The sequence below is a fragment of the Oceanobacillus sp. MO10714A genome (assembly GCF_037072045.1).
In the GTDB taxonomy this organism is placed as follows: domain Bacteria; phylum Bacillota; class Bacilli; order Bacillales; family Amphibacillaceae; genus Oceanobacillus; species Oceanobacillus indicireducens.
The window spans coordinates 173014-230530 of sequence record NZ_JAXHDC010000001.1 but is presented as its reverse complement, the minus strand read 5'-3'; the positions used below and the strand labels follow the sequence as shown (position 1 = coordinate 230530).

Genomic DNA, 57517 nt, shown 5'->3' with positions numbered 1-57517 from the left:
TGAAGCTACTTTTGTCAGTTCTTTAAGCGGTTCCCCTGGATTTGTTGAAATCATAAAACGAATCGTATCATATCCGTCTTTATGGAGTTTTGGATGGTCCGTTTCATTGTCAAAGCTAATTTGAAACTTTGCTTTCTCCAAATATAAGCTTTTTAATTCTGAATGGATTTCTTTTACAAGTGCATTTGCAGCTTTTTTTCTTAAATGGTGTAGCTCTTTTGCTTCCAACCTCGCGTCTTTCTCTATTTCTTCAATTTCTTCCACAAGAGCGGTCAGGTGAAAGTCTTTATTCGTTATTTCTTCCAATTCTTCTTCTATTTTGGCCATATATGTCTGCATTTCATTTACCGTCGCGCCATATTTCTTCTTCAATCGATTCAGTTCATTAAGTCTTGCTTCAATTTCATTCAGTCGTTCCGGATTATATTGCAATTGGTCGATATAATTTCGTAAATCAAAAGCCATTGTCTCAAGAGAATAATAATAGTTCGTAATTTCTTCGGCTTTTTCATCAATAAACGGATCAATTTTTTCATGCTCACTCAAAGAGAGCATCGCATGATTTATCCATTCTAGTCCTCTTCCATCCCCATACAATGCATTATAAGCATTTTGAAGCGCTGTATGGACGTTCTCAAAGTTGGCTAAGGAATTTCTTTCTTTTTCCAGAATTTCATCTTCATCTGGGACAAGATTGGCCTGTTCCAATTCTTGTAATTGGAAAGATAATAAATCTTGACGGTGAGCGATTTCTTGCTCATTTTCATTTAATTGTTTGTAGCGTTGTTGTAACTTTCGCAGTCTGTCGTAAAGATTCGTGTATTCTTCTTTTGCCTGCTTGATTTGCTCATAGTCATACAAGTCAAGTAGATGAATATGGTTGTCCGCATCCATCAGGGACTGGGTTTCGTGCTGGCTATGTATATCGATGAGCGTTTTACCGAATTCACGAAGAATTGCGAGTGTCACCAATTTACCATTCACACGGCAAATACTTTTCCCACTTTTTGTAATTGTTCGTTCTAAGACAACCTGTTCATCGGTTATTTCAATACCGTATTGTCTGCCAACTGCATAAATAGGATGTTCCATTGATTCAATGGAGAATAATCCTTCGATATCTGCCTTATTTGTTTTATGACGGACATATTCAACAGAACCGCGACCACCTGCAAGTAATTGGATGGCATCAATAATAATTGATTTCCCTGCTCCTGTCTCACCAGAAAGCACCGTTAATCCTTCATTAAATGTAATGGAGATTTGATCAATAATTGCAAAGTTTCGAATAGATAATTCTGTCAGCATGAATCATTCACCTCTTCCTTCATCCAAGTTAAAGCATGCGTATGAAGCGGTTTTTTATTTTCTCGGCATCATTTTCTTTTCGACAGATGATTAAACATGTATCATCTCCACAAATTGTTCCCATTATCTCTTCCCATTCGAGGTTATCAATTAACACTCCGATGGCGTTAGCGTTTCCCGGTAATGTTTTTAAAACAACGAAATGATTCGCATGGTCAATATTAACGAAAGCATCGACAATTAGCCTTTTTAATTTTTCTTCCGGATTAAATCGTAAATCTGCCGGTAAGCTATATTTATATTTTCCAGATAATGTAGGCACTTTCACTAGGTGCAGTTCCTTAATATCACGTGAGACAGTTGCTTGAGTCACATTATAGCCGAGTGCTTTCAACTCATCAACGAGTTCATCTTGAGTCTCGATTTCATGCTCATTAATTAATTCGCGAATTTTAATATGACGTTGGATTTTACTCATCTTCCGGCCTCCATTCTTACTAAATGTTGATGTGCTTGCTCGACAACTTTTTCAAAAGGGGGTATATCAGGTTTTTCTTTTTGTTCCGAGAGATATTTAAAATGGGCGAGAAATTCTACATTCCCTTGACTACCGGTTATTGGAGAATACGTAATACCATGCAGGATAAAGTTTTCGCCTGCAGCAAAACGAATGACCTGTTCAAGCACTTCTACATGGACTTGCTTTTCCCGAACAATTCCTCCTTCACCGACTTGCTCTTTACGCGCTTCAAATTGGGGCTTGATTAAAGCTACGACATCATTTTCCTCGTCTAAGAGATATTTGAGCACAGGTAATATCAGGCGTAAAGATATAAAGGAGACATCAATCGAAGCGAAATTTGGTATTGTATTTAGCATATCTTTCGTCACATAGCGGAAATTCGTCCGTTCCATAACGACGACCCGCTTATCATTGCGTAATTTCCAATCAAGTTGGTTGTAGCCTACGTCGATTGCATAGCTTAATTTAGCACCATGCTGGAGTGCGCAATCGGTAAATCCGCCTGTCGATGACCCTATATCAAGGATTGTTTTTCCTTCCAGATTCAAATCGAACTGCTGGATTGCCTTCTCCAACTTCAATCCGCCGCGACTGACATAGGATTTATTTTTTTGTTTTATACGGATTGGCATGTCTGGATCAATTTTTACACCTGGTTTATCAAGCCGTTCGTGTTCAGAAAAAACCAATCCAGCCATAATCAGACGCTTTGCCAAGTCTGTGTTCTCCACTAAGTTACGTTCTACAAGTAATTCATCTAAACGTTTTTTTGTCATCTTCATTTCCTTTACTTTTAACTATCATTCATATTAATAAGCTTTTCTGGTTTATTATACATCAAATGACTCATATTCTGAAATAGAATACCTCCATAGAATAGAAAAACAGCCGCTCACTTTTATGCTGAACGGCTGAATCTTCTTACTTACTTAATGGTCACGATTGCTGATATAGTCAATCAGTGCTTTTAGTTGGGAATCAATTGCACCTGCTTGTTCAAGAGATGCTAATGCTTTTTCCACATAGATCTCTTTTTGTTTGATTGCCCCTTCTAAGCCAAGAAGTTTCGGGTATGTACTCTTATTATTATTTACATCACTTCCTACAGGTTTACCTAGTGCTTCCTCTATTCCTGTAATATCTAAAATATCGTCTTGAACTTGGAAGATCAGCCCTAGATAATGGGCAAAGCGTGTAAGGTGTGTCAATTGTTCTTCTGTCGCTCCCCCTAAATAAGCACCAGCATAAACGGCGAATTTTAATAATTCTCCCGTTTTAAGTTCGTGGATTTTTTCAAGTTGTTCTAGCGGGACGGATATGTCTTCATTTTCAGCTTGCATATCGAGAATTTGACCGGCCACCATACCAAGTGGTCCACTTGCAATTGCAATTTTCCCTGTTAGTTCCACTTTTTCACGATCGGTAAGGAGTGGTTCGTTCGCAATTAAAGCAAAGCTATGTGTCAATAGACCGTCGCCTGCTAAAATAGCCGTTGCCTCATCGAATTTCTTATGATTCGTCAGTTGTCCGCGCCGGTAATCATCGTCATCCATTGCAGGCAAATCATCGTGAATTAAGGAGTATGTATGAATCATTTCTAGGGCGATAGCTGTAGAAAGTGTCTTTTCAACAGCGGTACCATAAGCTTCAAAACTTGCGAGCAAAAGAACCGGTCGAATTCTTTTCCCGCCTGCTTGAAGGGAATAAAGCATTGAAGCCTTTAATTGATCAGGAATCGGAAGTTTAGTTAATCGTGTTTCCATTTCATTTTCAATTAAATCTTTCTGCTGTCTCAAATAAGCTTCCAGATTAACCTGGTCCATGCTAGACTTCCCCTTCCACATCAAAGTTTGTGATTTCTCCATGCTCATTTAAAATTTTTGCCATTTTATCTTGGACAGAATTAATTTTATCACTGCATATTTTCGATAAAATCATCCCCTCCTGATAATAATCAATTGCTTGTTCCAAAGGAACGTCTCCCGTTTCAAGTTTCCCTACTATTTTTTCTAACTTTTCCATCGCTTCCTCGAAGGATAGTTCCATGTTTTTCTCCGTCATTTGAAGTCTCCTTTACTGATAGTACTTGTGCATGGATTGTGCCGTCCGTTAATTTTACTGCCAGTTGTTCTTTTTCCTTAATATGCGTTACAGACTTCAGTAATTGTCCATCCGCAGTATAAGGTAATGCAAAGCCACGTTTCAAGATTTCTAATGGGTTTACTAAACTAAGCTTATCCAGTAAATTCCCGAGTTCGCGGCGATGGTAATCAACGGTTTGATTCATGTAGCGGTTATTCTTCATTGTAAGTTCAGTTATTCTCTTTTCTGCTTCATCGATTCGCTCTTTGGGATGCTGCACTGATAGACGTCTCATAACTGTTTTATAGGCCATTGCGGCATCGTTTACTTGCAACCTTAATGTTCGTTCTAGTGCCTCCATTTGCTGATCCAACTCCTGCTCTTTCTGCCTAATGAGCTCTTTTGGATAACGAAAAGCATAGGAATTAAGCGCGTTGTTAAGCCGGCGTGTTTCCTGGTCCAATAATTGGTTCACTTCACGGGTTAATCTTCGGTTGAGCAGTTGAAGATTATTTCTTAATTCCGCTTGAGACGGAACCGCAAGCTCTGCTGCACCCGTTGGAGTCGGTGCTCTTAAGTCTGCTACAAAGTCACTAATCGTCGTGTCTGTTTCATGTCCGACAGCAGAAATAACTGGAATCCGAGATTCGTAGATTGCACGGGCAACGATCTCTTCGTTAAAACTCCATAGTTCCTCAATCGAACCACCGCCTCTACCGACAATTAATGTATCAAAGTTCATCCGATTAGCTGTTTCAATTCCCCGTTTTATCGAACTCGCCGCTTCTGGTCCTTGAACAAGAACCGGGATAACTACTACTTCAACTAATGGATAACGTCTCTGAATAGTCGTAATGATATCCCTTACCGCTGCACCCGTCGGCGAAGTAATCACACCGATTCGCTTCGGATATGCTGGAATTCGTTTTTTATGAGCCGAGGAAAAGTAACCTTGCTGTTCCAGCTTGACCTTCAATTGTTCATAAGCTAAATATAAAGCCCCGATTCCATCCGGTTCCATTGTATTAATATACAGCTGATATTGCCCGGCAGCTTCATATACACTGACATTTCCGCGAATCAGTACTTTCATTCCGCTCTCCGGGGTAAATTTTAAATAACGGTTGTTCCCGGCAAACATGACTGCTTGGATCCTCGTCTGTTCATCTTTTATCGTCATATACATATGTCCACGGCTATGATGTTTAAAGTTCGATATCTCACCACGCAGCCAAATTTGTTGCAAATGTTGATCAATATCGAGTTTCCGCTTAATATATTTCGTTAGGGCCGTTACCGTTAAATATTTATCATTCAATACTTGTCAGTCCTTTAGCCGCTTTAATTGTATTAGAGAGAAGCATTGTAATTGTCATTGGACCAACCCCTCCCGGAACTGGTGTAATATACCCGGCCTTCTCCACTACTTCAGCAAAGTCGACATCACCAGTTAGTTTTCCTTCTTGTGTCCGGTTAATCCCAACATCGATGATGACCGCACCCTCTTTGACGTCCTCTTGCTTAATAAAGTTTTCTTTCCCGATTGCAACGATCAGAATGTCAGCCGCTTGTGTATATTTTTGCATATTCTCTGTTTTTGAATGACAATAGGTGACCGTTGCATTTTCATTCAATAACAGCTGTCCGACTGGTTTCCCAACGATATTACTGCGGCCGATAATGACAGCATGCTTCCCTTCAATCTCAACTCCTTTTGATTTGATCATTGTAATGATCCCATAGGGTGTACATGGTAAAAAGCTGTCCTCTCCTGTCATCATCTTACCGATATTAATCGGATGGAAGCCGTCCACATCTTTTTTCGGGTTAATCCGATCAATTACTTTCTGTTCATTAATTTGGTCTGGCAATGGTAATTGAACTAAAATACCATGAACCGCATCATTGTCATTTAGTTCATCAAGTAATGCCAACAGATCCGCTTCTGTTGTCTCGACAGGTAAAGTGATTACTTCAGAATCCATCCCAATTTCGGCTGCAGCCCTTTCTTTCCCTTTAACATAAGATAATGATGCAGGATTATCGCCGACAAGGACAACGACCAACTTTGGGATAAGATTTTTCACTTTCAGTCTTTCGATTTCTTTTGCTAAATCTTGTTTTATTTCTGAAGCTAATTCTTTTCCACTAATAATTTCAGCAGTCATGATTCATTTCCTCTCTTTTCTATATTGGATAACACACCATTAATGAATCTCCCCGACTTCTCATCGCCGAAACGTTTCCCTAGTTCGACGGCCTCATTAATTGAGACATTAAGCGGGATATCTTCCAGATGCTTTATTTCAAATGTCGCCAATCGCAAAATCGTTCGCTCTACTGCCGCTATACGATCTAGGCTCCAATTCTCCAAATGGTTAGCAATTATTTCATCTAAAGAGGATTTCTTGTCTATCACACCTTGAATTAATTGGTTAAGAAACGGATCATTCCCCTGTTCCTCAACATATTCCTGAATGCTGCCTTCATGGACTTCACAATTGATATCTATTTGAAACAGAAACTGGAATGCTTTTTCTCTTGCTTCGCTTCGTTTCATGCTTTTACTCCTTCTAATGTTCTTTTCTAAAGTGAAACTTCAATCAGCGGGGATTCTCCTTATCCCACTGTTAGGTGAACAAATCTGGGTGTTACCATCCGTTATCTTCCACCTAAACTCCCTGGTACATTCTGAAGTTTTACATTGGGTATACGACAGATGTTACACCGGAACAAATGATAAGAAGGCCAAAGTATTCCGCTCTGGCCTGTTTGTTTACTCATTATGTTTAGCTTGCTGTTCCTTTTCATCCATATTGATTCCGACTACATGTATATTTATTTCGGCAATATCAAGTTGAGTCATTGTTTTTAAGCTTTGTCGGATAGTTGTTTGCAATGATTGGGCTACCTTCGGGATAGAGATGCCGAAGTCTAAAATACAATACACATCAATTGTGATCCCATCGTCCGTGAGTTCAACTTTAATACCTTTACTATGTGTCTGCTTTCCTAAACGTTCTGCAACACCAGATGCAAAGGTACCACGCATGGCATATAAACCTTTCACTTCTGTCGCAGCGATTCCAGCAATTACTTCAATCACCTCTGGAGCAATTTCCACTCTTCCTAAAGACAAATCATTACTAACATTTAATAATGGTTGTTCACTCATGAAATCACACCTTTTATAGAAAGTTGTTGTTCTATTTCTCTACAATCGGGTTCTCTTCTAAAAAGTTCGTATTAAAATCCCCGTGCTGGAAAACGTCATGGTCCATTATTTGCCGGTGGAAAGGAATTGTCGTATAAATTCCTTCAATAACGAATTCATCAAGTGCCCGCTTCATTTTCTTGATCGCTTCTTCTCTTGTTGGTGCATAGGATATAAGTTTGGCTATCATGGAATCATAATACGGCGGTATAGTATACCCGGTATATGCTTGAGAATCCACGCGGATACCCAAGCCGCCAGGGGCAAGATACATATCGATTTTACCTGCCGAGGGCATGAAGTTCTTATACGGATCCTCCGCATTAATCCGACATTCAATTGCCCAGCCGTCAAATGTGATATCCGTTTGTTGCAGGCTCAACTTTTCATTATTTGCCACCTTAATTTGTTCTTTAATGAGGTCTACTCCTGTCACCATTTCTGTGACTGGATGTTCTACTTGTATTCTTGTATTCATTTCCATAAAATAGAACTCCTCTGTCTGACGGTCGAAGATGAATTCTATCGTTCCAGCACCAACATAATCAACTGCTTTAGCTGCACTAACTGCTGCTTGCCCCATCTTCTCTCTAATCTCTGACGAAACCGCTGGTGAGGGAGTTTCTTCGATTAATTTTTGCAGGCGTCTTTGAACTGTGCAATCACGCTCTCCTAAGTGAATAATATTCCCGTGTTTATCTGCTAGAACTTGAATTTCCACATGCCGGAAGTCCTCAATGAATTTCTCAAGGTAAACACCAGGATTCCCGAATGCTGTCTCTGCTTCTTTTTGTGTTACGCGGATCCCCTTAACAAGTTCTTCTTCATTTCTCGCGAAACGGATACCTTTACCTCCACCACCTGCTGTAGCTTTGATAATAACTGGATAGCCGATTTTTTCCGCGATTTCAATCCCTTCTTTTTCACTTTCGATGATTCCGTCAGAACCAGGCACAATCGGAACATTGGCCTGTTTCATCGTTTCCCGGGCCACATCTTTAATTCCCATTTTCTGAATTGCTTCAGCTGTTGGACCGATAAAGCTTATATTACATTCCTCACACATCTCCGCAAAATCAGCATTCTCAGCGAGAAACCCATAGCCTGGGTGGATTGCATCCACATCTCTCGAGGTTGCTACACTTAATATATTCGTAAAGTTAAGATAGCTGTCCTTACTTAAGGTAGGTCCGATACAATATGCTTCATCTGCTAGTTGCACATGTAAAGATTCTCTGTCTGCTTCTGAATAGACTGCCACGGTTTCTATTCCCATTTCATGGCAAGCTCTAATAATTCGAACAGCAATCTCTCCTCTGTTCGCAATTAACACTTTCTTAATCAATTACTCCATCCCCTTATTTTTTCTTTACCCGGAATAGTGGTTGACCATATTCCACAAGCTCGCCATTTTCCACGAGCACTTCTACGATTTCTCCACTTACTTCTGCTTCAATTTCGTTAAATAGTTTCATTGCTTCGACAATACAAACAATGGAATTTGAATCGACTTTGCTGCCGACTGTAACGTATGGATCGTCTTCCGGAGATGGTGATTCATAGAACGTACCGACCATTGGTGAAACAATTTCAAAGTCATAATCGCTGTTTTCTGCTTTTACTTCTTGTTTTTCTTCAATTATTTCCGCTTGTTTCTCGATTGCTTGTTCTTGAACTGGCTCGCTTTGTCGTTGTATTTGTACAGCGGTAGTTTCTGTTACTTGTGATGGTTCATTTACTACAGTTGTCGCTCCATGAGTTCCTTTTTTTAGTGACACGGATGTACCGTTCGTTTCATAATTAAATTCTGTAATAGATGATTGATCAATTAATTTAATAATTTCCCGAATTTCTTGTACTTTAAGCATATAAAAACGCACCCCTTATTCATTTTGATATACGATACTATACATTTTACTTAAATTTCGCTAACATGTCCAAGTTGTAAATATGTAGTATTCTTCTTTTATTTTATCATTATATCAGTAGTGCATAATGATAGCTATCAAAAATGTAACGAACCCCTCAACCACGCGAATGAATTAGTGTTCACTTTCATTCTACGTAAGTGTGTGCAACTTACTTCTGGAGGTCCGCAGTCCAAACACCTCTCGCTTTCCGCAGGCGGCTGGTGAGCCTCCTCGGGCTGTCGCCCTGCGGGGTCTCACCTAGGCCTATCCTCCTGCAGGAGTCTCGAGGTGTTTGGACTGCTCCGAGGAAAGGCGTGATTTGGATTACTGTTTAATATTCCAAAAGTACAATCCTTATCATAACGGAATAATTTCTTTTTAAAATAATCCTTTAGACCAGTTCAGTTGCCCGGCGGACGGTGACTCCTACGGGAATAGCACGAGTCCGAAGACCCCGCAGGAAGCGGTTTTCTTCCGAGGAGGCTGAGGCCGTGCCCGTGGAAAGCATCCGTCCGCCGGGCAACTGAACGGTAATTAGAACGCCAATAAAATGAATGCTCAAAATACTTACGCTGAATGAAAGTGTTTGGTAAGTTCCTGTTGGTTGTTAGGGATACAGCAAGAAATCCAGACGTTGGGGCGTCTGGATTGGGTGGGTCGTTTTTGGTTTTGGGAATGATTAGTAATTGACTTCGACTGGAATGTCACGGTCGAATTCGTCTCTTACCATTTGCATGATCCGCAAGGCTTCTTCATCGGATAATTCATCTGCTCGGACATGTACATGAACCTTTTCGCCAGCAGTGTTTCTCACTAACACATCTTCATATCCGGCTTCAGCAAGTATTGATTCCTCGAGAATTTCTTCCTTCATCTCCACTGTCTCTATTTCATCAATTCCTTCTAATGCACTATTTTTTTCTTCGATACTTGCTGAACCAGAAGCTACGATCGACTCAAGGCGGGATCTTTCCCTGCTCCGGTCATCTTGCACCTTCATACGAATCGTTGTAAATAATTCATCCTCAGCAACATTTGTAATATCGGTAACCTCTGCTTCAGCCAATTCTTCTGAAGTGGAATCTGTTTCAGCTACGTCTTCTTTTAATTCATCTTCTTGATTAATAAAGGCTAGGTCACCTTCATTCGGCGACATAATATAATACACACTCAACACAATTAATAAACTTAACATCGTCAACAACCAAACCGTCTGTTTTTTTAACATCATTCTCCTCCTTAATCTTTAGGCATAACAGAAATTCGATGGGAAGGAACATCCAGGACACTGGAAATTGCTTCGATGATCCAACTTTTTACACTCGGTTGTTCTGCACCCTTTGCTACAACAAATACTCCTCTTACTTCCGGTCGTTTCGTTTGAACAAGGAGCGGCTTTTCCGTATCTCCTTGACGTACTAAAACGACTTGCGTATCTTCTGTACGATCCTCTACTTGTCTTGTACCACCGCTTTGGTCTTCCTCATTAGTCGTTTGCGTTCCTGATATTAAGTTACGCTCGTACACTTTGACATCGGAGGAATCGAGATTAACCATCACTTCTGCTTCAGAAACTCCTTGAATCTTATTAAGCATTGTTTCTAAATCTTGTTGGTACCCATTTGCAAGTTGTTCCATATCTGCTACTGCCTCCGATGATGTTTCCCCCGACTCTGCTTGCTGTTCTGTTATTTCAGGTTCGTAATGAAATTCTGTTTCTTCCGGGTCGTCTTTTTGGAATAAATTACTGATGAGCAGCAGCAGCACACCGACTAAACCAAGAATAATAAAGTATTTTGGCCGTAGTGGCTTTTTCTGTCCTGACTCTGCGGAAAATATTTTATCAATAAATCGTTTCAAGATGCCCCCCCTTCCCAGTAAACAGTAATTTTTTTATCTTGCAGCTCCCAGCGATCCCTCAGTAGTTCGACAATAGGTTCATCCGCTTCTTCCAGTTCTTGGTCTTCTTCCGCGTTGATTACTATTTTCTCGACTGGTTTTATTTGTCCCTCCCTAGCCGTCGATTTTTCCAGATAGACAATTACTTCATCTAGTCCTTCATACGTTTTCTCTGCTTCATCTGCAAAGACAAAGCTAATGTCTGTTATGCGGGCATCGTATTCTGTCTGTAATGCTTCGTCTGTAAGGGATGTGAGTTGGACAGCCATTTCTTCTAAAATATATGCATCATGAGTCGATTCTATTTCACTTTTTTGCAATTCAATGGAATCTTGAACTTCCTCCATTTCACCTCCTGTATCAAAAATGCTTCGGTACGTATCAGCAACAGCTTGCTCGAAGTCCAAATTAAACAAGGAAAATATCGGTGATAGTAAAATGAGAATTAAAATGAGACCTAAGACAAGTTTGATATATTTTCCCATTGATAAATTAGGGATGAGTAAATCAATAATCGTTGCTACCAATATAAAGATAATAATTTGTGTAATCCAATTCGTTAACATTTCCATTCCAATCACACTACCTTAAGAGAAGGGTTAGATTACTTGCCGCAACAATCAAAACGATCGCAAGCAGAAACATAAACGAAACTGCTAACAAACAAGCTAAAACATAGAGTATATAAGTGCTTAACGCCTGTAATGTCGTAATGATCGGTCCTTTCCCAAGCGGTTCTAGAACCGCAGCGGCCACTCTGTAAATAAATGCGATAACTAAGATTTTTATAGCAGGAAACAGACAAATTAATAAAATAATTAGCAACCCAACAATTCCCAAGGAATTTTTAAGTAATAATGTAGCGGTTAATATCGTGTCTGCTGCATCTGTGAACGTTCTTCCAATTACCGGAATGAAGTTCCCTGTAATGAATTTAGCTGTCCGCATGGCGACACCGTCTTGAACAGCACTCGCTGCCCCTTGCACAGACATAACTCCAAGGAAGACGGTCAGCAAGACCCCGAGACTGCTTACCGTGATAGACCGAAGTAAATTCGCCAGATTTGTAACTTTATAGTTTTCTGAAATGCTGCTAATAATGACAAGCAATGCTGCGAAGGATAATAATGGTAAAGCGAAAAATGAAATAAATACACCCGTAAAATGAATGAGAAATATAATTATCGGATGAAAGAAAGATACAGCAAATACATTTCCAAATGTCGCCATTAATCCCAGAATGAGCGGTAGCAAGCCGATCATAAAACTGCTCATCGTATCAATTGTTTGTTTTGCGTAAGTGATTACCGTATAGAAACTTGATAAGGCAATGAAAATCAGGACGAGAAAGACAATGAAATAAGCAATTTTACTAACAGTGCTTTTTTCAAATGCGGCATGCATCGTCTGCAGAATGATAGAAAAAATGGTAAGCAGCAACAGACTGCCTAATAATTTTCCGTTATAAATCAATTCATGGAACAAAAAATCAAGAAGTCCGAGTGCGATTTCTTTAAATGAAAGACTGTCCAAATTTTTCACAATATCGATGAAAGATGTCCGCTCTGCATTAGGAATATAACCGCCATATTCACTGGCAAGCGTTTCCCAATAATCCTCAACTGCATCCAAGGATATTTCTTCAAGTAATTGTTCATTCAGCTCAAAATTTTCTTGTCTATCTTCTTCTGCTTGTACCGGGATTCCGATCCAGAAGCTGCATAAGAATACAAATAAGATGAAACCCGTTTTTCTACTCATATGATTGCTCCTTAAACTGTTGGAAGGAAACTAACGATTGCTTCAATAACGGATGTAATAATTGGAATGGCGAGCAGTAAAATAAATATTTTTCCGGCGAGTTCGATATTTTTGGCAACCGACTGTAAACCGGCATCTTGTGTCATACTCGCCCCCAGTTCTGCAATATAAGCAATCCCGATTATTTTTAAAATCGTTTCTAGATACAATCCAGGAACATTTGCTTGATCTCCCAACGATTGGATTACTTGGAATATTAAGCGGATTTGCCCGATGACACTTGCGAATATCATGATGCCAACAACAATAACAATGAAAAAGGCAAAGGTCGGATTCACATCTTTTAATAGGATGAAAAGAATGCTTGCAATAATGGAAACAATAACAATTTGTAATATATCCATATTTTATCTCCTAAGGATTTATTACTTGTCCTTTTTAAAACAGGAATACCGATTTAATCTGATTAAATAAATCACGCAGTCCATTAATGACGATATAAAGAACGATAATAAATCCGATTAAAGTAGCGAATTGGGCAATTTCTTCCTTTCCCATCTGCTTTAATATCGTATGGATAAGCGCTACAATAATGCCTATGCCTGCGATTTGGAAAAGAACAGATACATCGGTGAGCATGGTCATACCCCTTTCTCGCTATAAAAGCAATAACACGATAAATATTCCTGTTAAGACGCCTAAGCTTCTCGCTAAGTTACTATATTTATAAGATTCATCCCGCGCTTCTTCCAATTCCCGGTCCAAATGGGTTAAAGCAAGCCGGATTTGTTTCTGCTGCTGAATGAAATCGTGCTGGCCTAGTGAATTTCCGAATTGTTTCAGAACTTCAATTTCATTTTTCTTTAAACTCGTCATCTTTCTCAATTCTTCCGTTTTTTCATTCCAGATGACATTGAAGTCGATTTCCTGCTTAAGCATTGCTTCACTGAGTGACTGAAAAAAATGACTGATCGGATGTGGTAACTGGCGGGAAATCGTTTGGAATGCGAGTTGTAAAGGGGTTTGACTGTACGTAATTTCTGCTTCAAGCAATTGTAGAGCGCTTTCTAACTGCCTGATATGCTTCGGACGTTTCTCAAAGCGAAAGCTGAAGTATAAACCTATACAAGTAGTCGCAATAACAAGTATGATTGCTCCTAACCATTTCATCACAAGCCATCTCCAAATGATTGAATACGCTCGCCCGCTTCGTCAAACACTCGAATTTTTTGTCTTTCGGATCTGCGCTTCCCTAAAACGACAAACCGCTTAAGTGTGCGCGTCTCGATGAGTTCACGGACAAGGGGCCGTTTCCTTAAATCTTCCAGCGATTGGCCATGGATCGAGCAAACAACAGTTACTCCAGAGTGGATCGCTTCGTTTAAAGCGTTGATGTCGTTACTTCCACCAATCTCATCAACGACTAGCACTTCTGGAGACATCGATCGGATCATCATCATCATTCCTTCAGCTTTTGGACAGCCATCCATTACATCTGTCCTGCTTCCTAAATCATGCTGAGGAATCCCTTGAATTGCTGCTCCAATTTCAGAGCGTTCATCAATCACGGCAACTTTTCTGCCTGATTTATCTTTCCATCCGCTAGATGCAAGCCGGGTTATATCACGAATTAAGGTTGTTTTTCCAGACTGGGGCGGGCCAATTATTAATGTGTTTTCGTACGATTTGGTGTAGAGTACAGGCATAAGTGATTCGGCCACCCCTAATTTCTGTCGTGCAATACGGATATTGAAGAAAGAAATATGTTGTATTGCTTTTACTGATCCTTCCCGTGTATTCACCTTTCCCGCGATACCAACTCGATGACCGCCTTCTATCGTAATAAAGCCCTCGCGCAATTCATTTTCCATACGATACAAGGAAAATTCACTTAATTGATTTAGCAAAAAAACACCCGTCCTCTTGTCAGGGACAATTGTTGTTATCCATTCCACTTGATCTTCAAAAATCAGTTCTACTGGTTGATAAAGACGGCAGCGTATCTCTTCCAGCCTGTCCCAGCGCTTGCCAACTTTTAAAGCAATATGACTCTTCATTTCTGGTGGGAAAATCCGTAAAATCTCTTCCATGATAATCTCCTACTCCTCTTCTATTGCATTCGAGACTATATAGAAAATGTATGAATCATAAAACAAAATATGATTACATACAAAAAAACAGGGCTGCATCCTGTGGAATGCTACCCTGTTTTTTATATAAAGTGAAACTTCAATCAGTGGGGAATTCCCTACCCCCACTTAATGTTATTTGAACAGAATCAGGTATTTACGGACTGCATATCCCCCACCTTCACATCCCGGGATTCCCTCATGTTTAAAGATGGGGGTATTACAGACCGTTAATACGTGATAAATTTTAGTTTGCACGGGAAACGTATTTGCCTTCGTCGGTACTAATGACTAGTTTATCCCCTTGATTCACAAATAATGGAACTTGTACGGTTATACCTGTTTCTAATGTAGCTGATTTGGAACCGCCGCTTTGGGTATCGCCTTTGATTCCTGGCTCGGTTTCCGTAACTTCAAGCTCCACGTTTTTAGGAAGGTCGATTCCGAGAATTTCGCCCTCATAAGAAATAACTGTAACTTCCATATTTTCCACGATGAATTTTAATTCATGCTCGAGACGGCTTCCTGGAATTTCAATTTGTTCATACGTATTTGTATCCATGAATGCATGGGAATCACCTGAAGCATACAAGTATTGCATTTTATTCGTTTCAATATGAGCACGTTCTACCTTTTCACCGCCGCGGAATGTTTTTTCTTGGATATTACCATTCCTCAAGTTACGTAATTTCGAACGGACAAATGCAGCTCCTTTTCCTGGCTTAACATGCTGGAACTCAATTACTTGCAAAATATCTCCATCTACTTTAATCGTAAGACCTGTTTTAAAATCGTTTACTGAAATCATTAATTTTCCTCCTTATGTGTCATCCTAATTGAATGAATTCTTTTGATGAGGTGGTTAACCGTTTATTTCCTTCTTCTGTAATGACAATATCATCTTCAATTCGGCAGCCGCCAACCCCAGCTACATAGATTCCTGGCTCTACTGTTACGACCATACCCGGTTCTAATTTTTGTTTAGAACGTGTGGAGAGTCCTGGCGCTTCATGAACCTCCATACCGAGACCGTGCCCTGTCGAGTGTCCAAAGTTCTCCCCATAACCCATTTCGGTAATATAATCTCTTGTGATGGCATCCGCTTCAACTCCGGTCATACCCGGTTTAATCTCTCTTACCCCACGCATATTCGCTTCTAACACGATATCATAAATTTTCCGAAGTTCATCACTAATTTCACCAACTGCTACTGTTCGCGTAATATCCGAGCAGTATCCTTTGTACAAGGCGCCGTAATCTAATGTAACCAGTTCCCCTGCTTGGATTACTTTTTCAGAAGCTACCCCATGCGGCATGGCAGAACGGTGTCCAGAAGCAACAATCGTATCGAAGCTTGAGGATGTGGCCCCTTTACCGCGCATGAAAAATTCCAGCTCATTAGCGACCTCAATTTCTTTTACTCCCGGTTTGATATAAGATTGGATATGCACAAACGCATCATCCGCAATCTCGGCTGCTTGCTTCATAATCGCAAGCTCTTCCGGTGTCTTAATCATCCGTAAAGCTTCCACAAGACCGCTGACTGGAACTAGCTCCACATCCAACATTTTTTTATACGTTTCAAATTGCCCATATGTAGTATAATCTTTTTCAAAGCCTACCTGGTTTACATTCATATCGTTTAATTGCTTTTTCACTTCGGCATCCAGACCCTGTTTATGTTCAATCACTTGAAAGCCTTCAGCTTGTGCACTTGCTTGTTCAGTATAACGGAAGTCTGTGATAAACCGAGCGTCCTTATCCGATATAATTGCAACGCCTGCCGTACCGGTAAAACCGCTAATATATCTTCTGTTGATTTGGCTAGCAATAATAAAAGCGTCTAATTTGTTTTCTTGTAATTTTTCCCGCAGTTTCTGTAATTTAACCATCGTTCATCTCTTCCCCCATCAAATTTTTCAATATAGTTCATCGTTTTTTTAGTGTATCATAATGTTACCTTGAATGGTAATTTTTAAAGACTAGCTTTCCGGCTCTTGTCTGATTTTGCGTATCTTTGTTTCATGATAATCATAGGAAATGGAATAACCGGTGAAGAGACCATATAATATAAATATACACACAGTCGTAACCCATGTTTCCAAGTTGAGATCCGTCATTGGTCTTGTATAGGGAAGGAGCGGTTGCATGAGGAAAAAGGTAATCCCCCAAAGTAAAATACCATACCCAACCCCCATCCAGATTGAATTTACTTTCCGGAATAAGCCAAAATAAATAACCGCCGGGAAAAGAGATAAGATGCTCGCTATAATAATAGCAACAATATGACCAACTAAACGATCAGACCACCCTGCTTGTATCCACGGTTTCAATAAAAATGTTTTTGGGGCAACTTCTGTCAAGTTGAAAAAATAAGAAACTGCGAGAAACAAGCTCCATAGAAATCCGCCAACCGCTCCAATTATAAGTGCTCGACCAAGTGAGTAGTTAGAAGCTGTATCTTGCTTCTTATCTTTATTTTCCGCCATAGTTGATCACCTCAACCAGTAGTATGACCAATCCTAAAGTTTTCTTTCACTCGGAAAACAATATTTCATTATAATAATAAGCTTAACCAATAGTCTTATGTTATTATTTTTAGTACAATTAAAGCAGGGAAACATTAGTGATATCAGACAAATAAGAAACATGAATTATCACGTATAGTTTTATGTTACTGGTCAAAACTGTTAATAGTTTATCACGCATTAACGGTCTGTAACCCCCACTTCTATACATGAGGGAAGCCCAACATGTGAAAGTGGGGGGTATACAGTAAGGAAACCCACTGAATGAAGTTTCACTTTATCAGATGCAGTTCTTTCCGTAACTTCTAAGTTTCCCGATGCTTAATTGTGGTATATAGCTAGTAGAGTGTATTTTTATGAAGGAAAGGAGGACTTCTTCATGAAGCGTAATAAAATAGCTTATCTTTTTTACATCATTATCGCCCTTGCTGTATTCGGATTGATTACACAGCTGTTCGGAAATACTCGTAATTTTCTAATGGGAATGGCTATGATGCTCGGTTTTGCCGTCGCTATTTTTGCGTTGCTCTATTTTATTGTTAACCGTTCAAGAGGTTCGTCCGATGAAATGAAGAAATATAAACAAGCAGTGAAACAATCCCAATCAAAATACCAACAAGCTGCACCTAAGAAACCAACTCCGGCCCCTTTAGCTAATCGAAAAACTGACCGATCACGGAAAGGTAAAAGGCGTCCTACCCATTTACGGGTAATTGAAGGAAATAAATCGAAAACAAAAGGAAAAGACCGAGCCACTTTCTAAGTAACTCGGTCCGGCTTCTTTTATTTTTAAATCCGCTTCTAGCCTGACCAGCCCCTAAGAAACTGATCTGCTGCCTCTTTCCCTATAGCAGCAAGTTCCAATTTTTTCTCTTCTGACAGGTTAAAATCTGTTGCCGCAAGATCATGTACAGGTATAAATAATATTTTATCTTCCTCTGCTTTCGAAATATACCGCATATCATGCGCCTTCTTCATCGTAAGAAATAGAGCGTGAAACATATTAAGCGCATTTGTAATAATTTGTGGCTCGTTCAACATTTCATCTTTCTCTGTCAATTTCACACCAAGAACGGGCCGTAATTGCTTTTTGCGTCCAAAAATCCAAAGTGGAAAATTACTTAACAATCCTCCATCCACAATAATGCTTTTATTATTTGTTTTACCTGGAAGTTTCTTCGGCATGAAGAAATACGGAAAGCCTGCACTCATCCGTACCGCTTTTGCTACTGGGAAAAGGTTCGGATCAAGACCATAGTGCGGCATAAGATCGTCAGGAAAAACAACGAGCCTCCCAAGCGATAAGTCGCTTGCAACGATCTTCAAATAACCCTCTTTCAAATCTTTAAACGTCCGAATATTTTTCGCTGCTAATATTTCGGTCAGCCATTCTTCCAATTTGTCCCCTTTGTTAATTCCCATTTGAAAATAGAGAAACCCCCATTTCATAAAAGGAAAGTATTTCGTTAGTATCGGTGGGTCCATAAATAATTTCACATTGAGTTCGCGAATAATTTGTTCAATTTCTGTATACGTATAGCGAGCTGCTATTAATGCTGAAATGATTGCACCTGCCGATGTCCCGGCGACACGTTCAAGCTCTAATTGGTGTTTCTCAATACTTTCCAGTACACCTATATAAGCATATGCTTTTACCCCACCACCCGAAAACACCGCATCTATTCGCATAATCCTCCCCCTGATTTTTGCGTAGTATTAATACTTACGAAAGATGGGGATGTATTTAGAACTTATTTTGAATTTTGTTATCAAAATACAGTAGGGGCTGAACACAATCTACATGCCGGTTTATGCGAAAAAACACGCGGCATTGGTTGGCATGCTCGCGTGTTAGTTACTTAGCTTCGATTGCTGTAGTGCTTTTAAATCCTTGACTCGCTGTTCATCTTCTTTAAAATATCTCACTAAATCATCAATTCGATCGATGGAATTCCAACTTAAATGATGTTCAATACCTTCGACATCATCGTAAATATTTTCCTCTTTTACCCCAATTATCTCAAGGAAATCTTCAAGAAGATCATGGCGATATAGTAGCCTCTCGCCAACTTTTTTTCCCTTGTCTGTCAGCATAAAACCACGGTATCTCTCATAATTAACGAATTCACTTTTATCAAGCTTTTGGATCATTTTCGTTACGGATGACGGATGAACATCTAGCTCTTCAGCGATGTCCGATACACGGGCATATCCTTTGGTTTCGATGAGAATATATATTTGCTCAATATAATCTTCCATACTCGGTGTTGGCATATCTTCACCTCATTTCATCGTGCATCAAAGTTTATCCAACGCAAAATTTTTTCTTTCACTTTTAGAATACCTTAAAAACACGAAGGAGACAAGTAATTATACTAAAAAGAATAAAGATAAGTCAACAAGATTCCTGTTACATGCGAATTATCGATAATCGCCTGGAAAAGTTTTGCCTGCTCCTCATGTTCTTCTATATAAGCCTCCAATTTATTTTCCAAAGCTATATTTTCGCTTACAGAAAGCGTTGATTGAGGATTATATCCTAACAATCAAACAAAATCCAAAAGAGTAGAAAACAAATAAACGTACTAAATCTTATTATTGTGGGTACTCACTCTGTTTCATTCCCCCTCTTTCCATCAATTTTGCTAAACTTCACCCAATTTCTTACCATATTTTTCAAAAGACCCTGAAAACCGGCAATCTATTAAAGAAGGCCGGTTTTCATTTACAACGTTATATGGTCTTTTGTTTTTTCTCTAGCTCTTCAATGCTGCTAAAAAGGGAGTAGTAGGCAATAATGACCGAAATAGATACTCCTGCCACTACAAGTAAGAACCCGTACGGATTTAAAAACATAAATGTAACTTGATAACTTACTAGCCAGTCTCCTGCTAATCCTCCAATGACATAAGCTAACGGAAGTGTTGCCCATGAAAGCATTCTGGAAATTGAAAATACTCGACCTAGGTATACAGGATCTGTATTACGCTGAATAAGCGTAATACTTAATGTATTCGTAATCGGCAATAAAAAACCCATCACAATCCATATGCAGCCGATCAACCAAATGCGCTCGGTTAGCCCTGTTAGGAGTACAGCAAGTCCCATCCCCAGTGAAGATAAAAGAACATACCTAATCATCTTGTTTTTTACTTTCAAGGTTGACATAACAATACTACCAAGCACCATGCCAACACCAAATAAAGAAGTCACAAGCCCAAACTGCTCTTCTGAACCAAAGTCTAAAATATAAGGTTGGCGAATGACACTATTTACCCCTAGTGCAACATTAAGCCAAGTATGGAACATAATCATTGAAAATAATGCTTTATGACTGTATGTATAGTGAAATCCATTGATTAAATCTAACCAAAAGCTGGTCTGTTGCTTTTTATCGTCGTTCTCAATTTTTTTATCTAGACGTTCCCATAAAATAAGAACAACAATTAATCCTAGCAAGTAGGTGACAAAATTGATTCCTATAATCCAGTCTATTGAACCAAAGGCATAAAGCGCACCGCCAAGTACTGGTCCAACAATATTCGTTGTTGAGGTTGCAGATGCAAGCATTCCATTTGCCTGTGACAAGCGTTCTTCCGAAATTAGCATCGGTGTCAGCGTTTGTAAGGCAGGCGTTTCTAGCGCACTTACAACAGATAATGTTATTGTCAGAAGAAAAATAAAAAACAACATGAGCCCATCAGCCATCGCAACAACCGTTCCAATCGCGAGTACTCCAGTTCCTAAAATCCCACCGACAGCCAAAGCCAATCTAGGTCCTTTACGATCAATGTAGTTACCAACAAATGGAGAGACCACAACACTCGGTAAATAACTTGCAACCAAAACCATTGCAAAGTTAAGCACTTGGCCTGTAGACTGATAAACCCAAATACCTAACACAAACCGGGTCATTGATGATCCCAATAAAGAAACAAATTGACTTACAATTATCCATAAAAAAACGTAAAAAGTATTCTGTTTTGAAAAATTCAACTTTTATCCTCCGCTCATTGATGCGGAAGCAAACTTTTTTTACACTGTATTAATTAATATAGACAATGCTCCGTTCTACTCCCGCCCTTTTTTTGCTAATATTGGGATTATCGATGCAGACTGTCATCATCTATCACTCTCTTTCTAATATTGGTTCTATATACTATACCATTTTTATTATTTTTTGAAAATACTTGTTACGAAACGCGTTGAAATAAAATGAAACTTCATTCAGTCGGGGTTTCCTTACCTCCCCCACTGAATGTTAGTTGAACAGAATCAGGTATTTACGGGCTGTATATCCCCCACCTTACCTTTTTGGTTTTCCCTCTTGTTTAAAGGTAGGGGTATTAAAGAGCATTAATACGTGACAAATGCAGAGTTAGCCCATACAATAGCAAAAAACAACCTCTTATGGCTATATACCTAAGAGGTTGTTTTATCAAATTCCATTTCTAGTTTAACTTTTATATACCACATTTTAATTGGGCAGCACAGTTTGTACATGTGTTGCATCCGCCAATGTCCTCAATGCTTCCCTGGCGACATACCGGGCACGTATCCCCAATTTCAGAACCGATATTTACATTTGTAGAATCCAGTTCTTGAATTGTGTCCATTAAAACAACTTTCGGCTTATCAGTTTCATCTTCGAACAATTCTGTCTGCTCGCCAACTGTATTTTCTTCGGCTTTCAGTGTCAGTACTTGAGAGTCACGGCTTCCGTCAACATATACGGTTCCGCCTTTTGCTCCTCCCTTGTACAATCTCTGATAGACACTTTCTACTTGTTCAACCGTGTAGCCTTTTGGAGCGTTAACTGTTTTCGAAATAGAGCTGTCTACCCAGCGCTGGATGACACATTGTGTATCCGCATGTTCTTCAGCTGAAAGATCCATCGCAGATACGAACCATTCTGGTAAGTTTTCTTTATCTGCTTCTGGATTATTCTCCAAATACTCCTCAACAATTGCTGCATTCACTTCAATAAATTTACCTAAGCGACCACTTCTGAAGTAGGAGAAGGAGAAGTATGGCTCAAGCCCAGTCGATACCCCAACCATTGTTCCAGTGCTTCCAGTCGGAGCAACTGTTAGCAAGTGGGAGTTACGAATACCGTGTTTCAAAATACCTTCGCGAATATCTTCCGGCATTGTTTTCATATAACCAGTATTGATAAATGCATGACGCAACCGATTCGTTTCTTCATCTGTTTCACCGATCAAGAACGGGAAACTGCCTTTTTCTTTTGCAAGTTCAATGGAAGCTCGGTAAGCGCTCGTTGCAATTGTTTCAAATACTTTATCAACAAGTGCGTTACCTTCTGCTGAACCATATCTCGTTTCCGTGTAGATGAGCAGGTCGTGCAGCCCCATTACCCCAAGGCCAACCCGACGTTCACCGAGGGCTTGCTTTCTATTTTCTTCAAGGAAATATGGTGTTGCATCAATAACATTATCCTGCATTCTAACTCCGGTGCGGACTGTTTCTTTTAGTTTCTCATAGTCCACTGTTTTGTTTACCTTGTCAGCCATTACCGCTAAGTTTACAGCAGCCAAGTTACATACACTGTAGGGTGCGAGTGGCTGTTCTCCACATGGGTTTGTTGCGACAACTTGCTGTCCGTAGCTTGATGCGTTTGTCATATCATTCGCGTTATCGATAAAGAAAATTCCAGGTTCTGCAGAATAGGTCGCACAAACGTTGATTAAGTTCCATAGTTCTTTAGCTCGGATGCGGCGATAAACGCGAACACCATAACCCATTGCTTCCCACTTACGAACGTCGCCAACTTCATGCCACTTTTCGTTATATGCTTTCATTTCTTCCGGTGTATAATTTTCCACATCCGGGAAGCGCAGTTCATACATTTCGTCATTTTCTACAGCTTCCATGAATTCTTTTGTAATACATACGGAAATATTAGCTCCTGTTAGGAAATCTGGATTATGAACACTATAGGAACCGCCATCTCTTAACTTCTGCCCAGCCTCACGCATGGAGGCCTCTGTAAATCCTCCAAGGCCTGGGAAACCTTTATAGTTTTGTACACTTGTATATAAATCAATCTCCGTCTCTGTAAGTGGAGTGAAGTTCAGTTTTTCTCTTGCCAGCGTTTTGATTTGTTCATCTTCCGTATTTTCGATTAAATATCTTAAAATACGCGGATTCTGCATTTTTGAGATGATGAACTCAATAATATCCGGGTGAGAATCCACAAGCATAATCATTTGCGCCAATTATGTTGCGTTGATCCGTTACATCAACTCTCCAGGTCACCCTGAAGTTCAGACCATATCTTACATTCCCTTTCGAATGTCCTCGCACTTCGGAGTCACTTGACTCCTACTCTACTCGCTTCCACATTTAAGTGTGCTTTCGATGGTCGTTGAACCTTCACCATTCGAACAGGTGCTTGGCTGCTGATTGTCTTTAACCACTTGCTGTTTTCAAGCATTCACGCTTACCGTTTCCAGTTACGTTGTAGCCAGCAAGTCATAAAAAGAGTTTCCAGCAATTCACGAGGTTTATTTATAGACGAGGCACTTAAGCAGATTTACCACGTCTCGATCCGCCTTGTTCTACTAAATGAGTCAGTTTGGCAATATCGTCAAGCCAGGATACGGATCCGGATGACTTTCCGTTTACTCCGCGTGCCAATGTGTTTCTCGGACGAAGTGTTGAACCATTTGTCCCTACTCCTCCACCACGGGACATGATTTCCATTACTTGCTTCCGGTGATCGGAAATACCTTCCCGGGAATCTTTTACATATGGCATCACATAGCAATTAAAGTATGTTACATCCGTATTTGCACCTGCACCGTATAACACACGTCCTGCTGGCACGAAATTAAGATCAGCTAGTTCCTTATAAAACATTTCAAATGATTCTTTACGTTTTTCTTCCGTTTCCTCCACTACTGCTAAGCCGGTCGCATTTCGTTTAGCGATTTGCTCATAAAAGACTTCAAGCGGTTTATCAATTACATCAAGCGAACGCGTGATAATACCTGTTTCCATCTCTACTTCGTTATCGAGGGTAGATACAAATTCATCCAGAACTTTAATATCTGCTTCATTTTTCTCCCAATTGATTGCTTGTACAAATCCTAACCCTCTAGCTGGGAATTTAGGATCGGATTTCACTGTTAAAACAACAAAATCACCAGTTTTTAATGTAGCTTTTCCTGTATCTTTAAAAGCGTATCTGTCGAGCATAACTAAGCGTGAGACTCCACTATGTGTGAGCTTCATATCACTAGTAATCGGATGTACTACATCAAATAATTCAATATCCTTATTCAATGAAACAACATCAATTCCATTCACTTTTTCTAATATCGTCGACACGAAACCACTCCTTTATTCATCTTTTTATGTGTAATGTGTTATAATTATGTAGTACCACGTTTTATAATATTTAAAACAATATATGGTATCAATTAACGAGTGAACACACTATATATTGTGTATTAAACAATATATGTGAGTTTTTGTCAAGAGAATAAGTTTACACAAACCTGCGGAAAAATACCGAAAAGCTTACAGGTATTGACCTTAGTATCGACTTTTATATAAATTATTTTTTTATAAAAAAGGACCGGCTATTCGAAATGCTTTTAAAGCGGTTAAAAGTATTTTATAATATGAGTTGAGATATGAGAAAGACGGGGGAAAAAATATGTCAGTTTTATTAATTGTTTTAGTTGCATTGCTTGTTTTTTCGATATTCCGGTATTACAGACAGAAAATGATTTTGAATGTACTCAATCAGGATCAGTGGATTGAGGGCTACCGAAAAGCCCAATTAATCGATGTACGTGAGCCACAAGAATATGATGCTGGTCATATCCTCGGGGCACGGAATATCCCAGTAACACAACTGAAACAGCGTCTAGTAGAAATCAGAAAGGACAAGCCAGTTTATTTATATTGTCAAAAAAGCAGCCGTTCAGGTCGCGCTGCCCAAATTCTACACAAACAAGGTTATAAGGAACTCTACCAATTAAAAGGCGGATTCAAAAACTGGACTGGAAAAATAAAAGCAAAATAGGTAAGAGAGAAGCCGACAGACTTTTTTACTCATAGTCTGTCGGCTTTTTTATTTTCCCTATCCATTATGAATTGTCTTCACGTGTGTAACGAAGAATTGGTTTTCTTGCTGCGGTCGTTTCGTCCATTCGCTTTACAATTGTGTGATGTGGTGCTTCTTGAACGATTTCAGGATCTTCTTCTGCTTCTTTTGCAATATTTATCATAGCATCGATGAAACCATCCAGCGTCTCTTTAGACTCTGTTTCCGTCGGTTCAATCATCATCCCTTCCTCAACAATTAATGGAAAATAGATTGTTGGCGGATGATAGTTGAAGTCTAGCAGACGCTTTGCAATATCGAGTGTACGGACACCGAGTTTTTTCTGTTTTTTCCCAGATAGAACAAACTCATGCATACAATGTTGCTTATAAGGTAAATCATATATCTGCTCTAATCTGCGCATCATGTAGTTCGCATTTAAAACCGCGTATTCACTAACTTTCTTTAATCCTTCTGCACCCATTGTACGAATATAAGTATAGGCACGCAAATTGATTCCAAAGTTTCCATAATATGCCTTAATACGGCCGATGGACTGCGGACGGTCATGTTCTAATTTATATTCATCATTCTCTTTCACAATTAATGGCTTAGGTAAAAATGGTGCAAGCTCTTCTGATACCCCAATTGGTCCTGAACCTGGTCCACCGCCACCATGAGGGCCTGTAAATGTTTTATGGAGATTCAAATGAACAGCATCAAAGCCCATATCTCCAGGTCTTGTATAACCCATAATTGCGTTTAGGTTTGCACCATCATAGTAAAGCTTCCCACCGACACCATGAACAATCTCGGCCATCTCCATAATTTCTTTTTCAAAGAGACCAAGTGTGTTCGGATTCGTAAGCATTAAAGCAGCTGTATTTTCATCTACAACCCGCTTTAAATCTTCAATATCAACAAGACCGTCTTCATTGGATTTCACTGTTATAGCATCAAAGCCTGCCACTGCAGCAGATGCTGGATTTGTCCCGTGAGCGGAATCCGGAACGATGACCTTTGTCCGGTGATGCTCCCCATTCGCCTCATGGAAAGCACGAATCATCATTAACGCGGCCCATTCGCCCTGTGCTCCAGCTGCCGATTGTAAAGATACTTCATGCATTCCAGTAATTTCTTTAAGTGAGGTTTGCAAATCATACATCATTTCAAGTGCACCTTGTACGGTTTTCGGATCTTGATATGGGTGGATATGGGTAAATCCCGGGAGCCGCGCTACATCTTCATTAATTTTCGGGTTATATTTCATGGTACATGAACCAAGCGGATAAAACCCGGAATCCACTCCATAGTTCCGATTCGATAATCCTGTATAATGCCGCATAATTTCGAGTTCACTTACTTCAGGTAATTCCGGAGCAGTCTTCCGGACATACGGCGTTTCAAATTCCGCATCCAAATCGATATCTGGTACATCAAGATCCGGTAAGCTATAACTTGTTCGCTCCTTTTTACTGCGTTCAAAGATTAATGGAAATTCATTCTTAGCCATTGATATCCCTCACTTCCTTAATCAATTGATCAATCTCTTCTTTGGAACGGATTTCCGTTACGGCAACCAACATACAATTTTCTAATTCTGGGTAATCTCGTCCCAAATCATATCCGCCGACAATCCCTTTGGTAAGTAATGCCTCGTTCACTTCGCTTACCGTTTTGTTCAGCTGGATGACAAACTCGTTAAAGAATGGTTGATCAAATAAGACAGGAATTCCTATCTCAGCGAATTGTTGCTTGGCATAGCGAGCTTTTTTCATATTTAGTTTTGCCATTTTCTTCAAACCATGCTTTCCAATTGAACTCATTGCAACCGAACTAGCTAGCGCATTCAGTGCTTGGTTCGAGCAAATATTTGACGTTGCTTTATCCCTTCGGATATGCTGCTCCCTTGCCTGAAGTGTAAGTACAAATCCACGGACACCATCTTCGTCTGTTGTCTGTCCGACAAGACGTCCTGGAATTTTTCGCATTAACTTTTTCGTCGTTGCAAAATATCCACAATGCGGGCCGCCAAACTGGGCTGGTATGCCAAACACTTGCGTATCCCCGACGACGATATCTGCTCCGAATTCACCAGGTGGTGTCAAGTATCCGAGCGCAAGTGGATTACTAGAAACGACCATCATTGCTTTTTTATTGGAATTGAGCAATTCACGTACCTTTGCTAAAGGCTCTACTTGACCAAAGAAGTTCGGATATTGGATGACGACACCAGCTACATCATCATCGAGTTCTCTTTCAAGTGCTTCTAGATCCGTTAAACCATCTTTATGATCTATCTCAACAACCTCCACATGTTGGCCGGTAGCATATGTCTTCACTACTTCCCGTGATTCAGGATGAATTGCGTTTGAAACGAGTACTTTTTTTCTTTTTGTATGGGCGGCAGTTAAATTAACTGCTTCACCTAACGCTGTCGCACCATCATACATAGAGGAATTGGCAATCGGTTGGCCGGTTAATTCAGCAATCATTGTCTGAAACTCAAAAATCGCTTGCAGTTCCCCTTGGGATATCTCCGGCTGGTATGGTGTATATGCAGTATAAAACTCGGAACGACTGATGACATGGTCTACAACAGAAGGTATATAATGATCATAGACCCCTGCTCCCAAATAAGACGTATAATCCTTTAGATTTACGTTTTTATTGGACATGGCAGTTAATTCTTTCATTAGTTCATATTCATTTTTAGTAGGCTTTACGTTCAGTTCCCCTTTGAAACGAATTTCCTCTGGAATGTCCGAAAACAGTTCATCTGTTGAATCAATACCGATTACATCAAGCATTTCTAATTTATCTGATTCCGTCATTGGTAAATAGCGAAATCCCATCTCCAATCCCTCCTAATTATCTCTTTTATAAAATGGTGTAGGTACTACTTTCGCTTTCAGTTGCCGTTTCCTTACTTGAATCAACAGTTCTGTTCCAATTTCTGTATAATCCGTGTCAAGTAATGCACGGCCAATATTTTTCTTTAAAGTCGGTGATTGTGTTCCTGTCGTGATATGTCCGATTACTTTTTCTCCGTCTTCAGATAGAACTTCATAATCGGTTCTCGGGATCCCTTTGTCTATCATTTCTAGACCGACAATTTTTCTTTTCGGTCCATTTTCAACCTGTTCTTTTAAGACATCCTTCCCAATGAAATTAGCTTCTTTAGCAACTTTAACCGCAAAAGTCAAACCTGCTTCAATAGGCGTAATTGTTTCGGAAAGTTCCTGCCCATATAACGGCAAGTTTGCTTCAAAGCGCAGTGTATCTCGAGCCCCGAGACCAGCTGGTACAATTCCTGCTTCTTTCCCAGTCTCTAAGATAAGATTCCAAAGCTTTCCTGCCTCTTCAGGCGCAACATAAATTTCAAAACCATCTTCACCCGTATAACCTGAACGGGAGACTATCGTCCCTTGTTCAATCCCATGAATTGCAACATGCATTTCAAATCGAAAGGCTTTAATTGCAGCTAGGTTTGTGTCGGTAAGTTCTTGTAAAATAGCTTCTGCTTTCGGTCCCTGAATGGCTAGAAGACTATATCGTTCCGATTCATCAACAATCGCAACTTCATTTGATGCATAATTATTATGTTTCTTTAACCACTTTAAATCTTTTTCAGTATTAGCAGCGTTAACGACGAGCATGTAATGGTCCTCTCCTAGCATGTAGATGAGTAAATCATCAACTACTCCACCGTTCTCGTTACAAAGAAATGTGTATTGTGCTTTCTTCGGTTCCAGCTTACTTATGTCATTCGTCGTCATCGTTTGAAGAAATGCTACCGCCTTACTTCCTTTTACAATAATTTCTCCCATATGGGACACATCAAATAGGCCTGCGCTTGTTCTAGTTGCGTTATGTTCTTCTTTAATCCCCGAAAACTGTACAGGTAAATCCCAACCTCCAAAATCAATCGTTTTCGCCCCATACTTTTCATACTCCGAAAAAATCGGCGTACGTTTTAATGGTTCCATCTCCATCACTCCCTCTGAAGTCAATAAAAGATTTTATATTCTGACATTAACAATATAAAAAGACAGAGATTTCCTTATGTGTAAGAAATCTCTGTCCTTCTACCAGAAAGTTGCGTAAGAACATGCCAGGTTTCCCTTCCGTTCCTACTTGCTTCTTGGGTGGTTTACGATATGTAAACGCTCTCCAGAGTTGTGTCCGATAAGAGTCTTTTTGCCTGAGAGATTCGTCTTAAGCTTGCTCCTTCGGCGTTACATTAAGATCATGTAAGCTCTCCCCTTATCTTCATCCACAGCATATATTTTTTTATAATGGTAAAACTAAGTCTATCATAAGAAATCCTCTACCTTTGCATTGAATATACCATAATATTTAAAAAAGGTATAGTGAAATCCAAATTTTATTTAGATACTCGGGGTGTAACATATGGATTTGGTACATTTGAATCGTAATCAGACTTTTATAAAAGAATTAGAGGAACGGCTTGACAGTGATGGCCCGTTTAGTTCCTTTCAGTTGTTTTCGCTCGCCTATCAGGCAGAACAGGCAAGGATCGTCCCTTCTTTTCACGGGTTAAGAAGTTTGGATTTTTTACCGCATATGTCTTTTCTTGACCATCAGCTGGAAACAGCTCTAGAAGCAATCGAAAAAATGAATGGCAGGGTTATACTTGCTGATGAGGTTGGTTTAGGAAAAACTATTGAAGCAGGGTTGATTTTAAAAGAATATATGTTGCGGGGTCTCGTTAAAAATGCATTAATCCTTGTTCCTGCCTCCCTTGTGAACCAATGGGTGAATGAATTGAATACGAAATTCTATATACCTGCTGTCAGTCACCGGAAACATCATAACTGGGAAGGCAATACTATTCTAGTTTCTTCCCTTGATACTGCTAAACGAACTCCACACCAAGAAGTGATTCTAGCAAATGAGTATGACTTCGTTTTAATTGATGAGGCGCATAAACTTAAAAACCATCAGACGAAAAATTATCAATTTGTACGGCAGATTAAAAAGAAGTATTGCCTGCTGTTGACTGCTACGCCAATTCAAAATGATTTAATGGAGATATTCAACCTTATTTCGATTTTAAAACCGGGTCATCTAGGAGATGTTGCCTCGTTTAAAGAGAAATATTCCGGAAATAAGGGAAAACAAGAAGCTGACGCCTATCTGAAACAACTTATTGAACGGGTCATGATCCGTAATACGAGGGAAAATACAAATTTAAAACCATCGAACCGGGTTATCGAAACCATTCTCGTTGATTTTACAAAGGAAGAAACAGAAGTCTATCAACAGTTAAATAATATGCAACGAGGGCAAGATATATTTACAAAGATTACATTACTGCGAGAGATCTGTTCTTCTAGAGAGGCTTGTTTTCTGTCACTTCAGAAATTACAAGAAACAAACACCCCAGATGAAGAAATCCATTCCATCATTCAAAAAATCAATGAATTGCCAGCCCATTCAAAAGCATTAAAAACAGTTGAATTAATTGAACAAATTGGCAATGAAAAAGTAATTATCTTCACGGAATACCGGGCAACCCAATTGTATTTACAATGGATTCTGCAGCAGCACGGGATTAGTTCTGTACCATTTCGGGGCGGCTTTAACCGTAGTAAGAAAGATTGGATGCTACAGCTTTTTAAAGGAAAAGCACAAGTATTAATTGCTACCGAAGCAGGAGCTGAGGGTATCAACCTGCAGTTTTGCCACCATATGATTAACTATGATTTACCATGGAATCCAATGAAAATTGAACAACGGATTGGTCGAATCCATCGGTTTGGTCAGGAAAATGATGTGAAGGTATACAATCTTGCTGTTAAGCAAACGATTGAGGAACATATTTTAAATGTACTATATGAGAAGATAAGACTATTTGAAAACGTGATCGGCGAGCTTGATGCAATTCTCTCTGATTTGAATATTCAAGATATGGAACAGGAAATAGAGACCATTTACAGAGAGTCCGACTCATTAGGAGAAGCAGAGATTAAACTTGAGAACTTAGCATCCATCGTCCATAAATTGGCTGATGACATGAATGAAAAAAGTGTAGGTGAATAAAATGGCAATCGTAAACATCGAACAATTTATGATCGACTTTTTCAGTGCATATCAATGTAAGCTTTTGAATAAAGAAAATGGTGTCTTACAAGTAGAGTTAACAGAGGAATTGGATAAAGTATTAATGAATCGTCCATTCTATTGGCATTATATGCAAAGCCTTGGGCAAAAAGGAGTACCAATGACGCTCACACTCATTACGAACCCGGAAAAACGAGATCAACAAGGGGAATGGATTGATATAGGCAGTCCCAGGCTGCAACAGATATTCAACCATGTCACACATCACGAAAAGTATACATTGCTCTTCCAAGAAGTGAATACCGATAAAAATACACCTCTTTACCCATGGTTACTCGCGAACTTTAAAGTAAGTTATCGAGGCAGACAAAAGAAGGAAGAGATTATTTCATTAGGAATTCAACTTGTTACCGGAAAAGTTATTGTAAATATGATGGATGAATTAATTAAACTCAATTTGAAACAGCAAATATCTAATTTTTGTTATACGATCTCGCCAATTATTACGCTCGCAAGCGGTTATAAACGGATTGAAAAAATCATCCAACATTATGTTGAAAACCAACCGAAAGAGTGGATCAATGAAGCGATTGAAACACGGAATGAAGAAATCGCCCTCTTAAAACAATTTTATAAAGACGATTTGGAGAATGATATTGTTAAGAAGGAATTGGAAGAAATTCATAATCGGTATACTCCAGAGATAGCAATTGATGTAACAAGCGGAGGATTAATCTACCTGCTCCAACAATTTCCCGAAGTTTAAGCCCGCCTTCCTTTTATAAACAATTTAAATGAGAAAGGAAGGATTCCGAACCAGCGATTCAACACAACGGATTCTTCTTGCTTGTCGGTTTTCCTCCTTTCCTTCCGCTCCTCCCGCGGGCTGTTCATGTATTTAACTATTTCCTCTGTTATAAATTTCAAATAATTATTAGTCGACATTTTGTACCTCCTCCTATTTTTTTAATAGCTTTTACGACTAAATTATATTTATACAAAAAAACAAAAAATAAAGCAGGAATATCTTATTACATGTCGAATCATATAATTTAAAGGAGGTGACGACTAGTTGAACCCGGCATTACCTTTGGTTAAACAGATAATGCAACAAGCAATCAAGCAACATGCTACAGACCTTCATTTCTTGCCCGCACAAAAAGAAACGAACATCCATTTCCGTATCCAAGGCAAACGAAAACTTTTTCGTACGATCCCAACGAATCAATATGAGCTTTTACTCACCTTTTTTAAATTCACGGCAGGTATGGATATAGGAGAATCAAAAAAGCCCCAAGACGGCAGTATTGCCAATATTTTCCCGAACCTCGGTAAACATACATTAAGATTGTCAACCTTACCGCTCCTCGTTTCGGAAAGTTTGGCGATTAGGATTTTACCACAAGAAGATTCCCTTCCACTCGATGAATTATTTCTATTCCCTTACCAATTGAATAAACTTAAAGAATTAGCGAGTGCACGTTCAGGCTTATTTTTAATTACCGGACCAGCTGGTAGCGGAAAGTCGACAACGCTTTATGCCTTAATCCATTTTCTAATGAAAGAACATTCCTTTCAAGCTGTGACCCTTGAGGATCCTGTTGAAAGACAAATGGATGATGTCATTCAAGTGCAAATCAATGAACAAGCAGGGATTACGTATCAAGCAGGATTGAAGGCTGCATTACGGCATGACCCGGATTTATTGATGGTTGGAGAGTTACGAGATGAATCAACTGCACATTTTGCATTACAGTCATCCCTGACAGGTCACCTTGTTCTTAGTACACTCCATGCACGAAATGCTGTTGGAACAATTTACCGACTGCTTGATATGGGCATTAAACAACAAGACCTGCTTCAATCGCTAATAGCTGTTGCATCTATTCAATTAATTCCAATTCAGCATAAAGGCACTGTTCGCCGGGCAGCGATATTAGAATTGCTTGAAGGCGACAAGTTAAATGACGCAATCCAAACACATCTTGATATTGGACAACATGGCACTAATTCTTTTGATCATTTAAGGAGGAAAGCATATGCTTATGGCTTCTCCCCTGAAGCTTTTCGTCAAGAAACAACGAAAATTACCTGAAACAATTCAAATCAGATTTTTGAAACGTGTAGAACGTTTTTTAACAAATGGTTATTCCTTACAAGATGCACTCGAAGCGACAGCTTGGGATAAGGACCTGGCACCTATTTCACAATACTTTTTAGTAAAATTAAAAGAAGGTGCACGGCTTGATAATATTTTCGAGAGCGCTGGCTTCCACCCTGCTATCAGCTCCTTTCTTTATTTTGTCCATGCGAATTCTGATTTGAACGAGGCAATAAGAAAATGCTTGGAATTGGTCGAGCATCAATTTCAAAACGTCCGCAAATTTAAGCAGATTATTCGTTACCCTCTATTTTTACTGCTTATATTCTCCGTTGTTTTGTTTTTTATTAATCACCGTGTACTACCCGCATTTCAAACCTTATTTACTTCATCTCCCGAAACGCAAACAACAATCAACATTCTAAAATGGCTGATGGACTTTATTCAGTTTTCCGCTATTTCCATCGTAGTGGTCGGTATCTTGTTTGTAATTATCTGGCGGCACGTGCGGCCAAGAATGGCAATGGAAGAACAATTGAAAGTAGTTCAGCGCATTCCAGGCTATCGCTACTACTTACGTCTGCAAACAAGCCTCCAGCTCGCCACACATTTCAGCTCTTTGCTTAAAGCAGGACTCACTTTAAAGGAAATACTTGCCGAACTTGCAAACCAAAACAGACTTCCTATCCTTTCTTACTATGCAATATTACTAACGAATAACCTAGAACGCGGATACCATATCAGCAGCTTGCTTGAAGAATTGCCCTTAATTGAAAAACAATTAGCTGTTATTTTCCAGAAGAATACAACCGTTCCCGTATTAGAGAAGGATCTGACGTTATACAGTGATATGCTGCTTGATGAGATAGAGCGGGTAACGATTCAGGTTATTACGTATATTCAACCCGTATTTTATACAGTGCTCGGGGTATTTATAATTTTTATCTATTTAAGTATTATGTGGCCCATGTTTCAACTGATTAATTCATTTTAAAAGGAGCGATTTATTTTGTTCAACAACGAACGCGCGTTTACCCTAATTGAAATGCTGATTGTTATGCTTGTTATCTCCGTCTTATTATTACTGATTATCCCTAACTTGGCAAATCAGTCGGAAAATGTGAATGATAAAGGTTGCGAAGCACTAAAGGAGATTGTACAAACCCAAGCAGAAGCATATTATTTGGATAACAAAGAGAAGGTGAATAATATACAAACTCTCGTTTCAGCAGGCTATTTAAAAGACAATCAAACAAGTTGCGGGGACACTCCAATCACTATCCGTAATGGAAAAGTAAACGATGACTCGTAACGATGAAGAAAAACGGTTTCACGCTTATCGAAATGCTCGTTACGCTAAGCATACTTTCAATTCTTTTCCTACTCACCGTCCCTGTCCAGTCTGAATTGCTCGGAAAACAGCAGGAGGAACAATTTATTGAGACATTAAAGCAAGATGTGCTTTTCATACAAAATCAATCGAGCAAGCATACGAGAGATGAGATGTACATCCGATTCTATGATAATCATTACAGTATCTTATCTGGAGTAAATAAACCTTTTGCAGAACGGGACTACCCAGCGGACTGGACGTTGGTCGCCAGTAATCAAACACGGTTACTCCGATTTGTGCAATCGGGAACCGTACTCCAGCCCCGTACGCTCGTTATGTATACACCTAGTGAAAAGTTATTTATCGTATTCCCACTCGGTAAAGGGAGGTTTTATATTGAAAAAGAAAAACGGGTACTCGATGATTGAAGTTCTGATCGCGTCAAGTATATTTTTTCAAGCCCTCATTCTATTTATACCGATTTATGCGGATATTCAACTGGCCTACAATACTCTCAGTGACAAAAGATGGGCGGCTAACCAATTACAAACTGAATTGCAGGAATTTATTTGGGGGAATCCTCCCCCGCTCCCCGCTGTTCTTGAAACAACAAGAAATGATACATTATTTCATTTTGAATTTAATAAGGAGGATATCTATACGAAAGGATGTGTATCTTGGCAGAATGCAAAGGAGTCTGAAGAAACCATCTGTCTATTCGCATTACGTAAAGAATGAGCAAGGGTTTAATTTTATTTCCTTAATGACGATGGTAACGATTATCTTTCTCACATTACCGTTTTTAGCCTATGCTTTGCAAACAGTCAAGACAACTAATAATTATGAAGAGTTGGCGGTATACGAACTTTTCCGTTTTATCCGAGATGATATCCTGAAGTCTCATGATTACTATATCCGCGATCACGCACTATATTTACTTCAAGAAGACGATGAAACGGTCACAATCAGTAAATATGATTCACTAATAAGAAGACAAGTTAATGGCAGAGGGCATGAAATTTACTTGCGTGGGGTGGAGTCTCTTAGATTTAAGGAAGAACCGTTTGGTATAAAGTTAGTCATCACCACTGAAGAAGGTGCAACATATGAAAAGATTTTCACGTTTTATAATGGAGTCTAGTGGATTTATTTTGCTTCATGTATTATTTATCATCGCCATCCTCTTCCTCATTGTTACCGGCAGTATTTTCTCTTACAGAAATGAAGTGTATATAACAGCTACACAAGTAGAACATATTCAAGTCGAAAGTTTATTTCAAATGGCCCGTTTGAAGTATGTGAAGGAACAAATGGAATATAAGGAGATACTGCAAGCCGTCAGCTATAACTTTCCGAATGGTCATGTAGAAATTACTATCTCCCACTTTACCGAGGCTTACCGAAAGTTACAATTCAACATTCAACCGTTTAACCAGGACTACGCTTTTTCAATCAATCACCTTATCCATAACGATATATTTCATCAATAATTATGTACACTTTTCAACAAAGCTGCAATACTCACCCTTTCTCACGATTTTTCTAATATAATTAAGGTATAAAAGAACTTTATTCATTGGGATTTTTTATATTTTCCCGCTGAATATTCTGTGAGTGAATTAGAGTGTTATCGTCTGCTATCATTCGCCTCACTAGATTTAATTTATCTTTCTTTTCAAAGATAAAAGTGAGATGAAGGATGAGGATGCATCATGATAATCGATTTAGAATGATGGGGTGAAAACAATGAAAGACATGTTAAAAGTTACCACTGTGATGAGCGACCCTACGAGATTTAATATTTATCAGCATTTAGTGGAAAACCATAAAGACGTGAGTGTCACAGATATTTCCCGGGTTTTTGAGATTCACCCGAATGTGGCGAGACTCCATTTATCAAAACTTGAGGAAATTAATCTTGTTACCTCTTTTTTGCAAAAAACAGGTAAAGGCGGCCGTCCTGGTAGACGCTATCAGTTATCGAATGAAGTTGTCGAATTGAACTTCCCTGCGCGGGATTATAAAATCCTTTCATCCATTACTCTTGAAGCTTTGATGGAACTTGGAGAGCCAGGGAAACAAGCACTTTACGAAACAGGAAAAAAATACGGAACAGAAGTAATGCATCAGGATATCAAATATCTTGAGGATGATGCGAATATTTATGAAAAAATTACCGTGCTTGAACGAACAGGCCGCATGCTCGGCATGTACCCTTCTTTCAAGTACAACGAAGAAATGAAAGCCATTAGTTTCTCTGTGAATAATTGTCCATTTAAAGAGATTGCGAACAATAATCACCATCTGGTATGTGAGATGCATCAAATATTTTTAAAAGGAATGTTTGAAGCATTGTTTACCTCAATTGAATTGGTTGAAGAAAAAAATATGTTTACCGACAATTGCAGTAATTGCGCATATATCGCAAAACTTTCAATCGTTTAATGTCAATCGTTTACAATATTTGCTTCCTCGTTTATAATAATTATGATAGGTCAACTAGAAGGAGGGGGAAAGAGACATGGATCGTGTGTTTCGTATGCTGGGCTTTTGGACAGGGATCTTTGCCGTTATGTTCTACGTTGGGGACATGATGGTTCCATCCGTACTATCCTTGATTCAAACAGTATTTTTCCTTACATTAGGCTACTTAAAATTATCAGAACGGATGTATATGTATTTATTCGGAGCTTATTTAACAGTATTCATGGTAGGTTATACATGGTATTCTGAATTTATACTTGTACCGGGGTTCGGCGGTTAAACGCGAAAAAACCATGCAAGGGGTATTTGCATGGTTTTTTCTATTGCATCATCCACGGAAAAACGGATTGTTTACTTTTTCAAAACCAATGGTTGTACTCGGGCCATGTCCAGGATATACCCTATACTCATCATCTAATTGATATAGTTTCCTTGTGACAGAGTGTTCAAGTGTCGGCAAGTCTCCTCCGGGTAAATCTGTTCTACCTATCCCTTGATTAAAAAGGACATCTCCGCTGAATACTTGCTTCGAGTCTGTAAAGATAAAACTCATACTTCCTGGCGAATGCCCCGGTGTATGGGCAACTGTAAAGTGAAACTCCCCGATCGTAAGCTCACCTTCTTCCAGCGTTATTTCTGCCTCTGTTGCAGTGACTTCCCCGCCCATTAACTTATGGGACCCATTAAGCATCGGATCTGTTAACCAACTCTGTTCCGCCTGATGAATATACACATTCACCTGAAACTTATTTCTCACTGTCTCCAAGCCACCAATGTGGTCAAAGTGAGCATGTGTTAATAAGATTCCTAAGGGTGTCAGTTCATTTTCCTCTATATATTGAATGATTTTCTCCGCGTCACCACCTGGATCCACAATAAGCGCATGTTTCCCCTTTGATAAGATGTAACAGTTAGTTCCAATCATACCGACCGGCATCGTTTTTATTTCCATTGTTCTCGTCCCCTTTAGTTACCGATGCATTCCTTTAGGTTATGCCTCGACAAAAATATTAATATGCATTAGAATGATTATAGAGTATCTACATAATAATATAAAGGGATCCTTAGTGCTAGTATTTTATTCTAAGGGAGAATAGACATAAGGAGGGTGAATTTTTCATGAGTCACATTATATTAGGTATCTTATTTTTGTTAGTTGCTTTACTTGCCGTTGTTTCAGTAATTCGTCAATTAAAAATTAAAAATTATTTTGCATTGATTTTTTCTGTATTAACAGCAGCAACTTTTGGATTCTTTTCTATTGCTACGATCATTTCAGAGCTAGCTAACCTCTAAGTAACTATAATCTAATATAATCGAGTAGGTGACTAACCATTAGTCGGTTAGTCAATCTCTTACACGCCGTACGTACGGTTCCGTATACGGCGGTTCAACCTTTTAAATATCGAGGCTCATAGAGTGTGGACAAATCTTTAAGTCCCCATTTTATGAGCTTTTCATTTAGTATGGCATGATGGATAGTATCTTCATTAAAGCTCGCCAATATCCTTTGCGAGTATTAGCCAGCAACATTCTGTCATTATCACTTCGGACGCCCTTCCCTTCCGCTAGCAATTCCTGCTGCCAAGCCTGTAGTGGACGTTCCCCACCAAGTTATATCCCCTGCCCGGCACATACGAAAAAACAGGTAGAGAATATTACTTCTCTACCTGTTTTTCTTCTGCGAAATCTACAAAACGGAATAGATCTCCATATATAATGTTATCGGAATAGCTTAATTCCAATTCTACTTTTTCAGCAATTTCATCACAAGGACTGCTCGTTCCTGTAGTAGCTTCTTCCTCTGATGTAGCTTCATCCTCCACATCAGCTAGTTCACCAGTATGAACATCATAGCACATACCTGCCGTTGAAAGATAATCATCACTCACAAAATCACCGTTTCTCAAAGCGATATAGCCTTTTCGGTTCTTTGCAAATAAATCATTACCGAAGTAAATATCGTTTTTATGTTCAATCCCAAGAAGGCTTAGAATTGTCGGCTTTAAGTCAATTTGACCGGAAACTGTAGAGATTGTTTCCCCTTTGCCATGACCTGGTATGTGAATGAATAATGGTACTTTTAGTAACTGGACCTGGTCATATGGTGTGATTTCTTCCTTATCCAAGAACATGCTCATAGCACGATTATGGTTAGCACTGATTCCAATATGGTCTCCCATAATAATGATGATGGAATCTTCATAAAGACCTGCCTGTTTTAGGTGATCGAAGAATTCTTCAATCGCTTCATCCGCATAACGTACGGTCGGGAAGTAATTATTTAACGTATTTGAATTGGAATCATATGGTTCGATTGATTTGTCTTCTTCATCCAATTCAAATGGGAAGTGGTTAGTCAGTGTAATGAATTTCGTATAGAATGGTTGTTCCATTGCTTGTAAATACTTAATTGATTGTTCAAAGTACGGTTTATCCTTGAGTCCCCAGCCAACTGAATTTTCATCGGTTATTTCATAAGCTTCATCACTATAAAAATGATCAAGGTTCAAGCTTCTGTACATCCCATCACGGTTCCAGAAACTCTTATTATTCGCATGAAGCACTGCTGAAAAGTAATCCTCTTCCTTCAGTATTTCAGGTAGAGCATGGTATTCATTACCTCCATGAGTGAAAAATACAGCCCCTCTTGAAAGTGGATATAATGAATTTTCAACTAGGAATTCTGAATCCGATGTCTTCCCTTGACCCGTTTGTTCAAAGAAGTTATCGAAGTAATACGTATCCTCATCTTCAACAAGCTTATTGAGGAATGGTGTAATTTCTTGCCCATTCACTTCTTTTCCTACAACAAAGCCTTGGACCGATTCCGCATTGATGAATATAACATTTTTACCTTCAGCAACCCCGAACATATCCGATTTCTCGGTCACTTTTACATTTTCTTCAATATAATCTTTAATTTCCGGGATTTCATTTCCATCTGCGAACACACGTTGCGACTCTGTTTTCGAATGTATAACAAGGTCATAGACATGGTAATTAAATAATCCGATATTCTTCACTAAATACTCCCTGTCAAATGCACGGGTAAATAATTGCGGTCTTTCCATTTCAGCTAAGAAAAAGTTACCCGCAAGCAACAATAGAGACATGGAAAGCGCAAAAGCTTTTCCTCGCTTCAAATACTGAACAGATAAAGTTGATTCTTTCTTTTTACTCAAATACCAAATAATTGCGGCATCTGTAAATAACAGAATGTCATATGGTTTAATCAACGTAAGAATACTTGAACCCAAATCCGTCATGTTGCTTCCCATAAATAATTGCGGAAGTGTAATAAAGTCCGTAAATTGACGATAGAATACTAAGTTAGCAAATACGATAAAGCTGAAAATAAATGCTGTATAACGCAAGTATTTCATTTGTCTTGATGGTTTATTAAACCAAACGGACACTGCAAAAATTAGAAATGCCGAGACAAACGGATTAATAAATAAGATGAGCTCTTGCATTCTATTATCTAGTTCAATATTAAACATAAAACGGTAAACAATATATGTTTTAAGACCGAATAGCAAGGACGCAATAATATATAACGGTATTCTTGCTTGTTTTTTCCTCATTCTAAATCCTCCCAAATATAAAGAGAACAGACGCGTTAAACTCCACTATTCCCTCTTTGAGCAATTTGTAAACTGTTTTTTACAACCCACTTATACTATTAGACGTAAACCAACTAATAAAGGTTTCATTTTTTTACATTTGCTTCATAGTTTTTCTGACATCTTATTTTACTAGATAAGCAGAAAAAAATCTAGAGTAAACTTTTTTCCACATTCTGCTTAACACAGAAAGCTGCTCCGATGATACCCGCATCATTGCCAAGTACAGCTTGCTTGATTTCACAGTTAGCTTTTACCCGTGGTAAAGCATAGGCTTCAAAATGATCACGAATTTGATTGATAAATGGTTCCCCAGCTTGAGAGACCCCACCACCAATCAAGATTTTCTCCGGATTCAGTATGACACCTAAATCCGCAAATGTTCGCCCTAATGTTGCTGCAACCGTACTGACTATTTCCATTGCAGCTTTATCGGCTTTCTCAGCCAATTGAAAAACATCTTTTGCTGTAAGATCCTTTTTTTCATTATACATTTTAGCAAGTTCTGATTCCGGCTGTTTTATGCTTAAATCCTTTGCGAGCCTTACTATGCCGGTAGCTGAAGCGATTGTTTCTAAACAACCACTCTTTCCGCAATTGCAAGGTGCTCCGTTCTCTTCAATTAATATATGTCCAAGTTCTCCGGCCATGCCACTTATTCCATTTAGGATTGAACCGTTAGCTATGATGCCACCGCCAACTCCAGTTCCGAGCGTAACGGCAATAACATGCTTTCCTTCATTCCCTGCACCTTGCCAATTTTCACCTAACACAGCCATGTTTGCATCATTTTCGATAAATACAGGTAAGCCGGATAAATCACTCAGTTCTTTCGTGAACTGCTTATTTCTCCATCCTATATTCGTTCCATAGTGGACAATACCTTCTTCACTACTGATAAAGCCTGGAATTCCTGCTCCGATACCGAGAATCTCATCCGTTGTTATATCCTTCTTTTCTAGAATTTCTTTTATAGATGCCCAGGTATCCGGCAATATGAAAAAACCATTGTCTTTAGTTCTTGTTGGGATATTCCACTTGTGCAGGAGTTCCCCTTCAGCCGTGAATAAACCAAACTTAATGGAAGTGCCGCCGATATCAATGCCAATCATATATTTATTCATGACTTTGCCCTCTTTCTGCCTCTTCTAATGCATTTCTTTCTTTTTGTAGAACAAGTTTTCCACTAATGTATAGTTGTTGTGTAATAAAACCCAATTTATAAAGTTCTTCAAGTTCACTTTCCATTAATATAAGATCGCCGATACGATCTCGTGAATAAACGAATGTGCCGAATCGCTTTAAAAGCATTCGGACGTCATATACAGAGTTCAATAAATTTCACCACTCTCTATTATACCAAAGGAATCAATGTAAAGAAAATTATAGCGAAGTTTTATTAGAAAACAAGGCAGTAAGAATGGGTCTTACTGCCAAAAAAGAAAATAGGCTGGGAGATGTAGTTTAATGTTATTGTTACGAGAGGTTAAAATATTAATCTTTTTTACTCGGCTCACCAGCCCCCTTACACCTGCACTTATTGTGGGCAGCTGATGAGCCTCTCTTCCCACAGGGGCATTCGGTAATACGAGGCTGTTCCGAGAAAAAATGAGTTACTTCCTTACTAAAGCAATATAACATGATGAGACAACCAAATAAATTTATCGCCTTAGATCGGACCTAGTCGTTACTTTGTCGGTGAGTTTCCGATTATTTCTTCATATAGATCGATGACATCTTCATTGGTTGGGTCCATTTGGTAAGCTCGTTCGATTGCTTCTTTAGATTTTTCAGTATCTCCCTCGAGATCATATAAAATCGCCAAGTTGTGATATGCTTCTGGCAAAGGATTATCATAGGTGACACTCTCTTCTAAATCAATCAATGCTTCTTCATACCGTCCAAGCTTGATGTAAGCGTAGGAGCGTTGGAATAAAAGGGCGCTTTCCATATCCCCATTTAACTCTAATGCGTCCGTTGCTACATTAACAACCTTTTCATAATCATGATCAGCTAAATGCTCTTGGATCTGTAATAATTGAAATGATTGGCTATTTTCATTTGCATGGACGCCATAATATGTAACCCCAAACAGTAAACCAGCGGTAATGATTGCAGTACCGATTTGGAATAATGGCCGCTTATTCTTAGGCATGCCAACAATTGCTGCAGCAAGGAATCCGGCGATTAGTCCACCAACATGAGCCGCCATGTCGATTTCATCAATGGATAAACCAATCACTAAATTTATAGCTAATACAAGCAGTATGCTTGACCCAATTGTTTGGAAGAATAATCGTTTATGTATAATACCAAAATAAAGAAACGCACCGAACAAACCAAATATCGCCCCCGAAGCGCCGGCACTAACGCTTGTCGTAAAGGCGAAACTCGCGATTGAACCACCTAAACCGGCTATAAAATAAATGAGAACAAAACGGCTGCTTCCAAAGATTTTCTCAATTGCAGTACCTAAATAGTAGACGGCGAGCATGTTTAAGGCGAGATGAATAAATCCAATATGGATAAACATGGAGCTAAACAAACGCCACCACTCCCCATCTATTATCATCGCAGGATTGTACTTTGCACCGAATTCGATAAGCGTTTCAATCGAAGTGCTATCCCCTTTCCATTCAATATAAAAAAAGCAAAGCAAATTAATAATGATAAATGCATAAGAAAAGAGTGGTCTTCCGAAGCTAAAAATATTTTCGACTTCTTTCCGTTTATTCTTTAATGAAGATACAAAGTCATATTTAGTTTCTTCCACAACTTCTTCTTTTCTCTCATCTGGTAATTCAAGATTATAGGAAATAGGTTGGTGTGGCAGCAAATCTTGTTCAAACCGTTCCGCTTCGTGAACATATTCTTCTTGATCCAAATAATAAACTCTCATGCTTACTTTCGGTTTTCCTTCAGCAGTCAATGGCTGTTTCAGTATTTCCCATGTATCTACAGGCTGATGCTTTGTAAAATAAAGGTTATACACCTCTATATTCTTGCCTAATAATTGTTTTACGTTTCGAACCCGTTGAAATAAAAATGAGATATCCTGTTTTAAATGGTTTTTCCAATCAAATCCTTTATGTATGAGGCGCACAACGATTGAAGTACGGTTTTCATTTTTCTCTAACCAGACTTCATTTGTCTTCTCATTTAAATATAATAAGTTAAATCTATGATTTTTCACAAGATCATTTGCAAAGGTATATAAAAGATATTGCTCATTTAAAGACATGGATTCACCTTCCTTCCCTTCATCATAGCAGATTTATTCTACTAAATATATTATTATAATCCCCACTCCATTTTCGCAACCTAAACAGCTGGATAACTTTAAAATCAAGTGAAACTGCGGAATACTTTCATACAGCGTAAGTGTTTGCAACTTACTTCTGGAGGTCCGCAGTCCAGACACCTCTCGCTTTCCGCAGGCGGCTGGTGAGCCTCCTCGTACGCTTTGCGTACTGCGGGGGGGGGCTCACCTATGCCTATCCTCCTGCAGGAGTCTCGAGGTGTCTGGACTGCTCCCAGGAAAAGCCCAATTTAGATCACTCTTTATTATTCCACAGATATTATTTCTATCGTGACATGGGGCTAGAATAAATGCTTTCAATAATAATCATCTTACCAGTTCAGTTGCCCGGTGGACGGTGACTCCTGCGGGAAAAGCACGAGTCTGGAGACCCCGCAGGGCGGTAGCCCGAGGAGGCTCCAGCTGTGCCCGCGGAAAGCATCCGTCCACCGGGCAACTGAACGGCGATTAGAGCGCCTTAATTAGTGAAAGAGCAGACACTTACGCTGTATGAAAGCATTCAGTAGCTATTAACCTTATATAAAATAAATAAAGCTCTCATCCGAGGATAAGAGCTTTATTATTGTTTTATTTAGTTTCACGGTGTAAAGTGTGTTTTTTAAGACGTGGACTATATTTCATAAGCTCAATACGTTCAGGATTTGTACGCTTGTTTTTCGTAGTAATATAGTTACGATCTCCTGTTTCTGTACAAGCTAACGTGATATTAACGCGCATAATTTTCCCTCCAAACTTTTCAAACTATCTTTAAGAATACATAAGCAATTTTATTAGACCTTTATTATAATAACAGATGTTGCAAAAAGATTCAACAATTCTCTAGGTAATTTTAAGGTTTTCATGACACACATAATATGATATAACTAATATGTGGTTAAAGGGAGGGAAATAAATGATAATTGCGATTGTAACCATACTCATTATCGGTCTGGTCTTGTTCATCCTGTCTTATTTTATGAATGATCGATTGGAAGAGCTGGAAAGTCAAGTCGAACAGCTTTCGATTACTTCTATGCAGGATACATACCAAATGAAGAAGAAAATTAAAATACTAGAAGAAGAATTGCTCCCAGGAAATATTAATCAATCCTCCAGTTCGGAGTTTAAGGAACAATCTTGATTACTAGACGCCAGAAAAGGAGTTAAGCATGAAACATACACTACGCGCATTCTCAGTTGGCTTGATTACTACCGGATTGATTTTACTTGCTGTGTTTTATTTATTTGGTTATGGCAATGAAAGTACAGCAGAAGATACAACAGAAGAATTGATAGAGAAAATTGAAGAAAAAGGATTACGCGTTATTTCTGAAGAAGACTATATTAGCTTTACTTTAGGTAATAAAGAGAAAAATGATGATGAAACGGATGTAGCTGAGTCTGATGAAGAGGATGCTAAGGAATCCAAAGAAGAAAAAGAAAAAGCTAATGATGATAAAGCTGATGGAGATAAAGCCGCAAAAGAAGATAAAGAAAAGGATAAGAATAAAGAAAAAGCTGATGACGATAAGAAAAAGGAAAAGCAGAAAGATGAAAAGCCTAAAAAGAAAGATAAGAATTCCCCTGTAGTCATTACAGTTGAACCAGGAATGGCAACTTCATATATTAGCGATATTCTTGAAGAAGAAGGACTTATCGACGATGCAGCATCTTTTAACAAATACTTGATTGATAACGACTATTCTTTACGTGTTCAAATGGGTAAACATGAACTAGAACGTGGTTTATCCGAATACGAAATAGCCGAACGTTTGACATCAAATTAAAAAACCAGTGCCTACTATTGGAGGCGCTGGTTTTTTAATTCGATTTTGTTTCTGGAAATCTGGCAAAAATGATACTTCGTAGTGCGCCCATGCACCTTTGAAGCCCGTTGGCTCACTTTTTCCGCTCCACATGTACCTTGCTGACGCATACTCATTTTCGACACACTATTAATCAATTAAGGTTATAATTTTTTCCTTTAACTAAGTAGAGTATGCTTTCCCCTATATTTGTAATATGGTCGGCGAAGCGTTCTAAGTAGCGGGCACAAAACGCGACTTGCATAATATATTGGATTTTATCCGGATTTGTTGCTGTTTCTCCAAGCAGCTCGTTAACAATATGCTTATACATCTTATCTACTTTATCATCTGTTTCCGCTAATTTCTCAGCAACGGTAATATCTTCATATTTAAAAGCATGCATCGATGTTTTCAACATATCCATTGCAATTTCATGCATTTGCCGCAGACCTTCCGGAATAGTAGAAAGATTCTTATCTAAATGGATTGTTGCTTTTGCAATATTTTTAGCATTATCGCCCATTCTTTCGATATCGGTTACTACGCGGAGAGCAATAATAATCTGCCGTAGATCGGTTGCTACCGGTTGTTGTTTTGCAATCAGCAGCACCGATTTTTCATTTATTTCTCTTTCCAATTCATCAATTTGTTTATCTTCTTCAAGGATTTCTTTCGCTTGTTCCAAGTCTTGATTAATTAATGAATCGACAGCTTTCGACAATGCCTCACCGGATAAGTTCGCCATTTTAATGACTTCTTCTTTCAACTGCTCTAATTCACTTTGAAACTGCTCACGTGTCGGGCTCATCCAATCTCCTCCAAACTATCTTCAATCCATTGCTAGACGTATGAATTGTATAGCTTAAGTATACCGGAAGATTGTTAAATGAGTGTTAAATTATTGTGTAAATAATATTGAGCTTTTTTACGATTCTCCATCTTCTGCCGCTTCTTCAGCATCGCCATCATCCTGCTCTTCTTGCATTTCGAAGTACGTATCAAGAATACGCTCGGCAATCCGGTTGGCGACATTCCCATCTTCTCTTGCATTAATGCCGATATTTGGAACCAGTACTGCAAAAGCAACTTCTGGGTTATCCATTGGAGCATAACCGATGATCGCACGGTTGATTGTATCATACCCTACCCCATCGACATAAACCGTATTCTCCGCTGTTCCCGTCTTACCTACAGCATTATAATCTTTCCCTGCAAAGTTACTATAAGCCGTACCGCGCTGCACTTGGAATGCTTGCCTAAAGCCTTCCTGCACTCGAGCAATTTCCGATTCGCTCGCTTGAATTTGATTCAAGTACTCTGTATTTATCGATTTATAAAGTGGACCTAATTCCTTCTTGGAAGCGATTGGTTCTCGTATCTCTTTTACGAAATGCGGGCGCACACGGTAACCATCATTAGCGATAGTCGAAACGTATTGAGCTAATTGAAGAGTTGTATACGTATCATACTGGCCAATTGCATAGTTCATCAGTAGACCAACGTCATTTTTAGACTGACCAAGTACTCCTGTTGATTCAGATGGAAAATCTATACCAGTGGGAGCACCTAAACCAAATTGAAGGAAATAATTTCGCATTTCCTGCCATGCCGCAAGATCCATTGATGAACTCGCCCCATTTGGAAATGGAGTACGATAATCCCCCGCCATTCGTAGAGCAATATAGAACATATATATGTTCGATGATTCTTTCAATGCTTTGATATCATCTGCCAAACCAATTGTGCTTGATAAGGATCGTTTTTCTGGGGTGCCCGCTATTTTGATAGGCCTGTCATAAAAGCTTTGACCTGGACTGATTACACCTGAATGCAATCCCGCTAATACGGTAGCACCTTTTACAACCGAACCTGGTCGATGAGCATCATGCAATGTGTGATGCGGACTATAGCTAAATGTCCCTTCCTTATGATCGTATGTTTTCCCGGCTACTGAAATTAATTCTCCTGTTTTCGGATCCATCACAACTGCTAGTGCATCGTTTAAGTAACGGTTATTATAAGGGTCTAATTGAATTGCCTTTCTTAACTCGTCCTCCAGAATCTCATCTACCTTTTCTTGGAATTCCATATCAATCGTTAGAATGAGATCCTTCCCTCTCTCACCCTTAACAAGGGTCTTGGAATCGATGATGGCACCTGATTTCGTCGTTGTATATTCAATTTTTTCTTTTGTACCCCTAAGAACATCTTCATATTGCTGTTCTAATCCACTTCTGCCAACCCGGTCATTTCTACTGTAGCCTCGTGACATGAAATATTGCATATTTTCTGCTGGGATCCCGGTTTGATGGGTACTGATACTTCCTAGAAGACTTCGAATTGTAGAGCCATACATATACTCACGATCCCAGTCTGTTGTTGCATTGATTCCTGGCAATTGGTCGAGATTTTCTGAGACGAGTGCATATTCTTCCGGTGTAACATCCTCATTTTTAATAATTTGCGGCGTTAAGGAGTAAGCTTTATCCAGTTCTTTTTTAATCCGGATCACTTCGAGTTCTTCTTTTGTAAAATTATTATCTGCCACATGCTCATCTGGAATGGATTTTAAAACCTCTTGGTAAATTTCTGCGTTGGACATGTCCTTCGTTTTTTCTTCCGGTAACAAGTCCTCGTATGTTTCTTCCCTTTCATCAGCTGATTTACCTTCGTTTTTTGCCAAATCTTTCAGATAGACATATTCGCGCTTATCCCGATCTGTTATTTTGTTAAGCTCTTCTTCGCTGTCCATCGAAATAAACTTCGCTAACTTTTCCGCGAGGTCTAAACGATCCTGTGGCTGCACACCTTTGGGAGGTGTATACGTAATGGAATATAGCGCCTTATTATCAACAACTAAATTTTCATTTCTGTCATATATTTTTCCCCGAGGTACCGGGATTTTAGTCGTATCTTGAATCGTTTTGTCAATTTCCTCTTGGAATTCTTCTCCATTTAGGATTTGCACGACACCTAGTTGAAAAATCAGCATTGAAAATAATAAGAACACGATGAAAAAGATTATATTTGTTCGAAAGGGAAGCTGTGCTCTTTTTTTCTTTTTTTCCTTCATTATACGCCCCCTCATTTTTCGTAATGCTGAAATATCTGCTCTTATATTCTACCATAAAACCTTATGTATTTCGTTATTTATTAGCAATTTATCATTGTTAAGTCAGGGTGAAGTCCATTAAGACAAAAGAAAAACGTGAAGATTGATTTTCTTCACGTTTTCTGTAATGGAATAATTATTTTGCTTCGTTATAGCGCTTAGCAACTTCATCCCAGTTTACTACATCCCAGAAGGAATCAATGTAATCAGGGCGCTTGTTTTGATATCTCAAGTAGTAAGCATGCTCCCAAACGTCTAATCCTAAAATAGGAGTCTTACCTTCCATTAATGGAGAGTCTTGGTTTGGCGTACTTGTGATTTCAAGTTCGCCGTTATCAACTACTAGCCATGCCCAACCTGAACCGAAACGGCCAGTCGCTGCAGTTTTGAATTCTTCTTTAAATTTGTCGAAACTGCCAAATTTAGCATTGATTTTATCCGCTAATTCGCCAGTCGGTTCTCCGCCTCCGTTTGGTGACAAGATTTCCCAAAACAGGCTATGGTTAGCATGTCCCCCACCATTATTGCGAACAGCGGTACGGATGCTTTCAGGTACAGCGTCAAGGTTACTGATTAGCTCTTCCAGTGATTTCTCCTGTAAGTCAGCATGACCCTCTAATGCGTTATTAAGGTTTGTAACGTACGTGTTGTGGTGTTTCGTATGGTGAATGTTCATCGTCTCTTTGTCAATAGACTTTTCCAATGCATCATATGCATATGGTAATTCTGGTAGTTCAAATTTTGCCATAAAAATCTTCCTCCCTTAATATTATCTTACCTGTAATTGTAGATTATCAAAGCTTTATATTTGTTGCAAATTTTATGCTTCATAGAAAGTAAATCTTTTATTTTATACAAAGGAGGATCGAGTCACACAAGGATGAAGACATTAAAAAAACAAGCATGTTTGCTTGTTTGGACAATGGTGGCTCGGAACGGAATCGAACCGCCGACACACGGATTTTCAGTCCGTTGCTCTACCGACTGAGCTACCGAGCCTATTTTTTCTATTTATTTACAAGATATGTAAATGGAGGAGGTAGAGGGATTCGAACCCCCGCGCGGTTTGACCCGCCTCTCGGTTTTCAAGACCGACCCCTTCAGCCAGACTTGGGTATACCTCCAACTATTAAACTTAAACAAAATGGTGGACCCTGCAGGATTCGAACCTGCGACCGATCGGTTATGAGCCGATAGCTCTAACCAACTGAGCTAAGGGTCCGTTCATATGATATATTGATGGGGCGATCGGTGGGGATCGAACCCACGGATGCCGGAGCCACAATCCGGTGCGTTAACCACTTCGCCACGACCGCCATCGGTAAAAGATGTAGCTCTGCACATTTCATGATTTAAATGGGTTACAGCGTACAGCTTGCACACTGTAACCTAGTATAGCGGCGGAGGGGATCGAACCCACGACCTCACGGGTATGAACCGTACGCTCTCGCCAGCTGAGCTACGCCGCCATGGCTCCACAGGTAGGATTCGAACCTACGACCGATCGGTTAACAGCCGATTGCTCTACCACTGAGCTACTGTGGAATAAATTGCTGTGGATTAACCAACAAGATATAATTTACCATGTCCTAGAAAAAATGTCAACACTTTTATTGCCCTTTTGCAATACTTTTTCTTCAAAGAAATTTTTTGATGAATTGTTCGTGTTCATTCGACATTAAGTTTACAAGTCATAGGTTTTCATTATACAACATTCTATCCGAAAATGCATTTATTTTAACGAACTTGTTTACTTTAATTTAAATTCTTTGCCTAATATAGTATGCCCTTCATTCCACAGTTGAAATCACGGGTATTCAGGTGAGGGATATACAGCCCGTAAATACCTGATTCTGTTCAGCTAACATTCAGTGGGGGAGGGAAGGAAACCCCCACTGAATGAAGTTTCACTTTATAACCGCAGAAAGGACAGGAATATTTCATAATACTTCTCCTTCCAAGTTTTCTATAAAGCGTTTCACTTCTTTTGGCGAATGTAAAATAATAACCTTCTTTTCTTCGGACAACTTTTCTAATTTATTTATTGTTGCTGGCCTTCTCGTCTGCGGATATTTCCAAATCCATTTCAAAAATGCAGGATCAAATCTTTCTTCACAGCTTTATCAATTGAAAAGGGGAAAGAAATTATTTCTTTCCCCTCAATAGTTTATTGTTGTTCTAAAATTTCTTCTACAATATTAACCGCATGGTCGCCGATACGCTCTAAGTTACTTAAAATATCGACAAAAACAATTCCCGCAGACGCAGTACATAATCCTTCATTCACTCGGATAATATGTCGCTTCCGGTATTTTCTTTCCATCTGGTCAATTTGTTCCTCTTTACGAATTACTTCGAGTGCTAATTCTTTATCACGATTGTCTAAACATTCAATAGATTGTTTCACCGTTAATAAAGTTAAATCGAACATACTGTTTAAGTCATCCATTGCCTGATCCGTTAAATCAACCTTATTGGATATCCGATAGTCAATCAACTCAGTGATGTTTTCAAAGTGGTCGCCAATTCGTTCAATATCGCGCACACTATCCATTAAGAGAGTATGTTTATCCCTTTCCCACTTCGTCATAGATTCTGCAGATATAGCGACAAGATATTCGGTTATTTTGCGATCCAAGTTATTAATTGCACCTTCAACTTGACTTGCCATTTCCGAATGTTTTGTATCTAATGTTTGAGCATATTTCAACGTTTCTTCCAAGCCTTTATATGCAAAGTCCCCCATACGTAATACTTCTAATTTTGCCTGTTCGAGTGCAAGTGAAGAAGATTTATTAATAACAATTGGATCTAAATGCTGTGGTTTATATTCAATAACCATATCTTCTCCAGGAATCAGTTTCGTAACAATCCATGCTAATGCACCGATGAACGGGAATTGAATTGCTGTATTCATAATATTATAAGAACCATGTGCGACCGCAATTGTCATGGATGGGTTCAAGGATAGTTGTTCTTGCAAATAAGTTACAAAAGAAATAAACGGACTTAATAAGATCATAAATATAACTACCCCGATAATATTGAAGACCACATGTGTTAATGCAGCTCGCTTAGCGGCAATCGAAGCCCCTAATGAAGCAATAATTGCAGTAATCGTTGTTCCTAAATTATCACCTAATAAAACCGGTATTGCTGCATCAAGCTTGATTGCCCCTTCTGACATTAGTCCTTGCAAGATCCCAATCGTTGCAGTAGAACTTTGAACAACCATTGTAAATACTGTTCCAATTACAACACCGAGGATTGGTGTTTCACTCATACTGACAGTTAATTCATGGAAAGAATCAAGTGTACGCAGTGGGCTCATTCCACTACTCATTAATTCAAGTCCGAAGAATAGAGCTCCAAATCCAAAGAGTGCTTGTCCAATGGCAGTTACTTTTTGGTTACTAAAGAAGAAAATTAAGAAACTACCGACAGCGAGAATTGGCAAGGCATATTCCCCTATGTCAATCCCGATAATAAACGCAGTTGCTGTCGTTCCGATATTCGCTCCCATAATGACACCGATCGCTTGTCTTAGCGTCATAAAGCCGGCACTGACAAGACCAACAGTAAGCACCGTTGTTCCTGAACTGCTCTGAATTAATAGCGTGACGACAATCCCCGCTAAAACACCGAGAAATGGATTGCTTGTGAATCGATCCAGTATATCCCTTAATCTATCTCCAGCAGAACGCTGAAGTCCATCTCCCATGAATTTGATACCGAGGAGGAATATTCCTATACCGCCGATAAAATCAAATATGAGCGATTGCACATCAATATCCAATTATTTTCATCCTTTCAAGCCTGAAATTCGCATACTTATCTATTATTAATTTTAGTCCATGATTTGTAAAGCCTTTTTAATAAAATTTACATAATTTTTACAAACGCTCTTTTATAATGTAGTTTTTACCCTTAACGAACAACTTTATGTCAAAAAGACAAAAAAATAATGCTTTACCTAATTAGGCAAGCATTAGCAATTGTTCTATACAATTTCTTCAACCTGTATCTTTGTACCATCTACTTTAACAACAGTTACTTCTGTATCTTTTGAGATCCATTTCCCCTCCGACTGGGCACTATAATCTTTTCCATTGATTCGTACTGTTCCCACTGGTCGTAAATCATTAAGTGCAACTCCCTTTTCTCCGACTAATTTTTCATATTCCATATTCATCGAGTTATAACCAGCCTCTTTGCTGAGCTGATCTTTGAGAGCAATTTTGGTCCACATTTCCCTTCGCTTAAACACTTTCAGGAAAAAGAACGAGCAAGCCGCACCTAACACAACACCAATGATGGCAAATAGAGCAGCAGTTAAACTAGGAGCGGCTACACCGACTGAGGTTAGCATAGCTACAAGCCCAATCGTTGAAAGCGTACCATCATTTAGTAATTTCCCATCTATAATAATTAGTACTAAACCAACAAAATAAATAATAATCATAAGTATAACGGATTCTGTTCCAGCATAGGCACTAAAATAAACGGTAATAAAGCCAATTCCCAACAATGCAAACAGACCTCGCATATTAACGAGTACTTCTCCAATAAGGAATAGCGTTCCCAAGAATGTAATAACTAATCCAATCCATTCAAGATCAAATATGCCCATAATAATTTCCCCTTTCATTTATATCTACGGATTAAGTATAAATTTTGTTTCATAAAAAAACTTTAATCAGAAGAATGCTTCATTCCACTGATTAGTTGAGCAAATCATGAGTGACTCATCTGAACTGGAAGTTTTAGGGATGATTACTGTGGAAAAAAGGAGAAAACTATGTCAACATCTAAACGTTTATCCTTATTATTACTATTTATCTTAGTGATAATAAGTGTCATTGATGATTTATCCAAACAACAACCACTGAAAGAAGAGAGCGTTGTAAAAGTACAAGAGGATAAAGATACCGGAATTGCCCATATTAAAATCAAGCATGGAGATACCATATTATCGGTCACAGAAGAAATTAATGAATTGGATTATTTAGATGTCCAACAAGTTATCAATGATTTTGAAAAGTTGAATCCAGGTGTTGATACAGAGTCACTTCTACCTAATTCTTTCTATTACTTTCCATTATACAATGAACCGCAAAAACAACAAGAGAGAGGTTGAGTAACAACCTCTCTCTTATCTACATAAATATACGCAGGATAATGGATAGTGCCCCAATACCGATTGCGATATTACCTAGTGTATCAGCACCCTTGCTCCGGGAAACGAAGCCTAGGATGATACCTACCGCTCCAAAAAAGACTGGCCAAACCAAAAAGGAAAGTAAGGATAGAACAATACCAATCCACCCGTACGTACTGATAACGTCATCATCATGACGGGCATCGGCATCATCCATTGCGAACTCTTCAGCAAATTCTTCATCATGGCGCTTTCTATATCTGTCTTCACCGCCGCGATGTGGTGCTGATTGGATATTGCGTTTATCATCATCCATTTTATTTTGCCTCCTTTTCATCGTGTTCAACGTTAGTTTATGGAGTCTGGCCACACTTATGATGTTATTAACTGGCAAGATTGGAACCTGCTTTGCATAGCTTATGTATGACACAATAAATAAAGGAGGAAGCTGATGTCATTTTTTATTAAAGAAATGGTGAAAACCAAGCTGAGACAGTTAACAGCCGGAGAGATTTTACATTATGCGGATCAATACGGATTTTCGTTAACAAGGGATGAAGCAACAAAAATTATCCATTATATCCAAACAAATGATATTGATATTTTTTCAAAAAAAGGAATCGATGAAGCGCATGATAAAATAGCGGCAATTACGAATCCCCAGACTGCACAAAAGGCAAGGGCTTTATTTGAACAACTTATTAAGAGCTATGGACTAGAACATTTATTTCAATAAAAAAACGGGTCATAACTTTAATGTATGGTAAACATCAGAACTTATCATCATGATTCTCACCGGCGGTCGCGGAAAGATACTTCGTTTTCGCAGGCGGCCGGTGAGTAGATCTGTTCGTTAATTAATCCATATCGTGTAGTTATGCCCCAGTCTATTTATTGCATAATAATTTCTTTTAAATCCGCATTGAAATTACCGTCTTTTATCATTTCAATTTCGTGTTTATATGGCGCTTTTTTATTTTTCTTGTCTTCCCCTACATATGGTGTTTCGAGAATTTTTGGCAGTTCTTTCAGCTGTGGATGATTAATGATGTAATGTAATGGTTCGAAGCCTATATGGCCGAAACCGATGTTTTCATGACGGTCTTTTCTTGCGCCTTTTGGATTTTTACTGTCATTGACATGAACAACCTTAATACGGTCAACTCCAATGGTTTTATCAAATTCATTCAATACACCGTCAAAGTCATTGACAATGTCATAACCAGCGTCATGAATGTGACATGTATCCATACATACCGAAAGTTTTTCATTAAATGTAACCCCGTCAATAATTCTTGCCAGTTCCTCGAATGTCTTCCCGATTTCCGAACCTTTTCCTGCCATCGTTTCTAATGCGATTTGCACTTCGTGTTCTCTTGTCAACACTTCATTCAGACCTTCAATAATTCTTTTAATACCGGCGTCTTCCCCTGAACCGACATGAGCCCCGGGATGCAGGACGATTTGTTTCGCTCCGATTACTTCCGTACGCTCCATTTCACTTCTTAGAAAATTTACTCCAAGTTCAAATGTTGCTGGTTTTTGCGTATTGCCGATATTAATAATATACGGGGCATGGACAATAATATCTGTAATCCCATGCTCCTTCATATGTTCTTTTCCTTTTTCTATATTTAATTCTTCAAGTGGTTTTCTTCTCGTATTCTGAGGGGCACCTGTATAAATCATAAACGTATTTGCTCCGTATGAAACAGCTTCCTCACTAGAGCCTAACAGCATTTTTTTGCCACTCATTGATACATGCGATCCAATCTTCAACAAAACGTACACCTCTCCTGATTATTTTCTTTTGTTATATTTTTTTGCAGCTAATTTTCTCTTTATATTTTCCTGTTCTTGTTTTTGTTTCTTTTTATAACCTGGTTTAACCTTCTTTGCTTTCTTGACACGTTTCCATGCTTCTTTTTCAATCGCAGACGCTTGGTTTTTTCTTAACTTCCGTGTATTCCAAGGTTTTGCGGTAACGAACTCCTTATCTTTAACATCAATATACGTTATTTGCAACCCTTTTTTCTCTAGGTTCTCAATCAGACCAAAATCTTCTTCGGTGTATAAACTGATTGCTGTACCTTCCAGACCCGCCCTTGCAGTTCGGCCGACGCGGTGAATATAAAATGCTTCCTCTTTCGGTAAGTCAGCATTAATAACATGACTCACACCTTTTATGTCAATCCCTCTTGAGGCAAGATCAGTTGCAACGACATATTCATAACGTAAATTTTGGATTTCTTTTAATACACGTTTTCTTTCACGCGGTGATAAACCACCATGAATAATACCAGCATTTAAGCCGTGACGTAGCAAGCTATCCAATAATGCGTCTGCTTCTGCTTTCCCATTTGTAAATACTAAAGCGAGGTATGGTTGGATTACTTTTGAAATATCACGAATAACTTCTCCCTTATCGCGATGTTTTACAGCAATAAATTGATGTTCCATCAATTCAGGTGAGAAATGTTCTTCAATTTTAACATAAACTGGTTGGTCCAAATATTTTTGAAAGAAATGTCGCAGCCTTTCAGGAATTGTAGCAGAAAACACTAGTAATTGAATATCCTGTTTTGACCGAACAAGCAATTGGTCGACATCTTGAATAAACCCTAAGTCAAGCATTAAATCTGCTTCATCCACGACAAAAGATTTCGCTGAATAAATCGATAAACTTTCCGATTTCACCATATCGAGAATCCGCCCGGGAGTTCCAACGATAATATGAGGTGGTGTTTTTAATTTCTCCATCATTTTCTGTTTATCCGTTCCACCAATCAGCAACTTACTTACCCAGATCCCGTCTTTATCTGCATAATGGATAATTTTTTTAACTTCATCATGTAACTGAATAGCAAGCTCCCTCGTCGGGGCTGTGATGACGAATTGGACTTCCCTTTTACTTGTATCCAGTTGATTAAATAGGGGCAGCAGAAAAGCATGTGACTTTCCTGATCCTGTTCGCGACTGGCCAATCACACTTTGCCCATTTAGAATCGGCGGAATGACCTTTTCTTGTATTTCAGTTGGATGATTAAATTGCAACTTCTGGACGACATCCATTAATGCAGGA

The 57517-nt window shown here is 38.9% G+C and carries 61 protein-coding genes, 6 tRNA genes, 3 pseudogenes and 1 riboswitch (2 of these 71 running past the window's edge); of the genes and pseudogenes, 18 read left to right on the top strand and 52 right to left on the bottom strand.

Annotation, left to right across the window (positions count from 1 at the left end; translation table 11 throughout):
* The 22 genes from recN to SPD53_RS01130 form a co-directional block, all read right to left on the bottom strand.
* Positions 1–1308: the 5' portion of a DNA repair protein RecN gene (recN, locus tag SPD53_RS01235; RefSeq protein ID WP_188856809.1), read on the bottom strand. Its footprint begins 399 nt before the window's first position; 1308 of the gene's 1707 nt are visible here — the first part of the coding sequence; it begins with the start codon at positions 1306–1308; its stop codon lies off the left edge, out of view.
* A gap of 28 nt (positions 1309–1336) precedes the next feature.
* Complete coding sequence (gene ahrC / locus SPD53_RS01230; RefSeq protein WP_156855963.1) at positions 1337–1786, bottom strand: transcriptional regulator AhrC/ArgR; 450 nt, start codon at positions 1784–1786, stop codon at positions 1337–1339.
* Positions 1783–2613, bottom strand: a complete 831-nt coding sequence (locus tag SPD53_RS01225; protein ID WP_156855964.1) for a TlyA family RNA methyltransferase — start codon at positions 2611–2613, stop codon at positions 1783–1785. Before SPD53_RS01225 ends, ahrC begins: the two co-directional genes overlap by 4 nt.
* A 147-nt stretch (positions 2614–2760) precedes the next feature.
* Positions 2761–3654, bottom strand: coding sequence for a polyprenyl synthetase family protein (locus tag SPD53_RS01220; RefSeq protein ID WP_336251412.1), 894 nt, complete (start codon positions 3652–3654; stop codon positions 2761–2763).
* A 1-nt stretch (position 3655) separates the two neighbouring features.
* Positions 3656–3853 (bottom strand): exodeoxyribonuclease VII small subunit, encoded by a 198-nt coding sequence (xseB, locus tag SPD53_RS01215; protein WP_336251411.1) that lies wholly within the window; start codon positions 3851–3853, stop codon positions 3656–3658.
* On the bottom strand, positions 3819–5231 hold the full coding sequence (gene xseA, locus SPD53_RS01210; protein ID WP_336251410.1) for an exodeoxyribonuclease VII large subunit: 1413 nt from the start codon (positions 5229–5231) through the stop codon (positions 3819–3821). Before xseA ends, xseB begins: the two co-directional genes overlap by 35 nt.
* Positions 5224–6081: a bifunctional methylenetetrahydrofolate dehydrogenase/methenyltetrahydrofolate cyclohydrolase FolD gene (gene folD / locus SPD53_RS01205; protein WP_188856812.1), complete on the bottom strand. Its 858-nt coding sequence runs from the start codon at positions 6079–6081 to the stop codon at positions 5224–5226. The genes xseA and folD overlap by 8 nt, the downstream gene beginning before the upstream one ends.
* Positions 6078–6473, bottom strand: coding sequence for a transcription antitermination factor NusB (gene nusB / locus SPD53_RS01200; RefSeq protein WP_156855969.1), 396 nt, complete (start codon positions 6471–6473; stop codon positions 6078–6080). The genes folD and nusB overlap by 4 nt, the downstream gene beginning before the upstream one ends.
* 216 nt (positions 6474–6689) lie before the next feature.
* Positions 6690–7088, bottom strand: coding sequence for an Asp23/Gls24 family envelope stress response protein (locus SPD53_RS01195; RefSeq protein ID WP_156855970.1), 399 nt, complete (start codon positions 7086–7088; stop codon positions 6690–6692).
* Positions 7089–7119: 31 nt separating this feature from the next.
* Entirely contained in the window at positions 7120–8472 is a 1353-nt protein-coding gene (accC, locus tag SPD53_RS01190; RefSeq protein WP_336251409.1) for an acetyl-CoA carboxylase biotin carboxylase subunit, read from the bottom strand.
* Between the two features lie 13 nt (positions 8473–8485).
* Positions 8486–8995: an acetyl-CoA carboxylase biotin carboxyl carrier protein gene (accB, locus tag SPD53_RS01185; protein WP_156855972.1), complete on the bottom strand. Its 510-nt coding sequence runs from the start codon at positions 8993–8995 to the stop codon at positions 8486–8488.
* 721 nt (positions 8996–9716) lie between these two features.
* Positions 9717–10265 (bottom strand): SpoIIIAH-like family protein, encoded by a 549-nt coding sequence (locus SPD53_RS01180; protein WP_336251408.1) that lies wholly within the window; start codon positions 10263–10265, stop codon positions 9717–9719.
* An 11-nt stretch (positions 10266–10276) separates the two neighbouring features.
* The gene (gene spoIIIAG / locus SPD53_RS01175) at positions 10277–10897 is read right to left on the bottom strand and encodes a stage III sporulation protein AG (protein ID WP_336251407.1); all 621 of its coding nucleotides are present in this window, start codon (positions 10895–10897) and stop codon (positions 10277–10279) included.
* Positions 10894–11508 carry a stage III sporulation protein AF gene (gene spoIIIAF / locus SPD53_RS01170; RefSeq protein WP_156858080.1) on the bottom strand — a complete coding sequence of 205 codons (615 nt, stop codon included), beginning with the start codon at positions 11506–11508 and terminating at the stop codon, positions 10894–10896. The genes spoIIIAG and spoIIIAF overlap by 4 nt, the downstream gene beginning before the upstream one ends.
* A gap of 10 nt (positions 11509–11518) precedes the next feature.
* On the bottom strand, positions 11519–12697 hold the full coding sequence (spoIIIAE, locus tag SPD53_RS01165; RefSeq protein WP_188858734.1) for a stage III sporulation protein AE: 1179 nt from the start codon (positions 12695–12697) through the stop codon (positions 11519–11521).
* 11 nt (positions 12698–12708) lie between these two features.
* Complete coding sequence (spoIIIAD, locus tag SPD53_RS01160) at positions 12709–13101, bottom strand: stage III sporulation protein AD (protein WP_156858078.1); 393 nt, start codon at positions 13099–13101, stop codon at positions 12709–12711.
* 34 nt (positions 13102–13135) lie between these two features.
* A complete protein-coding gene (gene spoIIIAC, locus SPD53_RS01155; protein ID WP_156858077.1) occupies positions 13136–13336 on the bottom strand; it encodes a stage III sporulation protein AC in 201 nt (66 codons plus the stop codon).
* An 18-nt stretch (positions 13337–13354) separates the two neighbouring features.
* Positions 13355–13867 carry a stage III sporulation protein SpoIIIAB gene (gene spoIIIAB, locus SPD53_RS01150; RefSeq protein ID WP_336251406.1) on the bottom strand — a complete coding sequence of 171 codons (513 nt, stop codon included), beginning with the start codon at positions 13865–13867 and terminating at the stop codon, positions 13355–13357.
* A complete protein-coding gene (gene spoIIIAA / locus SPD53_RS01145) occupies positions 13867–14787 on the bottom strand; it encodes a stage III sporulation protein AA (protein ID WP_336251405.1) in 921 nt (306 codons plus the stop codon). The genes spoIIIAB and spoIIIAA overlap by 1 nt, the downstream gene beginning before the upstream one ends.
* 286 nt (positions 14788–15073) lie before the next feature.
* Complete coding sequence (efp, locus tag SPD53_RS01140) at positions 15074–15634, bottom strand: elongation factor P (protein ID WP_156856763.1); 561 nt, start codon at positions 15632–15634, stop codon at positions 15074–15076.
* A 19-nt stretch (positions 15635–15653) separates the two neighbouring features.
* The gene (locus tag SPD53_RS01135; protein WP_336251404.1) at positions 15654–16718 is read right to left on the bottom strand and encodes a M24 family metallopeptidase; all 1065 of its coding nucleotides are present in this window, start codon (positions 16716–16718) and stop codon (positions 15654–15656) included.
* A 90-nt stretch (positions 16719–16808) separates the two neighbouring features.
* Positions 16809–17315 carry a YqhR family membrane protein gene (locus tag SPD53_RS01130; RefSeq protein WP_188858729.1) on the bottom strand — a complete coding sequence of 169 codons (507 nt, stop codon included), beginning with the start codon at positions 17313–17315 and terminating at the stop codon, positions 16809–16811.
* A 418-nt stretch (positions 17316–17733) separates the two neighbouring features.
* Here SPD53_RS01130 and SPD53_RS01125 point away from each other — a divergent pair, with 418 nt between their 5' ends.
* Entirely contained in the window at positions 17734–18117 is a 384-nt protein-coding gene (locus tag SPD53_RS01125) for an SA1362 family protein (protein ID WP_156856766.1), read from the top strand.
* A gap of 38 nt (positions 18118–18155) precedes the next feature.
* Here SPD53_RS01125 and SPD53_RS01120 read toward each other — a convergent pair whose 3' ends face one another.
* From SPD53_RS01120 to SPD53_RS01100, 5 genes and pseudogenes are all read right to left on the bottom strand, one after another.
* The gene (locus tag SPD53_RS01120; RefSeq protein WP_336251403.1) at positions 18156–19043 is read right to left on the bottom strand and encodes a patatin-like phospholipase family protein; all 888 of its coding nucleotides are present in this window, start codon (positions 19041–19043) and stop codon (positions 18156–18158) included.
* A 162-nt stretch (positions 19044–19205) separates the two neighbouring features.
* Positions 19206–19628, bottom strand: coding sequence for a transcriptional regulator MntR (gene mntR, locus SPD53_RS01115; RefSeq protein WP_156856768.1), 423 nt, complete (start codon positions 19626–19628; stop codon positions 19206–19208).
* Positions 19629–20087: 459 nt separating this feature from the next.
* Positions 20088–21350 carry an MFS transporter gene (locus SPD53_RS01110; protein WP_336251402.1) on the bottom strand — a complete coding sequence of 421 codons (1263 nt, stop codon included), beginning with the start codon at positions 21348–21350 and terminating at the stop codon, positions 20088–20090.
* Positions 21351–21817: 467 nt separating this feature from the next.
* Positions 21818–23587 (bottom strand): annotated as a pseudogene (locus SPD53_RS01105) (vitamin B12-dependent ribonucleotide reductase); the annotation flags it as partial.
* 322 nt (positions 23588–23909) lie between these two features.
* Positions 23910–24704 (bottom strand): annotated as a pseudogene (locus tag SPD53_RS01100) (ribonucleotide reductase N-terminal alpha domain-containing protein); the annotation flags it as partial.
* Between the two features lie 331 nt (positions 24705–25035).
* Here SPD53_RS01100 and SPD53_RS01095 point away from each other — a divergent pair.
* A complete protein-coding gene (locus SPD53_RS01095; RefSeq protein ID WP_156856772.1) occupies positions 25036–25407 on the top strand; it encodes a rhodanese-like domain-containing protein in 372 nt (123 codons plus the stop codon).
* Positions 25408–25471: 64 nt separating this feature from the next.
* Here SPD53_RS01095 and gcvPB read toward each other — a convergent pair whose 3' ends face one another.
* From gcvPB to gcvT, 3 genes are read right to left on the bottom strand one after another with little or no spacing between them, the layout of a single operon-like run.
* Positions 25472–26941, bottom strand: a complete 1470-nt coding sequence (gene gcvPB / locus SPD53_RS01090) for an aminomethyl-transferring glycine dehydrogenase subunit GcvPB (RefSeq protein WP_188858719.1) — start codon at positions 26939–26941, stop codon at positions 25472–25474.
* Entirely contained in the window at positions 26934–28283 is a 1350-nt protein-coding gene (gene gcvPA, locus SPD53_RS01085) for an aminomethyl-transferring glycine dehydrogenase subunit GcvPA (RefSeq protein ID WP_336251401.1), read from the bottom strand. Before gcvPA ends, gcvPB begins: the two co-directional genes overlap by 8 nt.
* Positions 28284–28295: 12 nt before the next feature.
* The gene (gene gcvT / locus SPD53_RS01080) at positions 28296–29417 is read right to left on the bottom strand and encodes a glycine cleavage system aminomethyltransferase GcvT (protein ID WP_336251400.1); all 1122 of its coding nucleotides are present in this window, start codon (positions 29415–29417) and stop codon (positions 28296–28298) included.
* 193 nt (positions 29418–29610) lie between these two features.
* Positions 29611–29704, bottom strand: a riboswitch (glycine riboswitch).
* A 137-nt stretch (positions 29705–29841) separates the two neighbouring features.
* Between gcvT and SPD53_RS01075 the strand changes: the two genes are divergently transcribed.
* Positions 29842–31494: a DEAD/DEAH box helicase gene (locus tag SPD53_RS01075; protein WP_336251399.1), complete on the top strand. Its 1653-nt coding sequence runs from the start codon at positions 29842–29844 to the stop codon at positions 31492–31494.
* A 1-nt stretch (position 31495) separates the two neighbouring features.
* Positions 31496–32281, top strand: coding sequence for a YqhG family protein (locus SPD53_RS01070; protein ID WP_336251398.1), 786 nt, complete (start codon positions 31496–31498; stop codon positions 32279–32281).
* Here SPD53_RS01070 and SPD53_RS01065 read toward each other — a convergent pair.
* Positions 32278–32460, bottom strand: a complete 183-nt coding sequence (locus tag SPD53_RS01065; protein ID WP_156856778.1) for a YqzE family protein — start codon at positions 32458–32460, stop codon at positions 32278–32280. The two genes, SPD53_RS01070 and SPD53_RS01065, sit on opposite strands and share 4 nt — an antisense overlap.
* A 145-nt stretch (positions 32461–32605) precedes the next feature.
* On the opposite strand from SPD53_RS01065, the gene comGA reads away from it, so the two are divergent.
* The 9 genes from comGA (at position 32606) to SPD53_RS01020 (ending at position 37713) form a co-directional block, all read left to right on the top strand.
* Entirely contained in the window at positions 32606–33610 is a 1005-nt protein-coding gene (gene comGA, locus SPD53_RS01060; RefSeq protein WP_336251397.1) for a competence type IV pilus ATPase ComGA, read from the top strand.
* Positions 33555–34610 (top strand): type II secretion system F family protein, encoded by a 1056-nt coding sequence (locus SPD53_RS01055; protein ID WP_336251396.1) that lies wholly within the window; start codon positions 33555–33557, stop codon positions 34608–34610. The genes comGA and SPD53_RS01055 overlap by 56 nt, the downstream gene beginning before the upstream one ends.
* A gap of 15 nt (positions 34611–34625) precedes the next feature.
* Entirely contained in the window at positions 34626–34928 is a 303-nt protein-coding gene (gene comGC / locus SPD53_RS01050; RefSeq protein WP_336251395.1) for a competence type IV pilus major pilin ComGC, read from the top strand.
* A gap of 2 nt (positions 34929–34930) precedes the next feature.
* Complete coding sequence (gene comGD, locus SPD53_RS01045) at positions 34931–35377, top strand: competence type IV pilus minor pilin ComGD (RefSeq protein WP_156856780.1); 447 nt, start codon at positions 34931–34933, stop codon at positions 35375–35377.
* On the top strand, positions 35346–35687 hold the full coding sequence (locus tag SPD53_RS01040) for a type II secretion system protein (RefSeq protein WP_336251394.1): 342 nt from the start codon (positions 35346–35348) through the stop codon (positions 35685–35687). The genes comGD and SPD53_RS01040 overlap by 32 nt, the downstream gene beginning before the upstream one ends.
* A gap of 31 nt (positions 35688–35718) precedes the next feature.
* Complete coding sequence (locus SPD53_RS01035) at positions 35719–36090, top strand: ComGF family competence protein (RefSeq protein WP_336251393.1); 372 nt, start codon at positions 35719–35721, stop codon at positions 36088–36090.
* Entirely contained in the window at positions 36080–36439 is a 360-nt protein-coding gene (locus tag SPD53_RS01030; RefSeq protein WP_336251392.1) for a hypothetical protein, read from the top strand. The genes SPD53_RS01035 and SPD53_RS01030 overlap by 11 nt, the downstream gene beginning before the upstream one ends.
* 256 nt (positions 36440–36695) lie before the next feature.
* Positions 36696–37394, top strand: a complete 699-nt coding sequence (locus SPD53_RS01025) for a helix-turn-helix transcriptional regulator (RefSeq protein WP_336251391.1) — start codon at positions 36696–36698, stop codon at positions 37392–37394.
* Positions 37395–37470: 76 nt separating this feature from the next.
* Positions 37471–37713: a DUF2626 domain-containing protein gene (locus tag SPD53_RS01020; RefSeq protein ID WP_156856783.1), complete on the top strand. Its 243-nt coding sequence runs from the start codon at positions 37471–37473 to the stop codon at positions 37711–37713.
* 48 nt (positions 37714–37761) lie between these two features.
* Here SPD53_RS01020 and SPD53_RS01015 read toward each other — a convergent pair whose 3' ends face one another.
* Positions 37762–38385, bottom strand: coding sequence for an MBL fold metallo-hydrolase (locus SPD53_RS01015; RefSeq protein ID WP_336251390.1), 624 nt, complete (start codon positions 38383–38385; stop codon positions 37762–37764).
* A gap of 167 nt (positions 38386–38552) precedes the next feature.
* On the opposite strand from SPD53_RS01015, the gene SPD53_RS01010 reads away from it, so the two are divergent.
* Positions 38553–38729, top strand: coding sequence for a DUF2759 family protein (locus SPD53_RS01010; protein WP_156856840.1), 177 nt, complete (start codon positions 38553–38555; stop codon positions 38727–38729).
* Positions 38730–39091: 362 nt separating this feature from the next.
* Here the strand turns inward: SPD53_RS01010 and SPD53_RS01005 are convergent, their stop codons facing one another.
* The 5 genes from SPD53_RS01005 to rpmG form a co-directional block, all read right to left on the bottom strand.
* Complete coding sequence (locus SPD53_RS01005; RefSeq protein ID WP_336251389.1) at positions 39092–41020, bottom strand: LTA synthase family protein; 1929 nt, start codon at positions 41018–41020, stop codon at positions 39092–39094.
* 191 nt (positions 41021–41211) lie between these two features.
* Positions 41212–42183: an ROK family glucokinase gene (locus SPD53_RS01000; protein WP_336251388.1), complete on the bottom strand. Its 972-nt coding sequence runs from the start codon at positions 42181–42183 to the stop codon at positions 41212–41214.
* A complete protein-coding gene (locus tag SPD53_RS00995; RefSeq protein ID WP_336251387.1) occupies positions 42176–42394 on the bottom strand; it encodes a YqgQ family protein in 219 nt (72 codons plus the stop codon). The genes SPD53_RS01000 and SPD53_RS00995 overlap by 8 nt, the downstream gene beginning before the upstream one ends.
* A 352-nt stretch (positions 42395–42746) precedes the next feature.
* The gene (locus SPD53_RS00990) at positions 42747–44300 is read right to left on the bottom strand and encodes a rhomboid family intramembrane serine protease (RefSeq protein ID WP_156856788.1); all 1554 of its coding nucleotides are present in this window, start codon (positions 44298–44300) and stop codon (positions 42747–42749) included.
* A 645-nt stretch (positions 44301–44945) separates the two neighbouring features.
* On the bottom strand, positions 44946–45095 hold the full coding sequence (gene rpmG, locus SPD53_RS00985; protein ID WP_021291115.1) for a 50S ribosomal protein L33: 150 nt from the start codon (positions 45093–45095) through the stop codon (positions 44946–44948).
* A gap of 175 nt (positions 45096–45270) precedes the next feature.
* Between rpmG and SPD53_RS00980 the strand changes: the two genes are divergently transcribed.
* Entirely contained in the window at positions 45271–45498 is a 228-nt protein-coding gene (locus tag SPD53_RS00980; protein WP_156856789.1) for a hypothetical protein, read from the top strand.
* Between the two features lie 28 nt (positions 45499–45526).
* Positions 45527–46144, top strand: coding sequence for a hypothetical protein (locus tag SPD53_RS00975; RefSeq protein ID WP_336251386.1), 618 nt, complete (start codon positions 45527–45529; stop codon positions 46142–46144).
* 172 nt (positions 46145–46316) lie between these two features.
* Here the strand turns inward: SPD53_RS00975 and phoU are convergent, their stop codons facing one another.
* The 12 genes and pseudogenes from phoU to SPD53_RS00915 all read right to left on the bottom strand — a co-directional run bounded on the left by phoU (position 46317) and on the right by SPD53_RS00915 (position 53907).
* Positions 46317–46973: a phosphate signaling complex protein PhoU gene (gene phoU, locus SPD53_RS00970; protein WP_336251385.1), complete on the bottom strand. Its 657-nt coding sequence runs from the start codon at positions 46971–46973 to the stop codon at positions 46317–46319.
* Between the two features lie 117 nt (positions 46974–47090).
* Positions 47091–49238 carry a peptidoglycan D,D-transpeptidase FtsI family protein gene (locus SPD53_RS00965; RefSeq protein ID WP_336251384.1) on the bottom strand — a complete coding sequence of 716 codons (2148 nt, stop codon included), beginning with the start codon at positions 49236–49238 and terminating at the stop codon, positions 47091–47093.
* Between the two features lie 175 nt (positions 49239–49413).
* Positions 49414–50025 (bottom strand): superoxide dismutase SodA, encoded by a 612-nt coding sequence (gene sodA / locus SPD53_RS00960; protein ID WP_156856793.1) that lies wholly within the window; start codon positions 50023–50025, stop codon positions 49414–49416.
* 175 nt (positions 50026–50200) lie between these two features.
* A tRNA-Phe gene (locus SPD53_RS00955) sits at positions 50201–50276 on the bottom strand.
* Between the two features lie 32 nt (positions 50277–50308).
* Positions 50309–50401 (bottom strand) — tRNA-Ser (locus SPD53_RS00950).
* A 21-nt stretch (positions 50402–50422) separates the two neighbouring features.
* A tRNA-Ile gene (locus SPD53_RS00945) sits at positions 50423–50499 on the bottom strand.
* An 18-nt stretch (positions 50500–50517) separates the two neighbouring features.
* A tRNA-His gene (locus SPD53_RS00940) sits at positions 50518–50593 on the bottom strand.
* A 79-nt stretch (positions 50594–50672) separates the two neighbouring features.
* A tRNA-Met gene (locus SPD53_RS00935) sits at positions 50673–50746 on the bottom strand.
* A 1-nt stretch (position 50747) separates the two neighbouring features.
* Positions 50748–50822 (bottom strand) — tRNA-Asn (locus SPD53_RS00930).
* Positions 50823–51217: 395 nt separating this feature from the next.
* Positions 51218–51394, bottom strand: a pseudogene (locus tag SPD53_RS00925) (topology modulation protein); the annotation flags it as partial.
* 50 nt (positions 51395–51444) lie between these two features.
* Entirely contained in the window at positions 51445–53073 is a 1629-nt protein-coding gene (locus tag SPD53_RS00920) for a Na/Pi cotransporter family protein (RefSeq protein WP_336251383.1), read from the bottom strand.
* Between the two features lie 204 nt (positions 53074–53277).
* Positions 53278–53907: an NfeD family protein gene (locus SPD53_RS00915; protein WP_336251382.1), complete on the bottom strand. Its 630-nt coding sequence runs from the start codon at positions 53905–53907 to the stop codon at positions 53278–53280.
* Positions 53908–54075: 168 nt separating this feature from the next.
* Between SPD53_RS00915 and SPD53_RS00910 the strand changes: the two genes are divergently transcribed.
* The gene (locus SPD53_RS00910; RefSeq protein ID WP_188859334.1) at positions 54076–54414 is read left to right on the top strand and encodes a hypothetical protein; all 339 of its coding nucleotides are present in this window, start codon (positions 54076–54078) and stop codon (positions 54412–54414) included.
* Between the two features lie 19 nt (positions 54415–54433).
* Here SPD53_RS00910 and SPD53_RS00905 read toward each other — a convergent pair whose 3' ends face one another.
* The gene (locus tag SPD53_RS00905; RefSeq protein WP_336251381.1) at positions 54434–54751 is read right to left on the bottom strand and encodes a hypothetical protein; all 318 of its coding nucleotides are present in this window, start codon (positions 54749–54751) and stop codon (positions 54434–54436) included.
* A 135-nt stretch (positions 54752–54886) separates the two neighbouring features.
* Between SPD53_RS00905 and SPD53_RS00900 the strand changes: the two genes are divergently transcribed.
* Positions 54887–55171: a DUF2624 domain-containing protein gene (locus SPD53_RS00900; RefSeq protein WP_156856799.1), complete on the top strand. Its 285-nt coding sequence runs from the start codon at positions 54887–54889 to the stop codon at positions 55169–55171.
* Between the two features lie 155 nt (positions 55172–55326).
* On the opposite strand, the gene SPD53_RS00895 is transcribed toward SPD53_RS00900, so the two are convergent.
* Both SPD53_RS00895 and SPD53_RS00890 read right to left on the bottom strand, forming a co-directional pair.
* Positions 55327–56217 (bottom strand): deoxyribonuclease IV, encoded by an 891-nt coding sequence (locus SPD53_RS00895; protein WP_156856800.1) that lies wholly within the window; start codon positions 56215–56217, stop codon positions 55327–55329.
* A gap of 18 nt (positions 56218–56235) precedes the next feature.
* Positions 56236–57517, bottom strand: the 3' portion of a protein-coding gene (locus SPD53_RS00890) for a DEAD/DEAH box helicase (RefSeq protein ID WP_336251380.1). It continues 35 nt past the right edge of the window; the window shows 1282 of its 1317 coding nt (coding positions 36–1317); its start codon lies off the right edge, out of view; it ends in the stop codon at positions 56236–56238.

What these genes read in the sequence shown, in the direction of transcription:
- ahrC (WP_156855963.1), bottom strand. Translation starts at nt 1,786, where the DNA reads ATGAGTAAAATCCAACGTCATATTAAAATTCGCGAATTAATTAATGAG.
- SPD53_RS01225 (WP_156855964.1), bottom strand. Translation starts at nt 2,613, where the DNA reads ATGAAGATGACAAAAAAACGTTTAGATGAATTACTTGTAGAACGTAAC.
- SPD53_RS01220 (WP_336251412.1), bottom strand. Translation starts at nt 3,654, where the DNA reads ATGGACCAGGTTAATCTGGAAGCTTATTTGAGACAGCAGAAAGATTTA.
- xseB (WP_336251411.1), bottom strand. Translation starts at nt 3,853, where the DNA reads ATGGAAAAGTTAGAAAAAATAGTAGGGAAACTTGAAACGGGAGACGTT.
- folD (WP_188856812.1), bottom strand. Translation starts at nt 6,081, where the DNA reads ATGACTGCTGAAATTATTAGTGGAAAAGAATTAGCTTCAGAAATAAAA.
- nusB (WP_156855969.1), bottom strand. Translation starts at nt 6,473, where the DNA reads ATGAAACGAAGCGAAGCAAGAGAAAAAGCATTCCAGTTTCTGTTTCAA.
- SPD53_RS01195 (WP_156855970.1), bottom strand. Translation starts at nt 7,088, where the DNA reads ATGAGTGAACAACCATTATTAAATGTTAGTAATGATTTGTCTTTAGGA.
- accB (WP_156855972.1), bottom strand. Translation starts at nt 8,995, where the DNA reads ATGCTTAAAGTACAAGAAATTCGGGAAATTATTAAATTAATTGATCAA.
- SPD53_RS01180 (WP_336251408.1), bottom strand. Translation starts at nt 10,265, where the DNA reads ATGTTAAAAAAACAGACGGTTTGGTTGTTGACGATGTTAAGTTTATTA.
- spoIIIAF (WP_156858080.1), bottom strand. Translation starts at nt 11,508, where the DNA reads ATGGAAATGTTAACGAATTGGATTACACAAATTATTATCTTTATATTG.
- spoIIIAE (WP_188858734.1), bottom strand. Translation starts at nt 12,697, where the DNA reads ATGAGTAGAAAAACGGGTTTCATCTTATTTGTATTCTTATGCAGCTTC.
- spoIIIAD (WP_156858078.1), bottom strand. Translation starts at nt 13,101, where the DNA reads ATGGATATATTACAAATTGTTATTGTTTCCATTATTGCAAGCATTCTT.
- spoIIIAC (WP_156858077.1), bottom strand. Translation starts at nt 13,336, where the DNA reads ATGCTCACCGATGTATCTGTTCTTTTCCAAATCGCAGGCATAGGCATT.
- spoIIIAB (WP_336251406.1), bottom strand. Translation starts at nt 13,867, where the DNA reads ATGAAATGGTTAGGAGCAATCATACTTGTTATTGCGACTACTTGTATA.
- spoIIIAA (WP_336251405.1), bottom strand. Translation starts at nt 14,787, where the DNA reads ATGGAAGAGATTTTACGGATTTTCCCACCAGAAATGAAGAGTCATATT.
- efp (WP_156856763.1), bottom strand. Translation starts at nt 15,634, where the DNA reads ATGATTTCAGTAAACGATTTTAAAACAGGTCTTACGATTAAAGTAGAT.
- SPD53_RS01135 (WP_336251404.1), bottom strand. Translation starts at nt 16,718, where the DNA reads ATGGTTAAATTACAGAAACTGCGGGAAAAATTACAAGAAAACAAATTA.
- SPD53_RS01130 (WP_188858729.1), bottom strand. Translation starts at nt 17,315, where the DNA reads ATGGCGGAAAATAAAGATAAGAAGCAAGATACAGCTTCTAACTACTCA.
- SPD53_RS01125 (WP_156856766.1), top strand. Translation starts at nt 17,734, where the DNA reads ATGAAGCGTAATAAAATAGCTTATCTTTTTTACATCATTATCGCCCTT.
- SPD53_RS01120 (WP_336251403.1), bottom strand. Translation starts at nt 19,043, where the DNA reads ATGCGAATAGATGCGGTGTTTTCGGGTGGTGGGGTAAAAGCATATGCT.
- mntR (WP_156856768.1), bottom strand. Translation starts at nt 19,628, where the DNA reads ATGCCAACACCGAGTATGGAAGATTATATTGAGCAAATATATATTCTC.
- SPD53_RS01095 (WP_156856772.1), top strand. Translation starts at nt 25,036, where the DNA reads ATGTCAGTTTTATTAATTGTTTTAGTTGCATTGCTTGTTTTTTCGATA.
- gcvPB (WP_188858719.1), bottom strand. Translation starts at nt 26,941, where the DNA reads ATGGCTAAGAATGAATTTCCATTAATCTTTGAACGCAGTAAAAAGGAG.
- gcvPA (WP_336251401.1), bottom strand. Translation starts at nt 28,283, where the DNA reads ATGGGATTTCGCTATTTACCAATGACGGAATCAGATAAATTAGAAATG.
- gcvT (WP_336251400.1), bottom strand. Translation starts at nt 29,417, where the DNA reads ATGGAACCATTAAAACGTACGCCGATTTTTTCGGAGTATGAAAAGTAT.
- SPD53_RS01075 (WP_336251399.1), top strand. Translation starts at nt 29,842, where the DNA reads ATGGATTTGGTACATTTGAATCGTAATCAGACTTTTATAAAAGAATTA.
- SPD53_RS01070 (WP_336251398.1), top strand. Translation starts at nt 31,496, where the DNA reads ATGGCAATCGTAAACATCGAACAATTTATGATCGACTTTTTCAGTGCA.
- SPD53_RS01065 (WP_156856778.1), bottom strand. Translation starts at nt 32,460, where the DNA reads ATGTCGACTAATAATTATTTGAAATTTATAACAGAGGAAATAGTTAAA.
- SPD53_RS01055 (WP_336251396.1), top strand. Translation starts at nt 33,555, where the DNA reads ATGCTTATGGCTTCTCCCCTGAAGCTTTTCGTCAAGAAACAACGAAAA.
- comGD (WP_156856780.1), top strand. Translation starts at nt 34,931, where the DNA reads ATGAAGAAAAACGGTTTCACGCTTATCGAAATGCTCGTTACGCTAAGC.
- SPD53_RS01035 (WP_336251393.1), top strand. Translation starts at nt 35,719, where the DNA reads ATGGTAACGATTATCTTTCTCACATTACCGTTTTTAGCCTATGCTTTG.
- SPD53_RS01030 (WP_336251392.1), top strand. Translation starts at nt 36,080, where the DNA reads ATGGAGTCTAGTGGATTTATTTTGCTTCATGTATTATTTATCATCGCC.
- SPD53_RS01025 (WP_336251391.1), top strand. Translation starts at nt 36,696, where the DNA reads ATGAAAGACATGTTAAAAGTTACCACTGTGATGAGCGACCCTACGAGA.
- SPD53_RS01020 (WP_156856783.1), top strand. Translation starts at nt 37,471, where the DNA reads ATGGATCGTGTGTTTCGTATGCTGGGCTTTTGGACAGGGATCTTTGCC.
- SPD53_RS01015 (WP_336251390.1), bottom strand. Translation starts at nt 38,385, where the DNA reads ATGGAAATAAAAACGATGCCGGTCGGTATGATTGGAACTAACTGTTAC.
- SPD53_RS01010 (WP_156856840.1), top strand. Translation starts at nt 38,553, where the DNA reads ATGAGTCACATTATATTAGGTATCTTATTTTTGTTAGTTGCTTTACTT.
- SPD53_RS01005 (WP_336251389.1), bottom strand. Translation starts at nt 41,020, where the DNA reads ATGAGGAAAAAACAAGCAAGAATACCGTTATATATTATTGCGTCCTTG.
- SPD53_RS01000 (WP_336251388.1), bottom strand. Translation starts at nt 42,183, where the DNA reads ATGAATAAATATATGATTGGCATTGATATCGGCGGCACTTCCATTAAG.
- SPD53_RS00990 (WP_156856788.1), bottom strand. Translation starts at nt 44,300, where the DNA reads ATGTCTTTAAATGAGCAATATCTTTTATATACCTTTGCAAATGATCTT.
- rpmG (WP_021291115.1), bottom strand. Translation starts at nt 45,095, where the DNA reads ATGCGCGTTAATATCACGTTAGCTTGTACAGAAACAGGAGATCGTAAC.
- SPD53_RS00980 (WP_156856789.1), top strand. Translation starts at nt 45,271, where the DNA reads ATGATAATTGCGATTGTAACCATACTCATTATCGGTCTGGTCTTGTTC.
- SPD53_RS00975 (WP_336251386.1), top strand. Translation starts at nt 45,527, where the DNA reads ATGAAACATACACTACGCGCATTCTCAGTTGGCTTGATTACTACCGGA.
- phoU (WP_336251385.1), bottom strand. Translation starts at nt 46,973, where the DNA reads ATGAGCCCGACACGTGAGCAGTTTCAAAGTGAATTAGAGCAGTTGAAA.
- SPD53_RS00965 (WP_336251384.1), bottom strand. Translation starts at nt 49,238, where the DNA reads ATGAAGGAAAAAAAGAAAAAAAGAGCACAGCTTCCCTTTCGAACAAAT.
- sodA (WP_156856793.1), bottom strand. Translation starts at nt 50,025, where the DNA reads ATGGCAAAATTTGAACTACCAGAATTACCATATGCATATGATGCATTG.
- SPD53_RS00915 (WP_336251382.1), bottom strand. Translation starts at nt 53,907, where the DNA reads ATGGGCATATTTGATCTTGAATGGATTGGATTAGTTATTACATTCTTG.
- SPD53_RS00910 (WP_188859334.1), top strand. Translation starts at nt 54,076, where the DNA reads ATGTCAACATCTAAACGTTTATCCTTATTATTACTATTTATCTTAGTG.
- SPD53_RS00905 (WP_336251381.1), bottom strand. Translation starts at nt 54,751, where the DNA reads ATGGATGATGATAAACGCAATATCCAATCAGCACCACATCGCGGCGGT.
- SPD53_RS00900 (WP_156856799.1), top strand. Translation starts at nt 54,887, where the DNA reads ATGTCATTTTTTATTAAAGAAATGGTGAAAACCAAGCTGAGACAGTTA.